This window comes from Pseudoalteromonas sp. DL2-H2.2 (assembly GCF_021532535.1).
In the GTDB taxonomy this organism is placed as follows: Bacteria; Pseudomonadota; Gammaproteobacteria; order Enterobacterales; family Alteromonadaceae; genus Pseudoalteromonas; species Pseudoalteromonas rubra_A.
Genome location: NZ_JAKGBD010000015.1, coordinates 1 through 57,671, shown reverse-complemented (window position 1 = coordinate 57,671; position 57,671 = coordinate 1). Strand labels below are relative to the sequence as shown.

The window sequence follows — 57,671 nt, the reverse complement described above, 5'->3', positions numbered from 1 at the left end:
CTTGTTCGATGATCAGGCCATGAGCCATCACCAACCGTTTAGGTGCCCAGTCCAGCATGGTCGCCAGATGTTTACGAGCAGTATCATGATGAAAGATAAAGCTCAGCCGCCAGTCCAGCGGGGTCTGGCCTTCAGGTGCCACCACACCTGCCCCTTTGGCTACAAAGCGCTGGAAGGTATTCAGGCTGTCCGGATCAAAGTTTTCAATCAGATCGGTCACCAGTAATGTGCTACTGTGCGGATGGAAAAAAATCGCCTCTTCCATCGCAGGAGAGCCCGTAAAAAGCAGCGTTTTCAGAGTATTATCCCATGGGTAGTGACGGTCGTTGTCGAGGATCCCATCAAACCTGAGCGTGTCACACTTGTCTTTAACCTCCTGGGTGCCAAAGGTTTGTGCTTCCGGATAGGCTTCCTGCCACGGTGCCATAAACAGGTGATGCAGATGGTTTGGGGCCACCAAATAGGCCACAGGCCCCAGCGCATCGACCTGCTCACGCAGCGCTGGCGTCAGGCGAATGGGGCTGTGTACCCATAAACCGCCACACGCCAAGCGTACTATCGTCATGCGGGTAGTGAAAGGCATGGTGAAAAAAGACACGGCTTCACCATCGAAAATCCAAATATTATCGTCCAGCTGTCTCATGCTCATCTCCCTGGGGACCCAGTTTCCCCTTAGTTCACTTATCAAAAATAAGAAAAAGTAATGAGATTAGAGGCTAACATACTTGTCGATAATTTATCCAACCAGGCCCTGAGTGAGAAAAATTGATACGTACACTTAAGTTTACTGGCAAACATCTTTGAGTATTTGCGTACCCAAATCGCGCATTACCTGAGGCTCCGGGTGTGTATGAGCAAAGGTGCGTAATCCATAGATACTCACGATAAGGCTCCGTGCTCTGTCAAGGGGGCTGCGTGTGCCTGTCAGCTCGCCCTGCTCAGCAATGCGCTCAAACACAGAGCAAAGAGCATTACGCCACATAGCGCACTGCTCACTGAGAATAGCCTGTGCCTCTTCATCCTGCTCGGCCAGCTCATTCAGCGCTTTTTGCGTCAGGCAAAGTTTTTGTGGGTCGCAGCTCACACATTCATCCACAACATGAGTCATATAGGCTGCCAGCCCGGCTCTGGCGGATGTATGTTGTGAAAACAACCCTTGTAATTCATCGCCGCGGTCGCGGTTGTACTGCTCCAGCGCCGCCAACAGTAAGCCCCGCTTGTTCTGGAACGCGCAGTAAATCGATCCGGGGTGTAAACCGGTTACAGCTTTCAGGTCCTGCATACTGGTTTTGGCATAGCCTTTTTCCATAAACGCCGTCATCGCGGCTCTGAGCACCTGCTCTTTGTTAAATTCTGCACTGCGCATCTCATTACTCTCCTCATTTCACATGGCGCATTTTACTCATTTTTGAACAAATGTTCAAAATATACTTGAACGCTCGTTCAAATGATCATATCTTGAATAAGCATTCAAAAACTAACCGGGTCCAACTATGACGAGCAAACTATTTGAAACTTATACCTTAAATGATCAGATCTCACTGAAAAACCGTATTCTGATGGCACCACTCACCCGCTGCATGGCGGACGACCAACTGGTACCAACCGATGCCATGGCCGAGTATTATGCGCGTCGTGCCGATGCGGGATTAATTATTTCTGAAGCAACCATTATTCGCCCTGACGGACAGGGATACCCAAACACTCCGGGGTTGTTTACCCCTGAGCAGATATCCGGATGGCGCAAGGTTACCGATGCGGTGCACGCCAACGGCGGAAAGATTTTTGCCCAGCTGTGGCATACCGGCCGGGTTGCACACCCGCACTTCTTTGACGGTGACAAAGTGCTGGCGCCCAGCGCAGAAAAAGTAGAGGGCACAGTGCCTCGCATGCGCGATTTGAGCTATATCACACCTACTCCAGCCACGCATGAAGACATCTCCCAGCTCGTTGCAGACTATGCACAGGCGGCCAGTAATGCCATAGATGCCGGTTTTGATGGTATCGAGATCCATGCCGCCAATGGTTACCTGATCGACCAGTTTTTACATTACGACAGCAACAAACGCAACGACAAGTATGGCGAGACGCCGCAAAACATGAGCCGCTTTGCACTTGAGGTTATCGATGCTGTTAGTGAGCGCATTGGCGCCGAGCGCACTGCTGTGCGGCTGACACCGGGTGCCTATTTTAATATGCAGGCAGACCCTCGTGACAAAGCGGTTTTTGATTATTTACTGGCACAGCTTGAACAGCGCACACTGGCCTTTGTACACATAGGTATCTTTGACGACGCGATGGAATTCGACTTCCTGGGCGGCCGTGTATCCGATTATGTCAGGGCAAATTACAGTAACACGCTGGTTGGCGTGGGCGGCTTTACCCCCCAAACTGGCGAGCAGGCGCTGCGTGACGCGCGTTTTGATCTGCTGGCAATTGGTCGGCCTTTTATTGCCAATCCGGATTATGTAGAAAAAGTCAGACAAGGCAAACCGCTGACCGATTATTCCGAAGAGATGCTGGCAAGCCTGGTGTAATACCCTATCCATTCGATGCGGGTGAAGAGGCCCGCACAGTTTGTCGGATGCGTACTACTGCCCGCCAGGCTCAGTCTGTGTTATCACCGGAAGTTGCTCGGCCTGCCAGTGAAGGTAATCACCGCTGAGGTGCAACAAGCTGAACCCTTGCTGCGCCAGCGCCTGTTCGAAAATGGCCGCCCGTCGGCCTGAGCGGCAATAGACCACCAGCGTCTGAGTCTTTAGTGTATCCAGTAAAGACTGATGCTGGGTGATTTGATCAAAGGGGATGTGAATGGCCCCTTTAATATGACCGGCCCGGAATTCTTTTTCGCTTCTGACATCCACGATGACATGGGGCTGCGCCGACATCTGATTTCGCAATAACGCCTGCTGACTGATAACTTCAGTGGCAGCCTGAGCAACTAAGCTCAACAAACCAATCAACACACAAATACTTTGCTTAATCATAAAACACCTTCTGCTTCATAGACTTTGGGACTAAAACAAGAATAGCAAAAGCACGGTCTGTTCACCCAACGAATAATTTACCCATCAAATAACCAACAAGCAGAATAACCCCTACTAACCCGTCAAGTTTACCCATCACAGAAACACCGTACCAGATGCACATTTTTCACTTTGAAAAACACCCATTTATTTTACAATTACTTATTTGCTTGATCTGGCTCATTGGTCTGACAGCTACGGCTATAGTCTAATACTCAGCGCCCTGATTAGCGACTATTACTAGTAGTTGGGTACGAAAGCACGTGCCAGAGTAAGTAACAAAGGAACATCAACTCAAAACTTGAGCTTTTACTCTATTTTGCTATATTTTTTATCAGGCTTTACAGAGAACAACTTTGCCCCCTCTAAAGGGACGCACTAAAAACGACGAATAAACAGTGCAAATTTGTCTTGGGAATTAAATATATTGGTTATGAATTCGTCACAATGACGGATGACAATAACATCAGTTCGTAAACCTTTCGGTTGCAGTCAATCGTAACCGGAAACGTGGCTTAGAAGTGCGATAGTTGAGCCGCCTTAAGTTCGGAAGAGCAATATGGAAAGCAAAAAAATCGCAGTCGTCACTGGTGCACTGGGTGGCATCGGTTCAGCTATCGTCAAAGAGCTGGTTAATGCAAACTGTTTTGTTGTGGCTGTTGCCAGCCCACGTCGTACCTCTGCGGACATCGACGCCTGGCTTAATGAACAGTCAATCAACCCGGCAGCCGTTCATGGCATCTTTTTAGATGTCACAGATCATGAAGCCTGCCAGCAGCAGCTCAATGATGTCATCGATGAGTTTGGTCGCATCGATATTCTGGTCAACAATGCAGGCATCACACGGGATACCTCATTTAAAAAGATGACCCTGACGCAATGGCAGGAAGTTATCGACACTAATTTTAATTCCATGTTCAACATGACTCACCCGGTTTTTGCGCACATGTGCGCGAACAAATCCGGCCGCATCATTAATATCTCCAGCGTTAATGGCCAGAAAGGCCAGTTTGGTCAGGCCAATTATTCAGCCGCTAAGGCCGGCATGATCGGCTTTAGCAAAGCGCTGGCTTACGAAGGCGCCCGCGCAGGCGTGACCGTAAACGTGGTTGCCCCGGGTTACACGGCCACGCCTATGGTCGAAAAAATGCGTGACGATGTGCTTGAAAGCATCAAGGCACAAGTGCCGATGCAGCGCTTAGCCACGCCAACCGAAGTGGCTCAGTCGGTCGCTTATCTGGCGTCTGAGCAGGCAGCCTATATCACAGGTGAAACGCTGGCGATTAACGGCGGACTATATATGAACTAAGCGGCGTATATCAGGATTGAGCACCCGCTCTGAAGTACCTGGGCAGTAACGCTACCTATACGGACTTTTTTGATAAACAGGAAGCACACCATGTACAACGATCTAATGAAAACTTTTACTGAGCAAAGCGAACAGTTTTTCTCTCCGGCAATCAAGTTCAACCAACTAGTTGCTAAAAACATTGAGCAACTTGCACAAATTCAGCTTGATGCAACAGAAAGCTTTACTAAGACGTCTGTTGAGCAACTAAAAACAGCTGCTGAAGTAAAAGATGTTAAGTCTTTCATCGACTTCAATGCCAGCCAGCTTACTGCGATGAACAAGCTAAGCCAGCAAATGATCGACGATGGTCAAAAGCTGACTCAACTTGGTAACGAGTTCAAAGAGCACCTTGACGCTATCTCTAAAGACAGTGTTAAAGCCACTGCTAAAGCTTAATCGCTGTCGCCTGCCCCTGCCCCGTGCGGGGGCATTTTTTTAGCCTGTTTTTTGTAGTGGCTGATCCGCTATACCAAACACGACACAAGACACGTGCAATCAATTTTCCTATTAGGACACGAGTAATGGATACCGATAACACAGATCTTAATAAAACGCTGACTGCCTGGTGGCAGTACAATCAAGATCTCTACACTCTATTCAGTAATAACCTGCTCAAAGAAAACCCCGTTCAACAAGCCCTGAATGAGCAAAGTGCCCGGGATTTTGGTGTCTGGTTGAACGAAATAGCGAAGCAGCCAGAAACCTTTGTTCAGCATCAGTTTGACTGGTGGCAGGAACAACTCAAAATCATGCAACAAACCTGGGGCCAGAGCTTCGACACTGAGCAACCAGATGTCATTGAAACAGAGCGCGGAGACCGTCGCTTTAAAGCCGACGAATGGCGTGACAACCCTTGGTTTAACTACATCAAGCAAAGCTATTTGCTGTTTGGTCAGTCTCTGCTGTCTTCTATCCGAGAAACACCGGGACTGGATGACAAGCTCAAAGAGCGCCTGGAGTTTTTTGCCCGTCAGGTGGTGAACTCAATCTCCCCCAGCAACTTTATTTCAACCAACCCTGAACTGCTCAAACTGACTCTGGATTCCAAAGGTGAAAACCTCATCAAAGGCCTGGAGATGTTTAAGAAAGACCTGGCCAAAAGTGGTGATATGCTGCGTATCAGCATGACCGACGAGCACGCTTTTGAATTAGGTAAAGACATTGCCACCACACCAGGACGCGTGGTATTTCAGAACCATCTGTTCGAATTGATCCAGTACGAAGCAACCACAAAAGACGTGTATAAAACACCGTTGCTGGTCGTGCCGCCTTATGTCAACAAGTACTACATTCTGGATTTGAAACAGCAGAACTCGCTGGTCAAATGGTCTGTCGATCAGGGTCATACCGTGTTTATGATCTCGTGGAAAAACCCGGATGCCAGCATGGCCGACATCGGCTTTGAAGATTACGTGGTCGATGGCGTCATTGCCGCCCTGGATGCGATTGAAAAGCAAACCGGCGAAGCCTATGTAAATGCGGTCGGCTATTGTATTGCAGGTACGCTGGTCACCACCGCCATGGCGTACTTTGTCTCAAAACGCATGAAGCACCGCATCAAGAGTGCCACACTTTTAACTACCCTGCTGGATTTCTCACAGCCCGGCGAAATTGGCGTTTTTGTCAATGAGCCCACCATTTCTGCGCTGGAGAAATACAATTTGCAAAACGGCATCATGCATGGCCACCTGCTGGGTGTGTCATTCAGCATGCTGCGCGAAAACAGCCTGTACTGGAATTACTACGTTAATAATTACCTCAAAGGTGAGGCGCCGATGGACCTGGATCTGTTGTACTGGAACGGCGACAGCACCAACCTCACTGCAAAATGCCATAACTTTATGCTGCGTGACCTGTATCTGGAAAACCGCCTGGTACAACCTCGCGAGATTGAAGTAAGAGGGACCAAAATCGACCTCAGCAAAGTGAAACAACCGGTGTACATGTTATCGACCCGGGATGACCACATTGCCCTGTGGCAGGCTACTTTCCAGGGCATTCAGCACACCAGCGCCAAAACCACTTTTGTACTGGGTGAGTCTGGCCACATTGCTGGCGTGATCAACCCACCCGCAGCCGAAAAATATGGTTTCTGGTATGGCCCTGACGCGACCGGCGACGCCAATGCCTGGCTAGACAAAGCCAAGCATGAGAGTGGCTCGTGGTGGCCACACTGGGGCAAGTGGCTAAGCCAGTATGTGGATGAAAAAATCCCCAAACGCGCCACCAGCAACAAAGCAAACCCGGGCATTTACGCCGCTCCGGGTGAATACGTGAAAGTTAAAATCTAACCGACATCAGGGCTGCCAATTGGCAGCCTTTATTTTTGTCTGAGCAACTCTCTGTGTCCGCCCGACATCATATGCAAGCCACTCAAACGCACCGCCTGTTTACTTAATCGTGGAAAATCCTGCCGTAATTTATAACTTTGATAAAGATTACTAAAAATACTGCTGCGAGACAGTTTGTCGAGCTGACTGAGAAACGCCTTGGCACTGTGTGCTTGTCCCTCAGACGCCTGTGCTCGGCAGCATGCCTGATAGCGCTTTAGCAAGCTGATAAGCGTGAGCCCTGGGTCTTTTTGCCGCAGTGCCAGCTCCGCTTCAATGAAAAGCGCAGTGCCACTCCAATAAACGCGGGCATGAGCGCGCAGCCGCCACATGTCTTCACTCACCCGGGCAAGTGGCCCCGGCGTTTCCCAGGTGCCCAGCCGACCCCGCTCCAGACCGGCCATGATCCGCTGTACATACTCATCTGCACTGATCACCCCGCCATGGAGCATAATGACGTTTTGCAAATAGGTAGCCAGCCCCTCTGCGAGCCAGAAATCCGGATAATCGAGCAAAGGATGATATAAATGGGCCAGTTCATGATACAAAGTCCAGTCGCTGATCAGCTGCTGCTGTGTGGCAAACTGGCTGATGTGCAGCTCTATGCCATCCACCTCAGCGCGGTTAACCGCGCCCCAGGGCACAGGCTCACTACTCAAATACACGCTCTTTAACTTCACCGGCAGGTGGGATTGCGCCAAGGGCCCCAGGGTCTGCTCTGTCACTTTTATGCCCTGGCTCAGCCAATCTTTTACAATGACTTGGCGCTTGTCATCCAGCGTTTGTATCCCCTGATAAACCAACTCGGTGGCAAAGGCGTTTGAGCACAGTAATAGTGCAGCTATCAATCCCCGCATAATGTCTCCCGTTGGCGTCTTACTTTCACCATACCATATACTGCGTGTTTGTCGTGGCCTGAACCTGGGTATTTTGCTTATCGCTTCGGGCCCCACTCCATACAGTGAAAAGTTCACTCGTTAAGAGCAAAATTTCTTGTTAGACACCACTGTCAATTGCTCGTTTAATGCGCCCCATAACCTATCCTCATTTAAATTCATTTTTTACTCGTTAAGGAACGTTAATGACAGATTTGATCTCTTCTGAGCAGGCACGTGAATGCTACAACGTGCGCCACTGGAGCCAGGGCTTCTTTGGTATCAATGATCAGGGAGAGGTAACCGCCATGCCGACAGTAGATAACCCGGGGCACGCAGTTACTTTGACACACATTGCCGCGCAGATTAAAGCGCAGGGCTATGGCTTACCAGCTTTAGTGCGGTTCCCACAGATCCTTGAGCAACGCGTCAATGACATCTGTCAGGCGTTTAATACCGCAATTGCAGACTACCAGTATCCCAAAGACTATCTGCTGGTTTACCCGATCAAAGTGAACCAGCAACGAGAAGTGGTTGAAGGGCTAATAGCCAGTCAGGACGGTAAAGAGAAAAAGCAACTGGGCCTTGAAGCAGGCAGCAAAGCCGAGCTATTGACTGTGCTGGCGTTAAGCGAAAAAACCAGTGCCGTGATCGTTTGTAATGGCTACAAAGACCGCGAATATATTCGTCTGGCGCTGATCTGTCCGGATCACTCCATTCAGCTGGGGATCCGCACTGAGTTCGAGCAAAGTAATCATGGCTTTGCCGTGGTTGATGCGATGCAAGCCAATGATATGGATGCCCAGGCCATTGCCGAGCAGATCAAGGCCAGAGTCGGCGACCTGCCGGTCTATCTGACCTTTGATATCGACTGCCTGGACCCGGCCTTTGCGCCTGGCACCGGCACGCCGGTATGTGGTGGCCTGAGCAGCGACAAAGTGCTGAAGATCCTGCGCGCACTGCAAGGGATTAATATCGTTGGCATGGATGTGGTGGAAGTCTCGCCCTCATACGATCAGAGCGAGCTGACGTCTATTGCCGCAGCCACCATCGCCTATGAATTGCTCCACTTGTGGGCCATTCGTCACAAATGATTTAAAGCGCCTGCGGGCGCTTTTTTGTTGCTATCACTTACCTTCATCAATATGAGCATGCCGATACCGACCTTGACTATCGAATTAATAAAATGAAAGCAGCAAACACATTGCCCTACAAAACACCGCAATGATAGGGTATAGTCAAATCCGTGGTTAAAATAGATACACATTTGGTGTTTAAATTGAGCGAAGTTTAAGCATTAAAATAAACTTATCTTTATGATATTGAAGGAGCAATCATTGGCCAAAAACCGCCCACTTATCATCGCTGGTTGTTTGAGTTTTCTGGCATCACTGTTTCACCTGCTGTGTATCTGGGGAGGTCCGGATTGGTATCTTGTGATGGGCGCAGGGCAGGCAATGGCGGACATGGCGGCAGCGGGTGATCTTTACCCTACGCTGATCACTTCCTTTATTGCGGTCATGCTTGCAATTTGGGGGGTGTATGCGTTGTCTGGTGCCGGTATCATCATACCACTTCCGTTTTTAAAAACCGCTCTGATACTCATCACCAGTATTTATTTGCTACGTGGAGTCGCAGGGTTATTTGCTCCCTTTGTGAGCACATCTGCAGCGATACAGCAAAACTCTACCACCTTCTGGCTGGTTAGCTCACTCATTTGTTGTGCTTATGGGGCCTGCTACTTGTTGGGCACAATCAAGCTATGGGGTGAAAATACTCACCCCTGAAACGCGGTACTTTGTTGCTTTTAACACAAAACTTCCGTGCAAAAAAACACCCAAACCATGCCTTTTTCGTATCCTCTTTTTTTCCTATCACTGCTAACTTATTTCGGTGCTTTTGGCGAGTTCTTTCAGGGAATAGCCCTTAGCAAGGAAGCGCAATGATGTGTCGTGCCCTGCAACAGACAGAATAAACAAACGCACATCACTGCGAAAAAATGGATGAAGTCTCTTTGGTCAATTGGAATGGTCAAGCTTATGAAAACACCTCTTTATGCAACCCTCTGTGCCGGGGCGATAGCGCTCGGTTTATCACTTCCTCTGCTGGCAGCAAGCAGCGACAACGCCAACTCCGGCGTGGGGATTAATCTCACTGGTATTAATTACTGGTCAAGTCAATGGACGACGCTGGATGTGATGAAGCATGCCTCTAACGGCAGCGGCCAGCTGTGGGCCACCAGCAATGCCCATACCTGGGAGTTTAACACCGGCGATCAGGCACTACTGGATTTGGACGAGCAAGGTTGGCCCCGCAATTTACCGGCGGATTCACCCAACTCGCCTTTTCACTATGTCACCACCATTATTTATCACGATAACCCGCACCATCCGGTTGGCGAGTTTGTGATCTTGTACGAAGGTGAAGGTGAGCTCTATTACTCGGGCCCGGAACTTATCAGCTCAGCGCCCGGACGCGACGTGGTACGTATGACTGCAAACAGTTTCTTCCATTTGCAGATCCACGCCACCGACCCAAACAAGACCGGCAATCATATTCGCAACATTCGCATTATTGCCCCAGGTGGTAGTTGCAGTGACGCCGCGACGGATTACGCCGCCAGTGCGGCGGACTGTGCCAGCCCTGAGCAGTTTATCTCGTTCGAGCACAGCTATCAGGAACGGATATTCCATCCGCTCTTTTTGGATGATATGCGCAAGTTCCGTACTTTGCGTTTTATGCAGCTGCTGAGCACCATAGACAACCCGGTTCAGCACTGGGCGCAGAGAAACCAATACGATTACGCCAGCTGGGCCCTCAATGGTGGCAGCCCCTATGAAGTGGCCATTGCCATGAGTAACAAGCTGGAGGCCGAGCCCTGGTACACACTCCCGGTTCGGGTAGATGACGACTATATCCGCCAGTTTGCCCGATTGCTGAAAACGCAAAGCGAGGGGGATTCTGCGATTTATGTGGAGTTTGGTAACGAGCTTTGGAATAACGCCTGGCCGTATATTTTCGATGGTCTGTATCTCGAAGAGCAAGGTAAAGCCCTGTGGCCTAATACCAATTACCACGATATTGAATATCGCATGAACTACTACGGGCTGCGTAGCACGCAGATGTGCGACATCATTAAAACAGAGTTTGCCGAGGAAGCACAGCGCATACAATGCGTGATGGGCGGCCAAACGGGCGTGCCCTGGATCAGCGAGCAGGCACTGAACTGCCCTATTCACGCAGCGGGCGTGGGCCAGCGCTGTGCCGACAACATGGATGTACTGGCTGTGGGCAGCTACTTTGCCGGATACTTTGCCGACCAAAAATATCTGCCCATTTTACAGGGCTGGGCCAGTGAAGGGGCCGAAGGTCTTAACAAACTGTTTGAGGAAATGGACTCGGGCGTACTGTATGGCCTGACCTATAACCCCGATGAGCCACCCTGGTGGCAGGCACCTGAGCATGGCGCACTGGCACAGGCCAGAGATAACATTCAGGGCAACCTGGCACTGGCCGAGCAAGATGGCCTGATGCTGGCAGCCTATGAAGGCGGACAGCATCTTACCTATGCCGGAGATATTCGCGATGGCCGCGATACCATCAGCGAGGCATTATTCCTGAGTGCTAACCGCGATCCGCGCATGGCTTCAGCGTTTACCAACCACCTCAATGACTGGCAGGCGTCTGGCGCAGGACTATACGTGGTGTTTGAAAGCATCGGCCGGTGGGACAGTTGGGGCGCATTTCCGCTCAAAGAGTATCAGACCCAGACCCGTGCGCAGGCACATAAATACGATGCCGTACTGAGCTTTATTGAGCAAACGCCCTGCTGGTGGACTGGCTGCGAGCAAAACGCACAAAGTAGTGGTAATACCGATAGCTTGCCAGCAAGTGAAGACTCGCCTCAGGCCGCGATGTTGAAGCTGAGCTCGTCAGCCTTGTTTGACAGCAATGGCGTTGGCCTGAGCTGGGAGTTCAATCATGTTGCCGCGATACCGGTGAAGTTTCAGGTTTATCGCGATGCGCAACTGATCTGGCATACCACCGCCAACAACTACGAAGATCACTGGCTCCCGCTTAATCAGGACTACCAGTACCAGGTTCGTGCTGTACACAGCGAAACGGGCACAGTGATAGCAGAGGCAAGCCTGAATACCAAAGCCGGTGACAGCGAACCACCCACTGCCCCCGCTCAGTTCAGTGTGCAGTCGGATGGCGCTTATGGCGCAACATTGCAATGGCAACCCAGCGCAGATAATCAGGGCATTCGCTTTTACAAGATTATCCGCAACGGTCAGCCCTATACCCTGAGTGATACAGCCCACTTTGACGACCCCTGGCCACCCAAAGGGGAAGTCAGCTATCAGGTTATCGCCATCGACCTGGCTGGCAATCAGTCCAATGCTTCGCCTGTCGGCACCTTGCTGATCCATTAGTCTATTTTGGTTGCCAGCCTCAGCTGGCAACCAATGCCAACTGGCAAAGCCTCATTTATCACGCTTTAGATGACGTAAACCAGCCGCACATGCCGGCACAAGCCACCTAAAACATGCCCTATTGATTGATTTGTCATCAGTCTGACATTTTTTTAAATTTTTTGCTAAAGAAGTCGCACAGCCGGACGATACACTAATCATGGCAGGCAGCGACTATCTCTTCCATCGCCATGACTTTAAAAGCTTTATCAACTTATACCCCAAGATAGTGCTAATCGATACGGCTCGTTCCTGGTTTTTTTGGCTTTGAACGAGCAATCCCTTTTTTGATACCAAAACAGCCATCAATACAAACACTAACTTGTGGTTCCGGGCAATAATCACGCTTTGTCGTATAAATGGGCGTCTTCTTGCAGCTGTGCCAAAAGGTTATTAACGAACTGATTATCAAGCCTGCCCAGTGAATCATGTAACTGCACCAGTCTCTGATCCCTTTCACTAACAGCTGGACTGATGATCTGCTTATCTGACTCATTTAGTGCTTGTTGTGAGGCGCCGGTTTCGGAGGCTTCGTTTTGCTGCGCTTTTATTAGATCGTATACAGCGTACAGTGTGCCGTTGCGTTGTTTGGCTTGCACTTTGCGCTGATGTGCAAGTTCAAAGGCCAGTGAGTTCAACTCTTTCAATGACTGGGGCGTTACATCCATGCTCATATAGGCATCGCCCAGCTCTTGCTTGTCCCGCTCGTCGAGAAACGACATAATATCACCAAACGCTGCGTTGACGTCGCCCTCAGGGAGGGGGTTAATTTTCAAGGACGCTGCAACATCTAAAGTCATTTCTTCCAGAGTTTTTTCATTGACCACTAATTCCGGATACTGCTGCGTCATAGCACTGTTGAGTGACTGGCGCACAATATCAAGCCTTTGCTCATAAGCCATATATTTGGGTGGAACAGCCTCTTGAAGGCTCTGTACAGTGTGAGACATTAAGCCCTGAATATCGTGGGCATCGGTACTGAGTGTTGCAGTGGAGGCCTGGTTAACAGCAGATCCTGAAGGGTGTGCATCTGGCACTTTTGCCTGCGCCGATTTGCCCGTTGCCGGGAGTGCCGTTGCGGGTGAGTCTGGTTTCGACGGGTTGATATTCAGCATCCTTGACCTCCGTTGTGTGATTAATAAGTGTAGTCGATGGTGATTGTATTCTTTACATCATAATCCCAATAAGCATGGTAGCTGCCGCCTTCCAGAGTATAGGTCAGTACTAACGCGCCTCTGGCTTCTAAACCATCGAAGTAATCAACTGACCCGCTGTTACTGCTAGAAATATCCATGCATTTAAAATCATAGTTCGAGTACTGGCGTCGGTAACATAGCTCAACTTTCTGATTATCATAGCCATTTGTATAGTCATGATAATTCCAGGAAACTTTGGTAATTTTGGTTCCACTTCTGGGGATTTTTAGGTCTCTGTACCCCATGCTCGCATACCCTGTGCTAAAGTAGATAGTGTAACCACCCCGTTCAATAACAGACTGACCGGTAGCAGCGAGAGTGGAGCCTGAAACAGCAGCCGCAGCCAGGCAAAGTGGTAAGATAGCTTTTTTCATAAATTGATCCTCCTTGGATACTTAATAGGTGCTTTAAAGCAAAGTCACCGTAACAGGCACACAGGCAGCCTATATCCTTAAGCGCTTAAAAATCCAAAGCAGAATTTTAAAGGATAACGCGTAGAGCGAGATGAATAAGACAGAGGCACACCCAAACACCGCCAACGTCAAATCACCGGAGTATTCTTTTATTGGCCCATTTGGATCAACCCCAAATGCTATCGCAATTTTACTACTCAAAATAATAAAGACATAGGAGACGACACCGACATTTATTGCATGGAATAAAGTCCGAAGCCTTCTGCCCCCTTCGGTTCTGGCATCTGAAATTTTTAATGAGTTCATTATTGGCACTCTGAATGATCTTTACTTAGCTTATCCGCTGCGGTGACAACGATTGCAGCCCAACACCATAAGCTTCCTCACCTTCCCTAAAAGGCGACCTTGCAAGCTAGCTGTCTATATCCTTAAGCGCTTAAAAATCCAAAGCAGAATTTTAAAGGATAACGCGTAAAGCGAGATGAATAAGACAAAGGCACATCCTAAAACAGCAAGTATAAGCTCTCCTGGATATTCTCTGCCTGGTATATTTGGATCAACACCAAATGCTATCGAAATTTTATGAGTCAAAATTGTAAATACATAACTTATGACACCGACATTTATTGTATGGAATAAAGTCCGAAGCCTTTTGCCCCCTTCGGTTCTGGCATCTGAGATTTTTAATGAGTTCATTTTAACTTGTTTTGAAAAGTATCCGATTTGTCTTTGCTAAGCGCTTTTTAAGTGCGCAGAACCCGGCTTAGTGGATATAAGGCTGATAAAAACAAAAAGGCACATGCAAAATGCATATGCCTTTTTTGATTGCGCAGTTAAGCGCGAATAGAGGTTAAGCTTTACGCCAGGTGGTTTTACCGGCGCTGTCTTCCAGTACCACGCCCATGGCCGTTAAGGCGTCACGGGCAGCATCGGCTGCGGCCCAGTCTTTATTCTCACGGGCAGTTTTACGCTGCTCTATCAGGGCTTCGATTTTTGCCACTTCGTCTTCGTCCTGGTCACCATGCAAAAAGGCTTCCGGATCCTGCTGAGCAATACCCAGTACTTCTGCAAGCTTCACCAAAATGAAAGCATGTTCGCCCGCCGCTTTGGCATCTGAGTCTTTCAACAGGTTAACTTCTTTGGCCAGTTCAAAAATCACAGGCAACGCTTCCGGGGTATTGAAGTCATCGTTCATCGCCGCTTCAAAACGTGCCACAAATGGGTTGCCCGTCAATTCTGTCTCAACCAGTTCAACACCACGCAGAGCGGTGTAAATACGCTCTAATGACGAACGCGCCTGCTCCAGGTTCTCCTGTGAGTAGTTCAGCTGACTGCGGTAATGGCCGTTGATCAGGAAATAACGCACGGTTTCACGGTCGTAAGCTTTAAGTACTTCGCGTACCGTAAAGAAGTTGCCCAAAGATTTCGACATCTTCTCTTTATTGACCTGTACCATGCCGGTGTGGATCCAGGTATTGACGTAACGACCGTTGTTGGCACAGCAAGACTGGGCAATTTCGTTTTCATGGTGCGGGAATTGTAAGTCTGAGCCACCGCCGTGAATATCGAAAAATTCACCCAGGTGCTTAGAGCTCATCGCACTACATTCAATGTGCCAGCCTGGGCGACCGTCACCCCAGGGTGATGTCCAGCTCGGCTCGCCGGCTTTGGCTTTTTTCCACAGTACAAAGTCGAGCGGATCGTCTTTGCCTTCAGCCACTTCAACGCGTGCACCCGCCTGCAGCATATCCAGGTCCTGCTGAGACAACTGGCCGTATGCTTCAAAGGTCGAAACGTCGAACAAAACGTCGCCATTTTTTGCCACATAGGCATGGCCTTTTGCAATCAGGCGTTCGATCATGGCAATGATTTCATCCATATGACCCGTTACGGTCGGCTCGATGTCCGCAGGCAGGATATTTAATGCCTCAAAGTCTTCGTGCATGGCCTTGGTCATACGTACTGTCAGGGCATCGATCTCTTCGTTGTTCTCTGCAGCGCGCTTAATGATTTTGTCATCCACATCCGTGATATTACGTACATAAGTGACCTGGTAGCCCAGGTGGCGAAGATAACGATTCATCACGTCAAAAGAGACATAAGTACGGGCGTGGCCTACATGGCAGAAGTCATAGATAGTGATACCACACACGTACATGTCTACTTTGCCTTCCACAAGCGGTTTAAACTCAGTCTTTTGACGTGTTAGTGTGTTGTAGATCTGCAACATGTAGCATTATTCCTAAAATTTATCCAAATTCTCTGCAATCATATCACTTGCATTACTTTGTCTCTATAAAAAATCATGGCTAAAAGGCTGGTAAAAATAACAGTTAGTTGACAATTTCGCCGCTCACCCTCTCAGGGACTTTGTAGTTATCAATTTGTGCTATAAAATAGGTTCCTAAATTGAAATAGGTAAATCAAGGACCTGTTATGGTTGTTTTACAAACAAACTTTGGCGATATCAAAATCAATCTGTTCGCTGACAAAGCGCCGGCAACGGTTGAAAACTTCTTAAAGTACGTTGAATCTGGTTTTTACGACGGCACTATTTTCCACCGTGTGATTGACGGCTTTATGGTTCAGGGCGGCGGCTTTGAGCCTGGCATGAACCAAAAAGAAGTGGGTGCACCGGTTAAAAACGAAGCCAGCAATGGCGTTGCCAATAAAACAGGCACGCTGGCAATGGCACGTACGCCAGATCCACATTCAGCCACAGCGCAATTCTTTATCAATGTTAACGATAACGACTTTTTGAACTTCAGCAGCGAAACGGCGCAAGGCTGGGGTTACTGTGTATTCGGCGAAGTAGCCGAAGGCATGGACATCGTGAACAAGATCAAAGGCGTTGCAACCGGCTCTGCGGGCTTCCACCAGGATGTACCACTGGAAGACGTTGTGATCGAAAAAGCGTTTGTTGCCGAATAAGCGACTGCTTTTATTGATTAAAGAAACGCGAAGTGACTAAATGGCACTTTCGCGTTTCTCTGTTCCTCTATCGCTCCAACCTGAAGTTGTCTCCATGCGCAAAAGCTACTTTATTTCTGATCTGCATTTAACCGAGCACCGCCCCGATATCACCGCTGCTTTTTATCGTTTTTTAGAACAGCATATGCGAGAAGATGTGGATGCTCTATATATCCTGGGAGACTTTTTTGAAGTCTGGATTGGTGATGACGAAGGTAACCCGCTGGCACTGGAAATTGCAGCCAAACTGCGCGCCATTTCCGAGCGCGGTATTAAACTGTTTTTTATTCATGGCAATCGGGACTTCCTGGTTGGTCAGCACTACGCCGACCTGTGTGGCATGACCTTACTGCCTGAGCAAGCGGTGATCGACCTGTACGGCACCCAGACCGTGATTTTACATGGCGATGAAATGTGTACACAGGATGAGGTCTATCAAAAGTTTCGTAAGAAGAGCCGTGGCTGGTGGTGGCCAAGACTGATGTTGTCGATGCCGCTGTGGTATCGCCGCAGAGTTGCACGCAATGCCAGAGCAAAGAGCAAACAAAGCCAGATGGGCAAAGCGCCTGAAATTTTAGATGTGACCGAAGAAGCGGTACTGGCAATGTTTGCACACCACCAGGTCAGCAACATGATCCACGGCCATACGCACCGCCCGAATGTCCATCAACACCAGGACAAAACCCGCACTGTGCTGGGCGACTGGTATAGCCAAAGTTCTTATCTGGTCGTCACTGAGCAAGGTCAAAGCCTCACTCAGCATCCCTTTTCAGACTAAACTTGTCTAATTATACAACCAGCGCAGGCGCACCACTGTGGAATTTAAAGTCGCTGTCTGGCGTTAAGATCAGGTCATTTTCGATGGCTTTAAATTCAGCTACGCGTGCTGCGATATCAAATCGCTGTGGATCGGTGGCATCGGCCACCTGCTGAGCCAGTTCCAGGTAATCCTGATAATGACGTGCCTCTGAGCGCAACAACGAGACATAAAAGCGTCCGATGTCCGGCTCAAGGTGTGGTGCCAGTTTCGCAAAGCGTTCACAAGAGCGTGCCTCGATAAACGCACCTATGATCAGCTTATCAATCAGCGCAGCCGGCTCAAAAGTGCGCACATGCTTAATCATCCCAGAGGCATAGCGAGAGGCATTCAGGCTCTGAACCCGCAGTCCCTTCACGTTAATAATATCCAGTACTTGCTCAAAATGATGCAGTTCTTCTTTGATTAACCGTACCATTTTGTCCAGTATGTCCTGGTTATAGGCATACTCGGGCTTGGCCGTTAGGCTGCCAATGAGCTCGTTCTTGCTGGCACTAAACTTGCCATCGCCAACTTTACGATAGACAAACTCTTCATAGGGCTTGATCCAGCCAAGCAGGGTCTGCGCCGAGGCATTGTCCAGGGCATATTTACGGATCAAAAATGCCGCGCTCTGAGCCGCTTTAAGCTCACAATGCATATGGTCAACCAACAGGGCTTGCAGATGCTCAGGCTTTTTCGCTTCATCGATCCAGCTGTCGGGGGTTTCACAACCCAGAAACTGATAAATGGGTGCCAACAGGTCGGTATACTTCTCTAACATGTGTCGATAATCATTCGCAAAAAATTGCCCCTATTCTACCACAAGCGTGCCAGGTGGCACTATCAACGCCTGCGACTTACCACAAGTTTGTGCCAGATCAAAGACGACGGGATTTCAGAATTGTTTCTTGACAAAAATTAACCAATCTTTCATAACTTAAATGATGTTGTATAAATTTCATACTTACAGGCGCCGCCATTGGCCCCGTTTTTATGGTGATTACGCAGCTTAGCCTCATCGCGCTTTGATGTTACTGAGCTGTTATGAGATACCAGTTACGCTTAATACTTGTCCAATTTGAGGGAGCAAATATGACGCTAACAGCGTTAAAAATTTTTCATTTAGAATGACTAAATCACAAAGTTTTTGCCTTGTTATCGACCCTATTTTCTTGCCTCAAAATGGGACAATTTATTAAGCAAATTGGTATAAGACAAGGACTGCACCCGTGATCGCCGGGTAACCAGAACGCGTCAGACAACAATCTTTTTTGAGGGGCTCGTTATGATTTTAAATCATCTGTGGGGCTTATATGCCCACCCAATCGAAGAGTGGCAAACCATAGACAATCGCCACGAAAGCGCTACTTACAGTTTATCTCACATTGCCTTAATCGCCCTGATCCCCAGTTTAATGGGCTACTACTCGTCTGTGTATCTGGGCTGGAAAATCGGCACTGGAGATGCAGTTTTTCTCACTCACAACAGTGCCATGCTGATCGGCATTGCCATGTACTTTGCACTGATCATTGGCGTGTTTGCTTTATCTTATCTGGCGCACTGGATGGCAGTGACATTTGGCGCTAAGCCCACTTACACGCAAACCCTGGAGCTGTCGGCTTATACCGCAACGCCGGTGTTTATGTCGGCCTTTGCCGCCTTCTATCCGGAACTGTGGTTTGTGGTCTCGGTGGGGCTGGCAGCGCTTGCCTATTCGGTCTACCTGCTTTATACCGGCGTGCCCATTCTGATGCATATTCCGGAAGAACGCGGCTTTATTTACGCCAGCTCCGTGGTCACCTGTGGCCTGGTGTTACTGGTGATAATTCTGGCTGCAACGGCAATCTTGTGGACGAACGGCATAATCAGTCCTACATTTACCTAGGGAGCGCGCTTATGCCCCTCTACGGTGCGTAGGTCAGCTCGCTTCCTTTGCTTTTATCCTATAGAAATCTAACAAAAAGGGCCGCAATTGCGGCCCTTTTTTTAAACAGGTTGGGCTAATTTACTCGCCTTCACCCGTTTCCTGGTTATGTAGTTCCAGACTGGCCGACATGGCTTTTTCACGCGTTGATTTTGCCGAGTCATTACGCAGTGCATCAATGCGATTCAGGTAATCCTGGTTCACGTCACCTGTGATGTACTGACCGTCGAATACAGACGTTTCAAAGCGAGTGATCTCTGGGTTTTCCAGTGCAACCGCGTCTTTCAGATCAGAGATAGACTGGTAGATCAGGCCGTCTGAGCCGATGCTGGCGTTGATGTCTTCCACATCGCGCCCGTGTGCGATGAGTTCCGCAGCCGATGGCATATCGATACCATACACGTTCGGGAAACGCACTTCAGGAGCCGCTGAAGCAAAGTACACGTTCTTAGCGCCTGCATCACGTGCCATTTCAACGATCTGTGCAGACGTAGTGCCACGTACGATGGAATCATCAACCAACAGGACGTTTTTACCGGCAAACTCGCGGTCGATGGCGTTTAGCTTACGACGCACCGATTTCTTGCGCTGTTCCTGACCTGGCATAATGAAGGTACGACCAATATAGCGGTTTTTCACAAAGCCCTGACGATAAGGCAAGTTCAGGACAGAAGCGATTTCCAGCGCGATATCGCACGAAGTCTCTGGAATTGGAATGACCACATCAATGTCTTTATCAGCCCATTCACGCTTGATCTTCTCACCCAGCTTAGTCCCCATGTTTACACGAGTCGCGTAAACCGACATATTGTCGATGTTCGAATCCGGGCGTGCAAAATACACAAACTCAAAAATACACGGCGCGTGCATGGTTTTATCAGCGCAGATCTGCGAGTAGAACTGACCGTCTTCGGTCACATAGATGGCTTCGCCTGGAGCCACATCGCGAACGAATTCGAACCCGTCGATAGACAACGCCACACTTTCGGATGCGAACATGTACTCAACGCCACGTTCTGTTTCGCGCTTACCAAATACCAGCGGACGAATACCGTGCGGGTCACGGAACGCCAGAATACCATGGCCAATGATCATGGCGATGGTTGCATAACCACCAGATACTTGCTGGTTAACCTCGCTGATGGCCTTGAACATATCCGTCGCGTCCAGCTTCATCTTATCGTTACGTCCCAGCTCATAGGCCAGGATGTTCAGCAGCACTTCAGAGTCAGACGTTGTATTAACGTGACGACGCGCCTTGGTGAACAAACGCTCTTTCAGCGCTTCCGCATTGGTTAAATTACCGTTGTGCGCCATGGCAATACCAAACGGTGAATTCACGTAGAAAGGCTGTGCCTCCGCCGAGCTGGAAGAACCCGCGGTAGGATAACGCACATGGCCTATCCCAATGTTACCCTGCAGGCGCTTCATATGACGGGTATGAAACACATCTTTCACCAGGCCATTGGCCTTGCGTAAGCTGAACGTATTGTTGTCAATGGTAATGATGCCGGCTGCATCTTGGCCACGGTGTTGCAAAACAGTTAAGCCGTCATAAATCGCCTGATTAACAGGAGATGTTCCGACTATCCCAACGATACCACACATTAAAAATTTCCTCGCCGATTAACGGTTTGCTGAATTCAAAAAGCTTGAGTTATGCTCTAGATAGGAAAAAAACCACTCTATTACAAAGCCAAATTCAGGGATTACTTGGGATGCCTGCCACCACGATGTATCGGGGGCTTTGGTGAAGGCATCCAGGAAAAACAACGTGGCGCTAACGACCAGCACGCCTCGCATCGCACCGAACACAATGCCAACCAGGCGATCGGTGCCAGACAAGCCCGTACGCTGTACGAGTTCACCTAAGATATAATTGACAAACCCACCTAACACAAGTGTCGCAACGAAAAGCATGGCGATTGCGGCGGCATTTCTTAAAAGGGGTTCTGAAATGAAGGTCAGGAAGGTTGCAAGATATTGGTAGAATAAACTGGATATGAAAAAGGCGCCGATCCAAACGACGAGTGACATGGTTTCTTTTACAAAACCTCTCATCAGGCCAAACACTGTCGAGATACCGACAATTGCAAAGATGGCGTAATCAACCCAGATCATATAAACCAATAAGTCGTTAATTTGGGGCGCATTCTATAAGACACGCCCAGCAATTACCAGATCATTTTACCACGGTAAACTGAGTCAGACGGCCGTTTAACTTAGTTAATTTCTTTAATTCTGGTAGCTTAGCTTCGAGTTTGGCTTTATTTAAATCTGGTCCGACAAACACTTTGGTCAAAGTGCCATTGGGTGTTTTAACCGGACGGGTAAAGGTCTTGAAACCATTTTGGGTCAGCTTTTTGGTCAGGGCGTCCACATTGGATTGGTGCGAGAAGCTGCCAAGCTGGATCACATAAGCCATCTGGCTAAAGTTAGAAGACTCAGGACGCGTTAACGGCTCGCGCTTTGCTTCAGTGGAGGCTTGTGCAACCGTGTTTGACTCGACAGGTGCATTAACGGGCTCAATAACCGCAGTCTCGTTATTGTCAGCCGATTGCTGCGCAACCTCAGGTTTTTTTGGCTGCTCAGACGCCGCTTCGCCTTGTTGTGTTTCAGGTGACGCTATGTCGGCACTGAGCTGAGCATCATCCGCTTCAATGTCTTCTATCACCTCTTCCATGGGCTCAGTGGCCAGCGATGCGCGTTCATCTATCCGTGCTTTTAGCTCTATGGTCGAGAACTCAGGACGCTCCGGAATAGGCTTGAACCCTTCTTTATAGTGGACTTTTTCGCCATCCAGAATATTGGGTATAAACACCACCGCCGCTATCACAACGATGCTGGTGCCGACCAGTCGGTTAATAAATCCTGAGTTCACAACTATTGCTCTCTAATTTTGCCAGTACTGCATGGCCGCGGCCACGGTCACAAACGAGCCAAATACAATCAACACCGTGTCTTTAGGTTGCTTTGGACACAGACTTTGCAGGGCCGAGTCGACACTCGAAAATACCTGACTGTGCTCACTGTGCGGTGCTGGCAACAATGTCAGCAGCTGCTCTGCACGCTCTCCTCGGGGACCATCTAATGAAGCACAGCTCCATTTTTCTACCACATCTGACAGGGCATCAATCACGCTCGCTTTATCCTTATCAGCAAGCATAGCGACTAAGGCATGAATTTTAAAGCCCTGATTTTTCAAACGCATTAATTGCGTTCTCAGGTATCGCGCCGATTCCGGATTATGTGCCACATCGGTATAAACCAGTGGCTGCTGACTAAGCTGCATAAACCGCCCCTCCACTTGGAGTTCAGCCAGCGTTTGCTTTACCAGCTCTGCATCGGGCAGCAAATTCAGCCGGGCAAGTACAGTGAGCGCCGTTGCCACATTTTGTGCAGGAATAGCCGGTTGTGACAAGGTCAGGTCGTGTTCACCATATTGCCAGCGTAAGCCATCTGCCAAAGGCGTGAAGTGAAAGTCGCGCTTTGACAGGATAAGCTCAGCGTTAATCTCTTCACCATAATCGGTCACTGTGTGGGGAATATCTAAATCTCCCACAATCGCCGGCGTATTGGTGCGGAAAATTCCCGCCTTGTCGTAGCCCACCAGCTCACGGGTGTCGCCCAGATACTCTTTGTGGTCAAGGTCTATGGTGGTGATCACGCTCGCATAAGGCGTCACGATATTAGTCGCATCATAGCGGCCACCCAGGCCGACCTCAAGCAGCACATAATCCACCGCATGCTGCTTAAACAGCCACAATGCCCCCAGAGTTCCATACTCAAAGAAGGTCAGTTCAACGTCGCCCCGGCCCTGATCCAATGCATAGAAAGCATCAACATGAGACTGACTGGGCAAGGTTTGACCATTGACTCGGACGCGCTCGTTATAATGGATTAGATGCGGAGAGGCATAAGTGCCCACGCTGTAGCCCTGTGCCAGCAACATGGCTTCCAGACAGCGTGCGGTTGTGCCTTTACCGTTAGTGCCACCAATGAGAATAATTTTGCTGTTGCTGTTGAGCAGGTCGATATTGTTAGCGGCCTGCGCTACGCGCTCCAGACCCATGGCAATGTTGGCAGGATGTAACTGTTCTAAATAACAAAGCCAATCATTCAGAGACGATGATTGGCTTGGTGTAGTCTTTGACATAGTGCGCTCAAATTAAAAAATTTACGCTACTCTATGCTCTTGTTCGGTAGAAGGCAAGTTCATGAACTTAGCAAGGATCCGCGCCAATGAGTCACGCATTTCACGACGGTCGATGATCATATCGATGGCACCATGCTCAAGCAGGAATTCACTGCGCTGGAAGCCTTCTGGCAGGGTTTCACGTACCGTTTGCTCGATAACACGAGGACCGGCAAAACCAATCAAAGCTTTAGGCTCGGCGACATTGATATCACCCAGCATAGCCAGTGATGCAGATACACCACCCATAGTCGGGTCTGTCATGACCGAGATAAACGGTAAACCACGCTCACTCATCTTAGCCAGCGCTGCACTGGTTTTTGCCATCTGCATCAATGACATCAAGGCTTCCTGCATGCGGGCACCGCCAGATGCTGAAAAACAAACCAGTGGCATATTGTGCTCAAGACACTCATTCACCGCGTCGACGAAACGTGCACCAACCACAGACGCCATTGAACCACCCATAAAGGAGAATTCAAATGCCACAGCTGCAACTGGAATGCCTTTGAGGTTGCCTTTCATCGCAACCAGCGCGTCTTTTTCGCCACTGACTTTTTGTGCTGCGGTGATTCGATCTGAGTATTTTTTCGAATCTTTAAACTTAAGTACGTCCTTTGGTTCGTGCTGAGTACCCAGCTCAACGCGGCCGCCATCGTCCAGGAAGCTCTCCAGACGCTTACGCGCGCTGATCCGCATGTGATGATCACACTTAGGACATACATGCAGTGACTTTTCCAGCTCTGCTTTGTACAGGATGGAATCACAATCTGTACATTTTGCCCAAACGCCTTCTGGTATCTCTTTTTTACCCGTCGATTTAGCCGTTTTAGGTAAGATTTTTTCTAACCAACTCATTTGCCACTCTCTTAGTGCTCATTCTGTGTTGCTCTCTGCAAATAGCAGATAGATTTTCTCAATTAAAACATGATTAAGACATCAGTGATATAAAAAACTGGTCTTAGTTGTATCAAATAATTAAGACGCTCACACTCGGTGTTGCTTTAGTCAATGTTGGATTGAATTAACGGATAGTTACTTCAGGTAAAAACAATGGCCCCGCCGGCGTTGACGGGATCTGCCAGCGCTCTGGGTAGTCCACATCCACCAGGTATAACCCGTTAGGTTTGGCGGTTGCGCTCGCCTGAGTGCGGTCTTTAATACTCAGCAATTCAGCCATCCACTCTGGCGGGTATTTACCTACCCCGATGTCCATCAAACAGCCCGTAATATTGCGCACCATATGGTGTAAAAACGCATTGGCCTTAACATCAATGACAATATAATCACCAAAGCGGTCGACCTGTAAATGATGGATGTTGCGGCACGGCGAATTAGACTGGCAGTGTACTGCCCGAAAAGATGAAAAGTCATGTTCACCTATCATGACCGGACACGCAGCCTGCATCAGCTCAGCATCCAGTGGATGATAGTAATGGGTTACCCCACTGCGCAAAATGCCCGGGCGATTGACACTGTTGTAGATAACGTAGCGATAGCGCCTGGCCGTTGCACTGAAACGCGCGCTAAATTCGTCATGGACTGGGGTTGCATAGCGCACGGCAATGTCGTCAGGCAGCTGAGAGTTGACGCCGAGTGTAAAGGCTTTCATGTCCCGCTCGGAATGAGTATCGAAGTGGATCACCTGACCTGTGGCATGCACACCAGCATCTGTGCGTCCGGCACAGACCACATCGACCTTGTGATTACAAATGCTGGATAAGGCTGTCTCCAGCTCTTCCTGAACACTATTTACATTACACTGACGCTGCCAGCCACTGTAATTACCGCCGTTGTATTCAATCCCCAAAGCTACACGCATAAACTACTCAAACTCTCATTTCGAACTTAGCCGCGCATTTTATGCGATCGCCGCCGATAATACCAATCTCATCGTATCCTTAGTGAGCGGCGGCTTATTTAATCTGCTGCTTCAGTGCCTGAGCTTCTGCCTGAACCGACTCAGGGCCGTTACTCAGGATCTCCTCAACGGCGTTTTGTGCCGAGTCAAAGTCGCCAATTTCAATATAGGCACGAACCAGGTCGAGCTTAGCAGCATATCCGTCTTCTTCCAGGTCAACATCCGTGGCGTTTTCACCGGCCAGCAACTCTTCAAAATCACCTAATCCTACATCCATATCTGGTGACTGATAGGGCTCTTCCAGTGCCGGTTCGTCATCGCTTTGAGACAATAAGTCATCAATTTCTAGATAATCTTCATTCGTTGCTGCCGAATCTGCATTGTCGTCACCGAGTTCATCCGTTGCAGGCTCGTCAATGTCCTCAATTTCCAGGTCCTGACCCAGCTCCTCACTTAACAGCGCATCAAAATCCAGCTCTGGCTCGTCTGACAGCTCAACATCTGACGTATCCGGCTCTACCGACTCATCCAGTAACGCGCTGAAATCGGTGTCGTTCAACTCTGCCAGAAACTCATCTTCAATGGCAGCTTCGTCGATGTTGATTTCGGGGTCCGGAGTATCTTCCTCGTCGTCATCCAGATCGGTTAGCTCATCCAAAAAGGCATCCGGCTCTTGCGGCAACTCAGGCTCAGCAGGCGTTTCTTCCTCAGACGAATCACTTTGTGCAAACTCTGCCAAGTCCTCATCTGAGAGCATTAGATCGGATAAATCATCATCCAGGTCTTCCAGCTCAAGCTCACCCTCCGGCTCCGATTCCATCGCACTCAGCGCGTCTTCTTCGTTAAACTCAGGGAAGTCTTCTTCCGCCAGTGCATCATCTGTCAGTGTATCGTCTGTCAGGTCGTCTTCTAACGGCGTTTCTTCATCTGCTGAGGCTACTTGCTCTGATGCCTCTTCTGCCTCCGACTCTGCAGCTTGTGGCTCGTCATCCAGAGCCGCCAGCGCGTCGTCTTCTCCAAATTCCGGGAAGTCTTCTTCCACGATTGCATCATCTGTCAGAGGGTCGTCTGTCAGGTCATCTTCTGAAGGCGTTTCTTCATCTGCTGAGGCTACTTGCTCTGATGCCTCTTCTGCCTCCGGCTCTGCTGCTTGTGGCTCGTCATCCATGGCCGCCAGCGCGTCGCCTTCTTCAAACGCCGGGAAGTCTTCTTCCGCCAGTGCATCATCTGTCAGTGTATCGTCTGTCAGGTCGTCTTCTAACAGTGTTTCTTCATCTGCTGTGGCTGCTTGCTCTGGTGCCTCTTCAGTCTCCGGCTCCGCCGCTTGTGGTTCGTCATCCATGGCCGCCAGCGCGTCGTCTTCTTCAAATGCCGGGAAGTCTTCTTCCGCCAGTGCGTCGTCTGTCAGAGGGTCGTCTGTCAGGTCGTCTTCTAACAGTGTTTCTTCATCTGCTGAAGCTGCTTGCTCAGGAGCCTCATCAGCCTCCGGCCCCGCCGCTTGTGGCGCGTCATCCAGAGCCGCCAGTGCGTCCTCTTCTTCAAACGCCGGGAAGTCTTCTTCCGCCAGTGCGTCGTCTGTCAGTACGTCGTCTGTCAGGTCATCATCTAGCAGCGTTTCTTCATCTGCTGAAGCTACTTGCTCTGATGCCTCTTCAGCCTCCGGCTCCAACGCTTGTGGCTCGTCATCCATGGCCGCCAGCGCGTCGTCTTCTTCAAATGCCGGGAAGTCTTCTTCCGCGATTGCGTCGTCTGTCAGAGGGTCGTCTGTCAGGTCGTCTTCTAACAGCGTTTCTTCATCTGCTGAAGCTGTTTGCTCTGATGCCTCTTCAGTTTCCGGCTCCGCCGCTTGTGGCTCGTCATCCAGCGCAGTCAGAGCGTCGTCTGTCAGGTCATCTTCTAACAGTGTTTCTTCATCTGCTGAAGCTGCTTGCTCTGATGCCTCTTCAGTTTCCGGCTCTGCCGCGTATGGCGCGTCATCCAGAGCCGCCAGTGCGTCCTCTTCTTCAAACGCCGGGAAGTCTTCTTCCGCCAGTGCATCATCTGTCAGTACGTCGTCTGTCAGGTCGTCTTCCAACAGTGTTTCTTCATCTGCTGAAGCTGCTTGCTCTGATGCCTCTTCAGTTTCCGGCTCTGCCGCGTGTGGCGCGTCATCCAGAGCCGCCAGTGCGTCCTCTTCTTCAAACGCCGGGAAGTCTTCTTCCGCGATTGCGTCGCCTGTCAGTACGTCGTCTGTCAGGTCATCATCTAGCAGCGTTTCTTCATCTGCTGAAGCTACTTGCTCTGATACCTCTTCAGCCTCCGGCTCCAACGCTTGTGGCTCGTCATCCATGGCCGCCAGAGCGTCGTCTGTCAGGTCATCTTCTAACGGCGTTTCTTCTGATGCGGGTGTTTCGTCTTGTGCTGCACCTTCTGCCTGTTCAAATGCCGTGGGCTCACTATCCTGCTCACTGCTTTCTTCCAGCTCAATCTCAAAATCGGGACCATCCAGGTCGTCAAAGTCACCACCAAAATCTAATAACTCGTCACCATCCTCATCCAGCTCGTCATCAAGCAAGCTGGACGGTTCTTCCTGTTCTAAACTTTCCGCAAGTGCCCTCTCCGTTTCACTCATTGCAGACTCGGGCTCGGCGTCTAGATTGATTACATCGGCCTCAGATTCATCCATTTGTAATTCAGGATAACTACTCAGCTCTTCGCTGGGTATCACCGGGTCAAGCTCGGTCAACGCTTCGTCTTCAGACAAATCTATGTCTTCGTCCGCGAGCGGATCATCACCCAGGTCAATCTCAACTTCATTGTCCAGTTCGCTGTCCACCTCAGAATCGAAGTCATCGGCTTCGGCTTCCAGCGCCTCAAGCAGCTCATCAACATTTTGCAACTGAGGTGGCGTATGAGTTTCGGCTTCTTCTGCTGGGTGTACCAGCTCTTCGGCAAATTCGTCGAGTAACTCGTCTTCAGTTTCTGCTAACGCGGGTTCATCCTGCTCAATGTCAGAATCGGCCTCGTCCAGGTCCAGATCAGTAGACGGTTCAGCTTTGTCATGCAGGGACTGAAGATCGGCTTCCTCTTCCAGCATACCATCAAGGTGACCGTGATCCGTTGTTGAAACAGCCTCGTAGTCAGCCCCCTGTTCGTCCTCTAACTGGCTGTCGATATCATCCGGCGCTTCTGCCAGCAGCTCGTCTTCTGGCTCAGCCTCAGGCTCATCTTCTAACAGGCTGTCGATATCGTCCGGCGCTTCTGCCAGCAATTCGTCTTCTGGCTCAGCCTCCGGCTCGTCTTCTAACAGACTGTCGATATCGTCCGACTCTTCTACCTGCAATTCGTCTTCTGGCTCCGCCTCCGGCTCATCTTCTAACAGACTGTCGATATCGTCCGGTTCTTCTGCCAGCAATTCGTCTTCTGGCTCCGCCTCCGGCTCGTCTTCTAACAGGCTGTCGATATCGTCCGGTTCTTCCGCCAGCAATTCGTCTTCTGGTGCTGCATCCGGTTCATCTTCTAACAGGCTGTCGATATCATCCGGCTCTTCTGCCAGTAGCTCTTCTTCTGACTCAGTCTCAGGCTCATCTTCTAACAAGCTGTCGATATCGTCCGGTTCTTCCGTCAGCAATTCGCCTTCTGGTGCTGCATCCGGTTCATCTTTTAACAGGCTGCCGAGATCGTCCGGCTCTTCCGCCAGCAACTCTGCTTCTGGCTCAGCCTCCGGCGCTTCTTCTAACAGACTGTCGATATCGTCCGGCGCTTCTGCCAGTAGCTCTTCTTCTGACTCAGCCTCAGGCTCATCTTCTAACAAGCTGTCGATATCGTCCGGTTCTTCCGTCAGCAATTCGCCTTCTGGTGCTGCATCCGGTTCATCTTCTAACAGGCTGTCGATATCATCCGGCTCTTCTGCCAGTAGCTCTTCTTCTGACTCAGTCTCAGGCTCATCTTCTAACAAGCTGTCGATATCGTCCGGCTCTACCGCCAGTAGCTCTTCTTCTGGTTCAGCCTCCGGCGCTTCTTCTAACAGGCTGTCGATATCGTCCGGCTCTTCTGCCAGTAGCTCTTCTTCTGACTCAGTCTCAGGCTCATCTTCTAACAAGCTGTCGATATCGTCGGGTTGTTCGTCAGGCAATGCATCACTATCCTGTGCTTCGGCCAATAACGCGTCAATATCATCGCCTAGATCAAGGTCAGGTTCGGCTGCCAGTGTATCGTCAGAGGCTTCATCGTCCTGCGCCTCAGCCAATAACGCGTCAATATCATCATCTGGATCTACATCAGGTTCTGCTGTCAGTGTATCGTCAGAGGCTTCATCGTCCTGCGCCTCAGCCAATAACGCGTCAATATCATCATCTGGATCTACATCAGGTTCTGCTGTCAGTGTATCGTCAGAGGCCTCATCGTCCTGCGCCTCAGCCAACAACGCGTCAATATCATCGTCTGGATCAAGGTCAGGTTCTGCTGCCAGTGTATCGTCAGAAGCTTCATCGTCCTGCGCCTCAGCCAACAACGCGTCAATATCATCATCAGCGTCGAGTTCTGCTGTCAGTGTATCGCCAGAAGCATCACCGTCCTGCGTCTCTGCCAATAAGGCGTCAATATCATCATCAGTGTCGAGTTCAGCATCTGCAGCCTGCGATGCGTCTGCGCCGCTATCCTGCGCTTCGTCCAGCAGGCTGTCGATATCATCAACATCGAAATCGTCTTCAGCAATATCCGGTTCATCATCCAGCGCGCCATCGAGCAAATCGTCGATATCATCGGCACTGAGCAAGCCATCATCTGTCGCTGCTCCGTCAGCCGCTGGGGACTTTGGGGGCGACTCTCCCACTTCATCTATCAGGCTATCTATGTCGTCCAGATCAAAGTCGTCATCCGCTGCACCAGCCTCTTCCAGGCTTTCCTCTGCCAGCTCTTCACTCAATGCAGCAAGCGCGTCATCACTGACATCCAGGGTATCATCATCGGTGCCTTCACTAACCTCGTTGAACAAGTCGTCAATATCATCGGCACTGAGTATGTCGTTATCGTCTTTTGCCGACTCTGCATCGACATCCAGAGTGATCTCATCACCCAGACTGTCATCCCCTTCGTCGAAATTCTGCTGTAAAAAGTCATCCAGGTCATCTGCACCAGCCTCTTCGCTGTTGTCCTCAGACTCGTCATCAAACACAATGTCGTCGTTCAGTAAGCTGTCCAGTTCATCCTGTTCGAGTGTGTCACTGCCCTCTTCAAACGCATCATCTTCCAGGCTGTCAAAGACGATTTCGTCATCTGGCAGAATATCGTCATCCAGCTGAACGCCTTCATTGAGTGCATCGTCCGCATTATCGTGTGGAATATCGAGGTCGAGGGGATCCGCTGCAGCGGCTGCTGTTGCTGCAGCTGCGGCGCCGGCTGCTGCAGGAGCCGGAGACTGCGGCAGGAACTCATCGTCTTCCTCGGCTGGTTTTGCCTTGCGTTTACGCATACGCATCACCACCGCACCTATGATCAGCAAAGAGGGAATGGTGGCAAGTAAGGTCACAACGAGAGGGTTGGCAAATAGCTTAGCAACACTGAACTCGGCGTCCGCCTTTGCCTGCATTTGCTGCTGCGCGATCAACTCGTTTTGCATGTCGATCACGGCTTTAAGTTGCTGCTGAATTTCACTGTCTCTGCCGAGCTGATCCTGAACATTTTTGAGCTCTTCAGAAATATTATTCAGCTTTTTCTCAAGCTCGTTATTTTCCTGGAGGATCTCTTCTACACTGCGTACAGACGTTTTAAATTGGGTTTGTAAATCAAGCAGGCGAGAGTCTTGCTCCATCTTAAGTGATTTGAGCTCATTGGTGAGCGCTTCGCGCGCTTCTTCAACATCGACCTTACGCGCTTGTGTCACACGTTTGTCGGCAGCGTCTATGGTCGCCTGATCAAGCTTGCCGCTTTTTTTCAGCTCCCAAAGCTCATCATCCTGATCCGATTTTTGCCGCGCAAGTTCCGGGTTAACACGACGAATTTCGGCCAGAGTCGGGATTTTCAGATACGCGCCGTCGCGCATGTGGTTGAGGTTGTTGTCCAGAAAAGCCTGCGGGTTTTTCTCGTACAGCGCCTGCATCACCTGATAAATAGAAACCGAGTCGCTGGGGCGGATTTTGTGCGCGATACGCCATAGGGTATCTGTTGGCTTAATCGGGCCAACTGAACGCCCCTGAAGACCGAGGTCCACCCCTTTAGGACCTTTAAGAACGGTCCCATCCTGAGTGTGAACGGGCGCTGCAATAAGGGCCATTGCTAAGATACAAATAAAGGCTAAACCGCGCATGCTGTTCCTTTGTATACTCTTCTTGCGTTGCCCTGGCGGCGACGCGACTACTGAATTGTGCTTAATAGGGCTTGTGCAAGCTCTGTTCCAATTGCCAACTATAAACCAGATAACGGCGAATATCCATCGCCAAAGTATTGAAAATTAACATTCTTATCATGCTTTTTAATGAGTTAGCCGGGCTTTATTTAAGCCCCTGATTATTCTCAAGGATAGACGAATTACACCGACATGGCGCAAGAGAAATGAAAAGTGGCAAAATGCTGCCGTCAGGAAGCGACAACAAAGGAAGGTCAGGATCTGTCATAAGCGACAAACCCTGTAACAGATCACAAATAGTGTGCGATTAACTCTTCAGCAATTTGTACGCTGTTGGTCGCGGCACCTTTGCGGGTATTATCAGACACAACCCACATGTTCAGACCGTGAGGATGTGAGATATCCGCTCTCAGGCGGCCCACATATACAGTATCGTTGCCGCTGGCATCGCTGACCGGTGTGGGGTAATCCTGCTCATCTTCGATCAGTTCCACGCCTGGTGCCTCATTCAGCAATTGCTTGATATGCTCAAGATCGTAAGGCATGCGGGTTTCCAGGTGGATGGCTTCCGCATGGCCATAAAAGACCGGCACGCGCACAGCGGTTGGGTTAACCATAACACTGCTGTCACCAAGGATCTTCTGTGTTTCCCAGACCATTTTCATTTCTTCTTTGGTGTAACCATTGTCCTGAAATGTATCAATCTGTGGGATCACATTAAACGCGATTTGCTTGGTGAAGACCTCGTTTTCCATCGGCCTTGCATTCATCAGGTTAGCCGTTTGCTTGGCCAGTTCGTCCACCGCTTCTTTGCCTGCACCAGAGACCGCCTGATAGGTAGACACATTGATACGATCAATTCCATAAGCGTCATAAATCGGCTTTAACGCCACCATCATCTGAATCGTCGAACAGTTTGGATTGGCGATGATGTTACGATTGCGAAAATCCGCCAGGCTTGCGCTGTTGACTTCTGGGACCACCAAAGGCACGTCATAGTCGTATCTGAAGTGCGAGGTGTTATCGATCACCACACAGCCCGCTTCTGCCGCTATCGGCGCATACTGCTCAGAGACGCTACCGCCAGCTGAAAACAGGCCAATATGAGCCTGACTAAAGTCAAACTCTGCGACATCGAGCACGGTAAGCGTTTCGCCGTTAAACTCAATTTCTTCACCTGCGCTGCGGCTGCTCGCCAGCGGGTACAGGTTGCCAACCGGGAACTTGCGCTCTGCCAGTGTTTCAATAATTTGCTTACCAACCAGCCCGGTTGCCCCGAGCACCGCCACATCATATTTCTGCGACATATTATTCCTCATTCGAATTAACTACTTTAAAACCAAGCTGCTGTAACTGTTGCCCACACTGTGGCGCATTTTGTACCGTGAGGGTATTAAACTCGCGGCGCGGGGGATAGTTTTTACGCAACATATCAAACCCCTGACTGGCGATATTACTGCGCATCAGGCCATCATCACGACGAATATCATAGACCAGATGCACCAGTCTGCCGAGTTCCTGTTCACTGAGCGTATGCTCCGCATAGCAAGAAGTCAGTGCTGGTATAGGTAAAAACGACTCCAACGATTTACTCGCTTCTACGCCTAACTGGCTGCACAAAGCCTGGTACAACATCTGAGTACCGCGCGCTTTGCCTTCCAGCGTATGGCCGGCAATGTGCACAGAGGCAAATAAGGTGTGTGCCAGCAGCGGCATCAGAATATCGGGTTCGTTTTCCCACACATCCAGCACCAGATCGATTGACTGACCGCCCTCAAGCGCATTTAACAACGCCTGATTATCAATCACATCGCCCCGACTTGCGTTAATCACCAGCATATCAGGCTTAAGTGCCGAGATCCGCTGAGCATTAAGCAGATGGCGCGTCTGATGCGCCCCGGTCCGAACTAAAGGCACATGAAACGTAACAATATCGGCTTGCGCCAGCAGCTCATCAAGTGGCATATGCTGAGCCAGCGTACCGGACTCATGACGCAGTGGGTCGCACAGCAATAACTCAATCCCGCTGGCAGCCAGTTTGTCGTGTAAACACTGGCCGATTTTGCCAACCCCAACAATACCCAGCTTTTTGCCTTGCAGATTAATCGCTCTGTGCTGCGCATACGCATACAGAGCACTGATCACATACTCAGCAACGGCAACCGCGTTACAGCCGGGGGCACTGGCAAATCCAATACCACGCTGCGTTAGCAAGGGCCGGTCGATGTGATCAACACCTATGGTTGCGGTGCCAACAAACTTGAGCTTCGATGCCTCGGCCAGCAGTGTGCTGTCAACCTGAGTCACAGAGCGGGTGAGCAACACATCGGCGTCAATCAGTTGCTGTGGGCTCAGGCTGCGGCCATCAAAACGCTGTACAACCCCAAGATCAGAGAAAAACTCTTCAACCAGGGGCATATTCTGATCTGCAAGGATCTTCATTCATTCTTCCCAAACGATACACGGACCCTTTATTGTACCGCAGCCACCGCCTGGACAACAGACTAACGTTTGTGAACCCCAATACTGATGGCCGCAAACATCACGCAAAGCAAAAATATCACCAGCACTTTAATACTGGGTTGCTCGGTCAAATTGATCCACGGACTGACCAAAAACGCCTGTACATTACACCAGGCTAGAAACATGGCAATGATACTGGCGCCCTGATAGCCGTAAATGGCGCACAACACGCAACTGACAAGGTTAAGAAAAACAGCAGGCTGATAAAGATGAGCTGAAAGCAGCATAGCAAAAAACGTCGCAGACGCGACACACAATGTTCCATATTGCATGACAATTCCCTCCTAGAATGATCTCCTAAACTATAGGCAAGAACTTAAAAACTACAAACCAATTACATAAAAACAACACCAACATGGTTAACTCGCGTGGTAAATAATTAGCAACTAAAATGAAGATAAGATGCTTTTTAAGCTTGAAATCACTGGTCCAACAAGCTAGCCTAGCCAATGTGGTCAGACCTCTTACAAGGAATAACAACATGACACTTTTATTTACACTCGCTTTAATCGCACTGGTTAGCGCTGCCTGCTACCACCGTGCGAGCTGGAACACCTGTCTGGGTGTTGCTGCGGCGACGTTGCTAATTGGCACCTTCGCCGGGGCCTTTGGCGCGTTTGCCTGGTTAATCTTCTTAGCCATTGCCATCCCTCTATCAATGACTAACGTGCGTCAGCAGTACATCGTTGCCCCCCTGTTCAAGGCGTTCAAAAAAGTCACGCCGAGCATGTCAGAAACCGAAAAGTCCGCTATCGACGCCGGTACCACCTGGTGGGAAGCCGATCTGTTTTGTGGTAATCCAAACTGGAATAAACTTCACCAGTATCAGGCGCCACGCCTGACTGCGGAAGAGCAAGCCTTTATGGACGGCCCGGTTGAAGAAGTATGTGCAATGCTGAACGACTGGGAAGCAACCCACGAGCTGACCGACCTGCCGCAGGAAGTATGGCAATACCTGAAAGACAAAAAGTTCTTTGCCATGATCATCAAAAAGCAATACGGTGGTCTGGAGTTTTCGGCCTATGCGCAGTCTTGCGTTCTGCAAAAGCTGACCAGTAAGTCGACTCTGCTGTCTTCTATCGTTGGTGTACCTAACTCATTAGGTCCGGGCGAATTACTGCAGCACTATGGTACACAAGAGCAAAAAGATCATTACCTGCCTCGTCTGGCAAAAGGCGATGAGATCCCTTGCTTTGCCCTGACTTCTCCGGAAGCCGGCTCTGATGCATCATCTATCCCGGATTTTGGTATCGTCTGTAAAGGTGAATGGGAAGGCAAAGAAACCTTAGGTATTCGCCTGACCTGGAATAAGCGTTATATCACGCTTGCACCTGTAGCCACCGTATTGGGCCTGGCATTCAAAATGCGCGACCCGGATGGCCTGCTTGGTGACAAAAAAGAAATTGGTATTACCTGTGCGCTGATCCCAACCAGCACCCCGGGTGTTGAAATTGGCCGTCGCCACTTCCCACTGAACGTCCCATTCCAGAATGGTCCAACTCAGGGTGAAGATGTCTTCGTACCGCTTGATTTCATTATTGGTGGTCCGAAAATGGCAGGTCAAGGCTGGCGCATGCTGGTTGAGTGTTTGTCAGTGGGTCGCGTGATCACACTGCCGTCTAACTCAACCGGTGGTATTAAGTCTCTGGCGCTGGCCAGTGGAGCATACAGCCGTATCCGCCGTCAGTTCAAACTGCCCATTGGTAAAATGGAAGGGATTGAAGAAGCACTGGCTAAACTGGGTGGTTACGCCTATAGCAGTGACGCAGCGGTAAGCATGTCAACGGGTGCCGTCGACTTAGGTGAAAAGCCGTCTGTTATTTCTGCTATTTTGAAATATCACCTGACAGAGCAAATGCGTGATTCAACCAAGCATGCTATGGATATTCATGGCGGTAAAGGGATCTGTCTGGGTCCAAATAACTACCTGGGCCGCGGTTATCAGGGTGCGCCAATTGCTATCACAGTAGAAGGTGCAAACATTCTGACCCGTAACATGATAATCTACGGTCAGGGCGCAATCCGCTGCCATCCTTTTGTACTGGCTGAGCTCAACGCCTGTACCATTAAGGATAAGGAAGAAGCGCTGAACAGCTTTGATCAGGCATTAATGGGCCATATTGGCTTTACCATTTCTAACCTGGTTCGCACTAAGTGGCTGGCCCTGACTGGCGGTCGCTTCAGCAAAGTACCATTTAACGATGAAACGGCAGATTACTATCGTGCTGCTGCACGCTTTAGTGCCTCGCTGGCACTGATGTCTGACATCTGTATGGCCGTTTTTGGTGGTTCACTGAAACGTAAAGAGCGTATTTCTGCGCGACTGGGCGACTTGCTAAGTTACCTGTACCTGGTTTCTGCCACACTGAAGCGTTACAACGATGAAGGTCGTCGTAAAGAAGACTTACCTTACGTTCAGTGGGCTTGTCAGGAACATTTGTACCTGTGTCAGCGCGCTCTGGCGGATCTCATTAACAACATGCCGTCAATGGCGTTGCGTGGTCTGCTTAAGCTGATCCTGTTCCCATTCGGTCGTCCGGTCCGTAAGCCGACGGATCAGATGGAGCACAAACTGGCGCAGCTTCTGCAAACGCCAAGCTCAGCCCGTGACCGTCTGGCTTCACACATTTACCTGCGCGATGAGCCACTGAACCTGATTGGTAAACAAGAGCAAACACTGAAGGACATTCTGGAAGTGGAGCCGCTGTTCGACAAAGTGTGTCGTGCCAAAGGTGAAAAACTACCGTTCATGCGCCTGGACAAAGTGGCCGAAATGGGTCGTGAATGTGGTGCGCTGAACAACGACGAAGCCGACAAACTGGCAGCCGTCGAAGCGAAGCGACTGGCCGTTATCAATGTGGATGACTTTGATCCGGCTGATCTACTGGCTGGTAAAGCCAGAGTAGTTGCAAAAGACGCGGGCGCTAACGCCGCGTAACTTGTCTCGAATCTAAGGCCAGCTAAGCTGGCCTTTTTTATGCCTGCTATTTATACCAATTTCACTTAATACCTGTTCAATTTGACGGAGCAAATATGACGCTAACTGTGTTAAAAACTTCTCATTTAGAACCTTATACCTTAGACATAGGTTCACAAATTTTTGCCTAGTTATCGAACATATTTTCTCGCCTCAAAATAGAACACTTAATTAAGCAAATTGGTATTACCACTCAGATAAACAACACTTTAATCATCATCACAGTGACACTGAAACTGCCCCAGGCCACAGCCAAACGTTGTGGATGGCGCTGAACCACCCACATCAGTAGCGGGCTGCCCAATATCACAGCCAGGCTGAATGGCTCGCCATCGAGCAGTAGTACACCTCCCAGCCAGCTCACCAAGCTTACTCCGTAAATCAGTAATGACTGGCTAAGTACAAGCTGAGAATACACACCCAGACCGCGCCAATAGGCTCTGCGCCCGGCCACCTGTTTGTTGGTATCCAGATACAGGCTGCTCCACCACAACTGATTCACGAGCAGTATGACTAACGTATAGTAGTGCAAAAGATCTGGCCGCTCTTTGGCAATGATCAAACCGGCCCACAGTGTCAGTAATGACGCCCCCGAGCGCCACAGCAACATCCAGGGAGAAGCTTGGATAACATAGTACCAGAAGCTTGCAAGGTTTAGCCGGGGCTGCGGCAGTGTTACCCGGAACCTGGGCCTGATCCAATCCAGCGCCAGCCAGAGTAAAATAACGGCCAGATAAATCTCGATAGTGGGGACCAACCAGATGGCTACAAAAGCAACCAATATTGCGCTCAGCAAGGTCTGCGGGCGATAGAGTAAAGCCAGGGCAAATAGCCACTGAACCAGCATAAAGCCTGGCAGCTGCGGCGCCTGCCAGAGCTTATCAATGCCAATACTCATTGTCAGGATGAGCGCCGCAATAAACAAACTATGACATGCCAGTAAGAGGAGCCAGTCAGCGGCATATTGATGTAACCGGCTACGCAACAAGGTAGGATGAAACACGCGATGCGCGGTGTCCATGATTGCAGGTTTAACGGCCTGTAGCAGTAAGCTCTGCAGCAGCACAAAGCCAAATGCTACCTTTATGGCCAGGTCATGCGAGTCGAAAGACACCAGTTTACCCAGGCCATAAAACACGCCAATGATAAGCTGAGGAATAAAAATAAAAAACAGCGTCACAAACATCAATGAGAATTGCTGCAGCTGTTTCATCAGCACAGCCAGCGCCGTGCGCCATGCCCGGTATCGATACTGATAAAAATGTAACATCACTACCTCACCCAAATAATGGCTGAGTGGCAAAGCCTATATCAATAAAAGCCAGGGGTTCATGACAGCTTATGATCACCTGGGCAGGATGGTGCTTCAGCCAGCCCAACAATACATCGAGACTAGCATGATCCAATGCAGCACTGGGCTCGTCCAATACCAGATAAGGCGTATTACGCATTATAGCGTTGATCAGCTGACACTTTTTCTGATTACCGGATGACAAGGCGCCATAGCGGGTATCCAGAAATGGCTCAAACCCCAGTTGAGCTATCATCAGTTCAGGCCAGGGACACGCCCAGCTTTTGACGGTTAATTGTAGCAACTGCCGGGCTGTCAAAAATTCCGGATAGGGGATTGAATCGCTGGCCAGTGCGACCACTTGCTGCGCTGCAGGCTGTGGTTGCCCGTCAAATAACACAGCGCCATGAAAGGCATCATCCAGACCAGCAATGATCCTAAATAAGGTGCTTTTCCCCTGCCCGTTTGGCGCTTCAATGCACAGCTTTTGCTCAGCCAGTGTCGCGCTATAGTCAGAGAAAACCGGGTCGTGCAGGTACACTTTGCTCAGGTGTTTTATTTCTATCATACAGGTCCTTGATTGTTGCCTGTTCCGATATTAACAAAACACCTGAGCCGGGCATATGCGGCTGTCGTTACAAAGTATGTCGGTTAAAAGCGCGTCCTGCGTATTGAGAAATAAAAGTTTCAATAGCGCCGCGCTTTTGCATGGTCACAAACACCTGCTTACCATCTTTGCCGCCAAAGGCAATATTGGTCGGATACTTGCCCTTCAGCGCAACCTTGCGCAAAAGCTGTCCTTGCGGTGAAAGGATAGCCACTTCGCCTGCGCCATAACGGGCTACATACAGGTTGCCATTTTCATCACAGCGCATGCCGTCCAGACCATGCTCGGTAAATTCGTAAAACAATTCTGGCGTGCCAGTCATGCCCTGCTCATCGAGTGGAAATGCCCAGATACGGCGCTGCACGCTCTCATTAACATACAAGGTCCGGTTATCCGGACTGACTTCTATGCCATTGGTGGTGCCCATATTGGCCCGCAGCAACTGAGTCTGACCATCGGGAGAGATCCGCCAGACTTGCCCCTGGCTGTTTTGCCAATCCGGATCGCTGGCAAAGAGCACACCGCTGTCACTGATCGCCAAATCGTTGGGCTGGTGCATGTGCGGGTTATGGGCCAGCACGGCAACCGATTTATCGGGCGATACTTTCAGCACGTTGTGACCGGTATAATCGGCGATATACATATTACCCTGCGGGTCGAAGCGGATCCCATTTCCTGTGCTTCCCTTGGGCAGGGTCAGATACAGGTTTGCTTTATCGCGCTCCCTCACCTGACCGATAGTGCCCTGCTGAGCAAAATTGACCGCATACAACACGCCATCACGGTCCACAGCCGGACCTTCTACCCCGTCAGTAAACATCCCATCCGAAACCCAATCCTGCGCCTGATACAAGTTGGTTGTGTTCTGATGAGCGATGCACGAGGCTAGCAAGCTCAGCGCTGCGCCCACAATCACGGTATGTCTTATTGGCATTGCCTTGTCCTTGAATATAAAAAACTCAGTATGCGACGCTGAACACGCGCTGTGAATTGAGAAATATTCACACAACGAAGGGCTGCACTGCGTTTGTCAGAACTTATACCTGACTTTCACTAACACCGAGTCTTGCATCGGTGCCTGCCACAACTGTTTTGCGCTCTCCAGCCAGGCCTGTGCACCAATCTGGCCCCGGGGTAAGCTGTCTCCCACAGCAGCACCGCGGCGATAGACTAAGAACAGATCGGACAAAGCCCCCACCCGGTAACGCAGCTTAAACTGGCTGGACAGGCGGCGGTCCTCAAAGCTGGTGTCCACATTGTGTAACAGCTGGCGCAGGTTCTCCTGTAATGCAAAAACCTGATCGCTACGCGCCTCAAGGACTGCCCATTCCAAAGTCGAAGAAAATTCCAGCTTGTCGGTGATAAGGCCGCTCACCTGAATTTTATTAACGAAGAAATCCCGCTCATACTGAGTGACCTGATCGGTATCACTTGCCACTAACCAGCCATCCCCGGTGCGGTAAAAGTTATTAAATTTCAGCGTCCAGTTTGGGTGCGGCAGCCAGGTCAAGTCGACCGCATATTGCTGCGTACTGCCTGCAAACCCTTCCTGGTCATACTCAAAGCTGGCAGCCCAGGAGAATTTTCCGATATAAGGACTGATATACATTACCCGGGTTTCCCAATTTCCGGGCACCTCAAAAGCCTGACTGTTACGCCCGATATTGTCCTGCCAGCCTCCGCTGACTCTATCCAGGTGCAGGTCAACCTGGCCGCCGCTGGCCAGCAACCACTGGCTCAGATAAGCCTGCCGGGCCGGTAGTTTCAATCCGTCATTATCAGCCTCGTAGCGCAATGTTAGTGAGTGCTTAATACGCGATAACCAGTCGCTTTGTTTATTGATAGCATGGCTAAATTTTGCCTCACTGTACTGCCAATTATTGCGCTGAGCATAACCCAGATCGCTATTATCAAAACGGTCATTGAGCTTGAGATAACGCCCTTCTACGGTGGTGTTTGGTGAGAACTGATACCCCAGCTGCATTGACACCCCATTGCCCGTCTGTTCACTTAGCTGCTCTACCTGACTGGCCAATAGCGCTCCCTGAAACGACCAGGTGGCACTTTGATATTGGCTGTCCCAGGCAACAGTTTTCGCATTGCGCGCCAGCCAGGGACGGTCGGTATAAGTTGCCAGCACACCCGACTGCCAATGTTTTTGTCGATACTTTGCCCGGGCAGCATAAAAGCGCTTACCGGCGTCACTGTCGAGGTCATTTTCTTTTACAGCAAACGCACCGACCTGCATGGTCTCGCCCTGATGGACAAAGCGGGTAGCCAGATCAATGGGCGTAATAAACTCACTGCCATCGTCGCTGCCTGCGCCTATCCGCCGGGTGTGAATAAGCTTAGTATCTTGCAATGCCTGCACGCTGAACACGCCTATGTCCTGAGTAAAGAAAGGCCGCTTGTCACTGCGCAGCGTTTCAACGGCGCTGTAGTTAATATCGACCTCGTCACTGTCTACCTGGCCAAAGTCCGGGTTCACCGCCACCGACCATTTTTGGTGGTGACTGGGTTTATAAAACAGATCAAAGCCCGCATCGCTCTTACTGTTATCTGTCACCTGCTCAGCAAAATGCTGCTGATGGCTCACATAAGGTACAAAGCTCAGCTGGCTGTGCTGTGGGATGGCCGATTTCAGCTTAGGCATACCGAGATAGAAATCGCTATTGCTGGTTGTTTGTTTTTGATTTGCATAGATATAATTTTTACTCAAGTCATAAAGCTGAATAGAAATCCCGATTTCGCCTTGCGCGCTGTCAGCACGGTGCGCCGAATTGTAAAAAGACACCGTATGCCAGGGAATAAACACCTCGGCAGACCAAAAATCCGCCGCCTCGAACGTCGCTGACTGCCAGTCACCGTCCCAGTCGCTGTCTTTAGTCAGCTGCGGAGTCAATACCGCATCCTGCGTACCGCCGCCCAGCGTTAGTGCAAACTCATAGGCACCACTGCCATCACCGGCAAAGTCGACCACAATGCGATTGAACTCGGCCTGCATAAAGGCGTCCTGAATATTAAACTGCTTCTGCCTGCTCGCCTCATCCTGATAGTTTACAATACCAATGTAAACACCTGATTTATCGCTAAATACCCTGGCATGTACCTTATCGGTATGGGCTGTCAGGGTGGCAGGAGCCACCTGGTAAAAACGCCTAAACTGCCTGGCGCTCTGCCAGGGGGTTTCATCCAGGCGACCGTCGAGGTTTATCTGTGTGTCCCGGGCCTGATTTGCCTTTAGCATCTGACTGCTCAATACTGCACCGATGCACAAGACCCAATAATATTGCTTCATATGACTGCTCCCGATATGAGTAACTGCACGCATTGCAGCAGAAAAGCGTCGTAAAAAAGCTGAAAGTTTCCTGAATAAGGATGATCAAACGCTGATGATTATTGACTTTGTTCTGAACTAGGTTAGTTTCAGCTCATATACTTGGGGGATCGCTTGATTGCCCTTCATTAGATTGCGAAAGCCGCAATGGACTAACAGAAACTGGTATAGACTCGAATACCGCGCCAGTCATACAGATAAAAACAACCAAGGTAGCCTGACTAAGATGGATTCACACAGGGAGACAAACACACGCACTCAGCACTATTACTTTTTATCCTGGCAGTTTGATGCCAGTCAGGATGAGTTGCGTGCGCCAGACAGCCAGGTGACCATTAAGCTTGAGCCTCAGGTTGCCAGACTACTGGAACTTTTTGTCGCCTCGCCCGACACTGTGCTGTCGCGGGATGCACTGAGCGAGGCGTTATGGCCAGATACCATTGTCGAATCTAATAGCCTGTATCAATTACTGACCAAACTACGTCGTATTCTGAATGACAGTGCCAGAGCGCCTCGTTTTATTAAAACGGTGCCCAAACGGGGTTATGTGTTTATTGCCCCCGTTGCGCTGCGTCAGCCACAGGCTCGCGCGCATAGCGAGGTCCAGAGTGCCTCAGCGACTGAGCCCGCCACCAATGGTAAAAAACACGCCCGATTGCTGGTATTACCCATAGTTGCCGCCTGCTTCAGTGCCATTGCCTATTTTTCGTCGGCACCAGAGTCCATTGCTGTGCCACATTATGAAGTTGAAGATATTACCTATGAATTGGGGCTGGAGTTTGATGTCGCAGCCCATACCAGCAGACCTCTGCTGGTGTATGTTGACGATTTTAATACTCTGGTTATCAGCGATAAGCAGGGGAACCAAAATACGCGCCTGAGTTTTGATAACCGGGTTGCCAAACCAACCTGGCACCCTGCTCGGGACTGGCTTGCATTCTGGCAATACCAGGGAGATGGCTGTCGATTACTGATAGTCAATGCACAGGGCCAGCAGCTCCACCAATCACAGGACCTGCCCTGTTACCATATTCAGGCACCCAGCTGGCGCTCAGACACGCAGCTGATTGCCACGGTACACGATAAAACGGGGACGCATGCATATCAATATACTATTGATAGTAAAGGATATATTCCTATCCCGTTAAAGCTGAACAAGGGAGATAAGCTGATCACCACAGTGCGCGGCTGGGATCAGCAAACTTACTACCTGATCAAAGACGCCAACCTGCACTCGCGGCTGATCACCTTAGATGCTAAGGTGCAGATGCGCTGGCCTTACCCCGTGTGGCTGATTGCTTACGACCCAAAACACCACAGCATGATCACCAACGACAGCAGCAAACACCACAATCTGATTGCCACCACCCGAGATGGCCAACAATACCCGGTTATTGCAACGCCACAGGGGCTCTTCAGCAGCCTGAGTGTTGACAATCAGGGGAATATTTTCAGTGCCGCAGAAAGCTGGCAGGTGAATATTCGCGACAAGGACAACCTGCCGATTTTTTCCAGCTCAAGCCATGACTATCTGCCCGTCACGAACAGCCTGGGCGAGACCGCATTTATGTCGCGTCGCACCGGTGCCTGCGAGATTTATTTGCACAGCAACGACCGGGTGATCCAGCTGACTCATCACACCGGCGATGAATACGTCAACTTTGTCACCTGGAGCCCGGACAATGCCTATATTCTGGCTAACCGGGAGTCCCGTTTGTTGTTGCTTGACCGCTCAGGTGTGGTGCAAACCTTTACCCCACAGTTATCGCACTCGCTCAGCCATTTTGGCTGGCTGGACAGCCAAACCCTATGGGCTTCCGACGGCCACGAGGTGCTGATCTACAGTAAGTCAGGGCAACTAAAGCGCCGCTATAATGTGAGCTCTGATCTGCTGCTGTATGACCACCAGGCACAAAACTGGCTTGTGTTTAAACAATCGGCCATTTATCGGGTCACAGATCTGGCTGAGTCGCTGTCAGATAAGTCGCGACTTGCGTCACTTACGCCCAAGGCCTATCACCAACTTACCAATCCCAGACTCAAAGATGGTTTCCTGTACTGGCAAAGCGCCTGGTCAAAATCGGATCATATCTGGCGCATGTCGCTTGATGGCAATACCCGGCCAGAGCTCCTGAAAACGCAGCATCTGTTGTGGCATTACGATATAGCCGCCGATGGCACTTTACTGATTGCAAAGATGGAATCTGTCGAAGGAGACATCAAACGGCTGAGCCAAAAATCCAGAGAAAATTAGCAGCCACAGCTCAATCCTGCTGAGGAATGAACTCCCCATTGAGCAGCCGTTGCCACTGACGCCCGAACTCGCCTGAGGCTTTGAGCTTTTTCAGGCCTGTATTAAAACGCGTCCGCAAAGCGGCGCTGCCTTTTAATGATTTAGGAAATAACACATGTGCCTGGTAATTTAAAAACGGCTTTGGGTGAGCCCGTATTTTATCTGCCTGTAAAGATGAGAAATGTTCCGTGAGCAGGCTTTGCATGGCAGAATCACTTAACAGAATTAAATCAACACGGTCATTCAGTAGCATGTTCAGGTTAAGCCGGTCGTTGCTGACCATGATCACATCCAAGTCGCCCTCTTCCATTGCTTTGCGAAATTCAGGCACATATTCATAGCCTAAAATCGCCCCTATGCGATAAGGCTTAAGATCATCAATGGTTTGCCACTGTGGCAAGGGTGTTTCAGCGCGAAAGTAAAGTAACAGCTGGCCCCGGTACAGCTCGTCGCTGCAATAAAAGTGCTGCTGATATTCGCGCTCGCAAACCCAGTAAGACGCCATATCATATTGCCCTTGCTGGGCAGCCTGAAAACTACGCTTCCAGGGCAGGTAGACAAACTCGGCATCCAGCCCTTCATTTGCAAGCGCTTGGCGAATGAGATGATTAACAAAGCCATCGTCAACAAGCTGACTGCCGGTAAACGGCGGGTATTCACCGGTAGCAATGCGAACAGGTTCACTTGCCCGTGCAAAACTACAACCAACCAGTATCAATAAAACCAGGGTCCAGTGCATGTTGCTTCACGACAATAAACTAAGCCTTGCTGTTACTATAGATGTAGCTGGCTGATCGCGCTATCGGGCCTGTCATTTAGGCTCGGGTTTACAAGTTAAAGGTCAACGGGAATAAGATTGCTTCAGGTGTTATACCATTTTGAATAATTAACTGGTCAGATTTATCCAGTCCCGAAAGCATAATGATTTCACCCTGTGAGCACATGAGATAAACGCATTCCATGCTTCGCTGACCTGATCCAAAATGTCATCGTAATTGGCAAAGGTTCTGTTTGATAACTTATGTTGCCTCAGCCAGCTCCACACTTGTTCTATGGGATTTAACTCTGGGGAATAAGGCGGCAGCCTAATGATCACTACATTCTCTAAGCCCTCTACCAAACCATCTCTGAAGTGCCAGGCTGCGCAATCCATGATGACCACTGCCATTCTTCCTGGCTGAGTTCTTTGTGATATTTGTTTCAGGTGAGAATACATGACTTCTTTGTTCACTAAAGGTGAGATGAGTGCTTCTGTTTCGCCAGTCGTTGGACACACAGCACCAAACAGATAGGCATATTCGAATTGTTGTTGCTTTACGACTCTTGGGCGTGAGCCTTTTTCAGCCCAAAGTTTTTTAAAAGCTTCCTGGCGAGCTTGCTCCCCTTCAGGATGGATCGAACGACTGCTGATCCATGGGAAGTTTCGCTTTTTCAGCAATCTGTGAACGACCGATAACTCGTATTCTATGTGAAAAGACTCAGAGATATACTGTTGAATATCTTCTAGTGTTAGCCGACCACCTTGCGTGCGCTCTATAGAGCCGAGTACATACGCTTTAAGTTGCTTCAGTTGTGCATCACCCAGTTTGCAAGAGCGGCCCGAGCGAGTTAGTTCTTCCTGGCCTTCTAATCCATAGTCAAGATAGTCTTTCACCCATTTGTTCACGCTTGTACGACTGACCTTCAAGTATTCAGCAATCTGATAGCGAGATTTACCTTCAAAGAAATGAGCCAGCGCGAGCATGCGCACTTTCTTTCTGGGATCCTTAGTCTGTTTGGAGAGCTTAATAAATTCAGAGGGCTGCAAAATCATTATCACATCGATGGATATTAGATTTTGATATTAGATCATAAATTTAATCAATTTGGTATAATTAGGCGTATTATGCCTTTGCAAAAAAAGCGCTTCAATTAAAAAAGGAACAAAACTGGCCAAAGTAACACTCATTAACAGATTAAGCAGGCGGGATTACACCTATTTACAAATTAATATTTCTTAGAATATTGCTAAAAGGATAAGAACATTGCGAAAAGAGCAAGGATAACTGGGCCAGTATTAAGCTTAGTTTTTAATACCAATTTGCTTAATTAAGTGTTCTATTTTGAGGCGAGAAAATATCGTCGATAACCAGGCAAAAAATTTCGCTATTTAGTTGTTCTAAATGAGAAATTTTTAACACCGTTAGCGGCATATTTGCTCCTTCAAATTGAACAGGTATTAAGTGAAATTGGTATAATATAACCAAGATAAAGACTAGGCTGTTAAGATAACTTATGCAGTTCAGGTGCTATTAAATAGTAATGAGAAATTAAATTACCAGGAATTTTCAGGAAGTAATAATGGAGGAGAAATAAAAAGTGGCGGAGTGGACGGGACTCGAACCCGCGACCCCCGGCGTGACAGGCCGGTATTCTAACCAACTGAACTACCACTCCGCAGTGGTATGACTTTTTATGCTTATATCAAATGGCGGAGTGGACGGGACTCGAACCCGCGACCCCCGGCGTGACAGGCCGGTATTCTAACCAACTGAACTACCACTCCGCAGAGATATAATGCAATTTTTTACTCGTTAAAATGTTGGCGGAGTGGACGGGACTCGAACCCGCGACCCCCGGCGTGACAGGCCGGTATTCTAACCAACTGAACTACCACTCCACGAGTAAATAACGATGTTAGTGACGTCGTTTTGTCATAAATTCAGACTACATTGAATCTGATAACCCAAACTAAACCCTGGCTAGATGGCGGAGTGGACGGGACTCGAACCCGCGACCCCCGGCGTGACAGGCCGGTATTCTAACCAACTGAACTACCACTCCACGGTGGTTTAGCTCGGTGTACTTCTTAAAGATGTTGGCGGAGTGGACGGGACTCGAACCCGCGACCCCCGGCGTGACAGGCCGGTATTCTAACCAACTGAACTACCACTCCAAAGAAGTACGGCACAGGATAAGCGATTGGCGGAGTGGACGGGACTCGAACCCGCGACCCCCGGCGTGACAGGCCGGTATTCTAACCAACTGAACTACCACTCCAGCGTGCGCTTATAGAGAAAAAGTAAGTGGCGGAGTGGACGGGACTCGAACCCGCGACCCCCGGCGTGACAGGCCGGTATTCTAACCAACTGAACTACCACTCCGCAGCATCTTGTTCTCTCGCTATTCAGGTGTGCTCCCTGACAGCGGCGTGAATAATACGAATGCCCCCCTTAAGAGTCAACACCTTTTTTGAAAAAATCGGGGATTTTTAGTCATCCGACATCGAAAGGTTCAAAATATCAGCTGATTTATCATTTTTTGAACTCTGTTTGCCGGACTTTTCTGTATCGTCTTCTAACTCTTCTAAATCTAACTGCTTTTTCTTACCAATAAAGGGCAAACTTATTTTAAGTTTGATGGGCTTTTTCTGTACAAAGATGCGCACTGCCAGCCAACCCAACAGCAGGATCAGCAGGTTACCAACCAGCACAATGGCAACAATGGCCCCGGTACTGAGTCCCGGTTCAGGTTCAGGCACTGTGACCGTACGTTGTGTTGGCCGCTCTGACTCGGGCAATTCAGGTACCTTTTCAATGGGACGTTCTATTTCAAAGTTATAATCCGGCAGGCGGGCCATAAATTCACGACCATTAATGTTTTCGCCAAAAGCTGATAGCTCCACACTATATCTTCCCCAGTCATAGTTCTTAATCGCCAGCTGCCGGTATAAACGTTCTTCCCCGTTGAGGGTAAACATCTGCTCTTCGCCATTGGGATATAAAATCTTGCCCTGGAAGATCACGGTTTCGGGCTTCACCACCTCTGAGGCCAGTCGGATAGTCAGCTGGTGCTCAAATTCTTCCGGCCCCGCCAGCATCAAGTCAAAAGAAAATGGCGGCTCTGCAATAATAATGGGATCTTTCACAACCCGACGCTTAAGAATGGGAGTTTCTATAAAGAACTCAGGTTGCCACTCGCCGGCAGGGAAGTTGAGCCGGAATTCGCCAGTGAAGATGCCATCAAGCGGGCGCTCATCAAACTCACGGCCATCGTCTTTAAACTCGGCCACACTTTGGGTGCCTGCGCCAAAGTTGGCGTACTGATCATTGTTGGTACTGACAAATTCCACATAGAGGGTGACCACATCGCGGAAATAACCGATATCGACAGGCTGGCCATCATTGGTCACTTGCCCCTGAATTTTCAGCATTTCACCACGGAATATCAAAGGCGGTAAGGGGTCGACCTGTAATTCAATGTCCCCTAATACCATCACGCGGCTGTCCTGGCGGATCTGACCCAACACCTGCCAGGGACCAGGCATAGGATCCGTCACTATCACCAGGTCATAACTGATTTCGTCATACCATTCGAGTTTTTCATCCGCGATGGCGTGTGTGGCGTAGTACTTACTGCCATCGGGTTTCACCAGCACCACGGCCGGCGTACCGGGAGCACGAAAGAAGAGGAGCGTGATTTTCTTCACATTGTGATCAATGCGAAAACGGTTATCCAGTAGCGGAATTTCATTGATTTTGCCGTCACGCTCAAGCAGCGTAATTTGCGGTGTGTCGGCCATCGTCATCGCGCTGAACAACGCGCTATATAGTAACATCAATCCTGCTAAGCCGATCCGCATGCTCGTTTACCCCATATAAATTAATCGTTCTCTTTAGACACTGACCTTGCGCCTGGCAGCCATTATTGCTGCCACAAACTTTGGCCACTGGCTTTGTTGACCAGCTCCATACGCGCTTCATGGGCGTCTAGCTCATCGGCAGTCGCCATCACCACCTTTAGCGGCGCCCGCTCAGCACTTAATCGACGAATTCCACCGCCACTGCCCTGCTGAGCCTGCTCATTATGTTGCGCCAGATTGAGCTTCTTCTGGCCGCCCGTCATGGCCAGATAAACATCCGACAGGATCTCGGAATCCAGTAATGCGCCGTGCAGCGTACGCTTAGAGTTATCTATATCATAACGACGACATAAGGCATCAAGGCTGTTCTTCTGACCCGGATGCAAGTCGCGCGCCATAACCAGCGTATCTAAGACTTCACATACATCATGGGTTTTTGCAAACCCCTGGTTCAGCATAGCAAACTCGTGGTCCATAAAGCCGACGTCGAACGGGGCATTGTGGATCACCAGCTCAGCGCCCTGAATATAGTCATAGAACTCCTGAGCAATCTGATGGAAAAACGGTTTATCTCGCAAAAACTCGTTGGTAATACCGTGAACGTCTATGGCTTCTTCTTCAATGCCACGCTGCGGGTTGATATATACGTGAAAATTATTGCCGGTCAGACGACGATTCACTAACTCCACACAACCGATCTCAATGATCCTGTGACCTTCTTTGGGGTCAATGCCCGTGGTTTCTGTATCAAGTACTATTTGTCTTTTATGCATATCGTCGTTTGCCTAACTTTGCTATGGTTAGCGTCTATTGGAGTATTTTACATAAAAACAGGCGAATTCGTGCAAAAATCCGTAGAGATCTATACCGACGGTTCCTGCTTAGGCAATCCAGGACCCGGCGGCTATGGTGTGTACCTCAGTTATCAGGGTCATGAAAAAAACCTCAGCGCCGGATATCGGCTCACCACTAATAATCGTATGGAGATGCTGGCAGCCATTGTTGCACTCGAAACCCTCAAGCGCCCCTGCCAGGTTATTTTGTATACCGACAGTCAGTATGTGAAACAGGGCATTGAGTCCTGGCTGGCAAACTGGAAAAAGCGTAACTGGAAAACAGCAGCGAAAAAACCGGTTAAAAATGTCGACTTATGGCAGCGCCTGGATACCGCGGTGCAGCGCCATACCATTGAGTGGCGCTGGGTAAAGGGACATGCTGGCAATAAGTACAACGAACTGGTTGATGATCTGGCCCGCGACGCGGCCGGTGGCAGCGACCTTTTAGAAGATACCGGCTACCAGAGCGAATAGCCGCCTAACCTTGTTCCTGATTGCGGCTGTGTTTCAGTCGCGCCCCTTTTACTGCTGGCGTCCATTTGGGCCGGGCATGCCATTTAGGTTTAATCGGCGTTAAAGGAGCAACCCGCTTGCGGGCCACCAGCAAATAGACACTGCCCATCGGCTTCATATAATGTCGGCAAAAGCGGCGCCAGGGCGCAAAACGCGATAAACGAGAGCCTCTTGCCAGTGAGGCATGGACAAAACGCTCATCAGCAAGAATTTCAAATCCCAGCAGATCCAGCCAGTCTTTAACCCGCGACGGCGTAAAAAAGCGCCCGGACCAGGGCAGCTTTTCTTTGCTAAAGGGCAACAGATGCGCCAGGCCACACAAGCTAAAGGGGTTAAACCCGCTGATCACGATATACCCGCCCGGGATCAAGGTGCGGTGCGCCTCCCGTAAAATATGGTGGGGATCGGAATGATACTCCAGACACTGGCTGAGTATGCAGGCATCTACACTGTGTTCATAAAAAGGTAACTCGTCAATCTCGGCCAGCACCCCCACATGCTCTCCCTCCGGAGCGACACAGATCTGGTGGCTGATGGGGCTTAAGGATGTGTCGAGCTGGCCGCTCAGACAACCCAGCTTGAGCATATGGTAGCCAAACATACGAGGTAACCAGTTGGCCATTCGCCTTTCAATGCCCGCACGCACATAATCACCATGTGGAAAATCCTGCCACTGGTAGGGCTTGGGCCCCTGCTGAAAACTTAGAGCTGGTTTCATGATACGCACTCGCTATACTAGTTACACCTTCACTTTATAGAGCAATGAGTTATGGCGCAAGTCGCAGTGCAGATCCACCCCATCAAGGCCTTCAGTGACAATTATATCTGGGCAATATGTCCGTCAGATAGCAATCTGATGTGGGTTGTTGACCCGGGGCAAAGCGAGCCCGTCATTGAGTTTGCCACGGCAGCGAAAAAACAGTTGGCGGGCGTTTTAGTTACACATCATCACTGGGATCACACCGATGGTATCGCCCCTTTGCGAACGCATTATGGTGAACTGCCGGTATATGGTCCGCACAATACGCCCTTTAATGGCATTACACACTCTTTGCATGACGGTGATAGGGTAACCATTGCCGGGCTGGACTTTACTATCATTCACACCCCCGGACACACACTGGATCATATCTGCTACCTGACTCCTGAGCTGGCATTTACCGGTGATACTCTGTTCAGCGCAGGCTGTGGTCGTTTATTTGAGGGCAGCCCGCAGCAAATGTGGCAGTCATTACAACGGCTATCCCAGTTACCTGCGCAATGCCAAATTTACTGCACGCATGAATACACCCAGGCCAATCTGGCGTTTGCCGCCGCAGTCGAGCCAGAGAATGAAGACATAACTCAGTGGCAACAATGGGGCGAGCAGCAACGCGCTCAGGCGCAGCCGACATTACCCACCACAATCGCACGCGAGTTAAGTATCAACCCTTTTATGCGGGCAAACCTACCACATATGCTAAATACTGTACCGGCTGATATGCAAACCGAGGGGAGTGAAGACTGGCAAAGGTTTGCCGCGCTCAGAAAATGGAAGGATAATTTTTAGGCACTGCTTTAATTTTTACAACTAAACAGTTAACATTGACGGGTTTTAGCTGTGGATTTTTCTGCGGCGCCGTACCCTGACCATGGATCAATGACCGAGTTTTATGAAAAAGCCTCTCTTGCTTCTGCTAGTATCAGCACTGCTGAGCGGTTGTCAAACTACGTTCGACAGCCCGACAATTGAACAAGCCGAACAACTGGATCATGCCAGTCCGGCCGAGATCAGCGACACTCTGATGAGTGCCATTCAGGAGCCCGTGGAAGCCGATGAGCCGCCACCGGTGTTCGACGACGTCTGGGAGCGGATCCGCTATCAGCTGTCTATTGATGTGCCACAAAACCGTCCAGTGGTCTCAGAGCGTAACTACTATCAGCGCCATCAGGCTTATCTGGATCGTATTTCAAAACGCGCCGAGCCTTATCTTTACTATATTGTTGAAGAAGTAGAGAAACGCGAAATGCCGATTGAAATTGCCCTGCTGCCAATCGTAGAAAGTGCCTTCGATCCGTTCGGGTACTCTCACCGTAGTGCATCTGGAATTTGGCAATTTATGCCGCAAACTGGCGAACGCTTCGATCTCAAGCAAAACTGGTGGTATGACGGTCGTCGCGACATCGTTCAGTCAACCCGTGCCGCGCTGGATTATCTCACTTACCTGCATAAAACTCTGGAAGGCGACTGGCTCAATGCCATTGCAGCCTACAACTCTGGAGAAGGCCGACTGCTAAAGGCCATTCGCAAGAATCGCAAGAAGCACTTGCCGACCGATTTCTGGTCTTTGGACCTGCCACGCGAAACCACTGCCTACGTGCCTAAGCTGCTGGCATTGTCTGACTTGTTAAAGCGTCAGGATGAGTTTAACGTTAAGTGGAACAAGATCATCAATGCCCAGGTGGTTGATAGCGTGGAAGTGGGGTCGCAGATCGACTTGGCGCTGGCGGCCGAAATGGCCGACATATCCCTTACTGAGCTTTATCGCCTGAACCCGGGCTTTAACCGCTGGGCCACCGATCCGAACGGACCACATACCCTGTTGCTGCCGGCAGATAAGATAGACGCATTTAAAACACGCCTTGCCAGTACGCCAATAAAAGATCGTCTGCGCTGGCAATACTACACGGTCGCCCGTGGCGATAGTCTGTCAGTGATCGCCAAGAAGTTTTCCACCAGCACCAGTGCCATTCGCTCGCTCAACAAACTGGATTCGCACATTATCCGGGTGGGTCAGAAGCTACTGGTTCCTCTCAGTGACGGCGAACTGCAAAGTGAGCATTTACCGGATGCGGTGCGCAGCGCAGCGAATAAGGCAACGCGCAACAAGAAAACCCACACAGTCACCAGCGGTGATACCTTGTGGGATATCAGCCGTGAGTATGATGTCACTGTCGCGCAACTGGCCAAATGGAATAAACTCAAAGCCAATTCGGTACTCAAGCTTGGCCAGAAGCTCACCATCTACCAAAGCCAAACGACAACACAACCGGTTGCGAATACCACAGAACGCACCATTACCTATAAGGTTCGTAAAGGGGATTCTCTGGCACGGATCGCGGCCAAGTTTAACCTGACCGTCAGTGAAATTGTTAAGTGGAATAAGCTTGCTGGTCAGAAATATCTTCAGCCAGGTCAGAAGTTAAAACTGACTGTTGATGTGAAAAGCTCATAAACCATTTAGATATCAAAAAGCCGCTGACATCAGCGGCTTTTCTAATATTCTTCGTGAACTCATCAAAAATATTGCAGCCACTTTTGTAGCCAGGGGGCAACTGCTTCATAGGGCTCAAAGTGCTCGCATGCGTCTACATCCAGCCGAGGCTCAGTCACTGTTGCGTTGAGCTCCTGAATTAAAGTATCTATCTGACGCCCGGCACCACAAAAGGTGTCACCGTAACTACTGTCGCCCAGGGCAACAACTCCTACGGTTTTCCCCGTCAGCATGGGAAACTGACTTTGCATTTGCAATATTAAAGGTAGCAGATTATCTGGAATATCGCCTTGTCCAGTGGTCGAAGATATAAACAACAGGTTTTCTGCCCCTTGCACCTGCTCCAGCGTCGGTTGCTCAGCAATGACTGCACTGTGCCCTTGCTGCTCAATGTCTTTTTTAACTTCTTCTGCCAGGTTCTCTGCATTGCCAAATACAGAGCCGACAAAAAGTGTAATTGATGCCATTATTGGTAGTCCTTTTCGGTGTCTGGCCAGCCCAGCTTTTTGCACAGGTTCAACATATCTTCTCCCAAACTGGCGCGAATGGTGATGGGTTGTTGACTATAAGGATGCAAAAACTTCAGCTCAGTTGCAAACAACATAAGGCGGCGAATGCCAAAATGATCCTGAAAAAAATGGTTCTGCTTGTTATCCCCGTGATTTACATCACCAATGATGGGGTGGTTAAGGTGGTTAAGATGGCGCCGGATCTGGTGTTTACGACCTGTTTTAGGAAAACACTCCACCAAAGAGTAACGAATGCTGGGGTATTTACCTAGCGGGATATTCAGCGTTGCCTGGTGCAAACAATTGAACTGAGTCTGTGCTTCCTGGGGGGCTTTATCCTGATCCGCGAATTTGTCGGCAATTTTATCCAGCTGTTCTTTCAATGGTTTATCAACATAGACGTCTGCGGGTGCGAAGCCACGGACCAAGGCCAGATAACGCTTTTGTACGGTCCCGTCGATAAATACCTGATTCATATCGCGCGCCGCCTCTGAGCTCAGCGCAAACAGCAGAACACCCGAAGTGGGTCGGTCAAGTCGGTGGACAGGGAAGACATGCTGCCCCAGCTGATCTCTGAGCATCTGCATCGCAAACTGCGTCTCATGCTTGTCTAAGAACGAGCGATGAACCAGCAAACCCGATGGCTTATTGATGGCCACATAGTGCTCATCCTGATAAATGATTTCTAACATGGGGTCGACTCCGATACCGCTGAGTCCAGGCGCTGTAACACACTGAGCAATGCTTGATAGTTAGGGTGTTGTGCGAAGCTGACTTCTGCCATTGGGGCGATGGCCATATTAGCCGGTAAGGCTGCACCGCTTTGTATGAGTGCACGCATCTTAACGACAAAAACAAACTGCAACCACTGTTCAAATCGTAACGTATCGCAACAAAATGGCTGAACAGACAATAACGCTTGCGCCGAGACTGGCTCTGCCTGCCAAAGCTCAGCCTCGCGCAACGTGCGCTCCAGCTCGTCAAGCAAATGCCATACAGGGTGATCCATAGTGCTTCCTCACACAAATACAAAAACCCCATTATACCCCATCAAACCCGGGCATTTGTATCTTTATGGTCACCCTTATCAGTGACCAAGAATAACGTTATAATCGCGCCTCAACGCAATAAAGTGAGATGAAAATGACAGCGCAGATTACGACTTTAGGTGAACTACTGACTTCAGCCGGCACGCAATGGCGCGCCTATGATATTGGCCGTCGCATAACCAAAATCGATAAAAAGCAGTTTGCGCAAATCGAAACCACTCAGGTGCCCTACCCTTATCCGCTCGCTGGTCATGCCCTGTTGGCAATTCAGTTCTGGGATAACCAGGCGACCCAGGACCCATATGTATGGTTTCTGAAGCTACCGCTGGATGAACAGAGCAAACTGGTTGCTGCCAGCCGAGACCACTTTGCCTCTATGGTGATTGACGCGTTAGGCACTCAGCTCACCGGTGAAGCGGCGCAAGGCAAACTGGATAACAACCCCTATGTCTATGCGCCTAACGCCAATAAACTGGCCGCGTTTAATGCTTTACTGAAAACTGAACTCAAACGTCCGGCGTCACAATATTACGAATATGCCGAACTGTATTTTGCACAAAAGCTGGGGCTAGATCAGTGGCAAAACCTGGCAGTACAGGGCCTGGCCGACTTTGCTATGCGTCTGGAGCATGGCAGCAATCGTGATAATTTGAAAGCCTGCTGGTCGCACCTTCCCGCACAAGTGCAATCTCCTCTGGCTGCCATGCTGGAGCACGTGGCCATTGGCGTTGAGCTGACCGAGCACTTGCTTAGCGGACTGAAAACGGCAGTAGAAAGCGAAGATCTGGCAGCCAGTATTAACCACCTCAGAGCCTTATCTGGCAGCCATAGCCTGGGGCTGATTGCGGAAGCAGTAGACACTATTCTGGATTCTCCACTGGCGGCGCAAGCTGATTTGCAACTGACCATTACCGGACGTTGCTGGGAGACTCTGACCGACTCACCAAGGCTTATCAAACTGATGGATAGTGCTGCACACAACACGGAAGTGGACGGCTTATTTGAAAGCATTTTCGCCGATCTGGTTGCAATTCCGACACTGCGCCCACATGTCTTAGCTCTACTTAGAACAGAAAATCGCAGTGAAACACTGTCCAAGGCAATAGGCAGGCTATTTAAACGATGATCACTCTTTGGCTTTTTATTCTTATCGGCGCAGTCATTGCGTTCTTTTGGTTTGGCCGTCAGATAGCAGAGGCGGCACAACAGCATGCGGTTGGACAAGCTGAAAAGCTCAATGTCCAGCTACTCAGTGTCGCCTGTGTTAAACGCAGGCTCGCCGTGCTGAGTAATGGCAGGCTGGGAATAAAAAGTCAATTTGCATTTGAGTTCAGCTCAGATCAGCAAAGTGCCTATACCGGTACTATGCACCTAGAAAACCTGCGCCTTAAAAAGATGGATATTCCACCGCACCGAATGGGCTGATTGGTGTTACCGTGCTGTTCACTGAAGATGACTAACGTGATAGGTTGATATGCGAAGTTAAGGCATGACAGTAAAGCATGCTGTGTGGTGAACTGAATAAAAAAACCAAGGCGTAACCCTTGCGCTACGCCCCAATCTGACGAATTTCCTGGGAGGTATCCGATACCTCTGCCTACAACAAACTAGCAAGCCGCCAAGCTTCATCATCCCCTGAACGGGTATACATCCTGACACACCCGATCTTCTTCCCTGACTTCATCCGATAGGTTACATCCTGTAGATATCCTTAGAGCATCCAAGCACATCCTTTGTCGGCCGATGTGAACTGCTTCGCACCTTTCGACGTCTCTTCCCTATTCCTTTTATAAACAACGTCCTTTTGTGTCCTGAGCCATCCTGACTCTGTCCACTTCGCTTTTCCTAAGCGCTCCTGACCTTCCTTTGGTTAACATCGTCCTGATGTTATCTGAGCCATCCTGACTCTATCCCCTTCGCTTTTCCTAAGCGCTCCTGACCTTCCTTTGGTTAACATCGTCCTGATGTTGCCTGAGCCATCCTGACTCTATCCCCTTCGCTTTTCCTAAGCGCTCCTGACCTTCCTTTGGTTAACATCGTCCTGATGTTATCTGAGCCATCCTGACTCTATCCCCTTCGCTTTTCCTAAGCGCTCCTGACCTTCCTTTGGTTAACATCGTC

The 57,671-nt window shown here is 49.7% G+C and carries 48 protein-coding genes and 7 tRNA genes (1 of these 55 running past the window's edge); 17 read left to right on the top strand and 38 right to left on the bottom strand.

The features are described 5' to 3' along the window. Together L1285_RS19995 and L1285_RS19990 are read right to left on the bottom strand one after the other, a co-directional pair. A protein-coding gene (locus L1285_RS19995; RefSeq protein WP_235413964.1) for a DUF4336 domain-containing protein crosses the window boundary here: on the bottom strand, positions 1 to 643 show its 5' portion. 47 nt of this gene lie to the left of the window's left edge; only the first 643 of its 690 coding nucleotides appear in the window; its start codon is at positions 641 to 643; its stop codon lies beyond the left edge, outside the window. A 141-nt stretch (positions 644 to 784) separates the two neighbouring features. After that, positions 785 to 1,366 (bottom strand): TetR/AcrR family transcriptional regulator, encoded by a 582-nt coding sequence (locus tag L1285_RS19990; RefSeq protein ID WP_235413963.1) that lies wholly within the window; start codon positions 1,364 to 1,366, stop codon positions 785 to 787. 127 nt (positions 1,367 to 1,493) lie between these two features. On the opposite strand from L1285_RS19990, the gene L1285_RS19985 reads away from it, so the two are divergent. Beyond that, on the top strand, positions 1,494 to 2,537 hold the full coding sequence (locus tag L1285_RS19985) for an alkene reductase (protein WP_235413962.1): 1,044 nt from the start codon (positions 1,494 to 1,496) through the stop codon (positions 2,535 to 2,537). A 54-nt stretch (positions 2,538 to 2,591) separates the two neighbouring features. On the opposite strand, the gene L1285_RS19980 is transcribed toward L1285_RS19985, so the two are convergent. After that, on the bottom strand, positions 2,592 to 2,987 hold the full coding sequence (locus L1285_RS19980; RefSeq protein ID WP_235413961.1) for a rhodanese-like domain-containing protein: 396 nt from the start codon (positions 2,985 to 2,987) through the stop codon (positions 2,592 to 2,594). Positions 2,988 to 3,585: 598 nt separating this feature from the next. Here L1285_RS19980 and L1285_RS19975 point away from each other — a divergent pair. From L1285_RS19975 to phaC, 3 genes are all read left to right on the top strand, one after another. Beyond that, complete coding sequence (locus L1285_RS19975) at positions 3,586 to 4,335, top strand: SDR family oxidoreductase (protein ID WP_046006439.1); 750 nt, start codon at positions 3,586 to 3,588, stop codon at positions 4,333 to 4,335. A 90-nt stretch (positions 4,336 to 4,425) separates the two neighbouring features. After that, positions 4,426 to 4,773 carry a phasin family protein gene (locus L1285_RS19970; protein WP_054016542.1) on the top strand — a complete coding sequence of 116 codons (348 nt, stop codon included), beginning with the start codon at positions 4,426 to 4,428 and terminating at the stop codon, positions 4,771 to 4,773. 125 nt (positions 4,774 to 4,898) lie between these two features. After that, complete coding sequence (gene phaC, locus L1285_RS19965) at positions 4,899 to 6,668, top strand: class I poly(R)-hydroxyalkanoic acid synthase (RefSeq protein ID WP_046006441.1); 1,770 nt, start codon at positions 4,899 to 4,901, stop codon at positions 6,666 to 6,668. 29 nt (positions 6,669 to 6,697) lie between these two features. Here phaC and L1285_RS19960 read toward each other — a convergent pair whose 3' ends face one another. Beyond that, positions 6,698 to 7,564, bottom strand: coding sequence for a M61 family metallopeptidase (locus tag L1285_RS19960; RefSeq protein ID WP_235413960.1), 867 nt, complete (start codon positions 7,562 to 7,564; stop codon positions 6,698 to 6,700). 224 nt (positions 7,565 to 7,788) lie between these two features. On the opposite strand from L1285_RS19960, the gene L1285_RS19955 reads away from it, so the two are divergent. The 3 genes from L1285_RS19955 to L1285_RS19945 all read left to right on the top strand — a co-directional run bounded on the left by L1285_RS19955 (position 7,789) and on the right by L1285_RS19945 (position 12,018). Beyond that, the gene (locus L1285_RS19955) at positions 7,789 to 8,676 is read left to right on the top strand and encodes an arginase family protein (RefSeq protein WP_235413959.1); all 888 of its coding nucleotides are present in this window, start codon (positions 7,789 to 7,791) and stop codon (positions 8,674 to 8,676) included. A gap of 243 nt (positions 8,677 to 8,919) precedes the next feature. After that, a complete protein-coding gene (locus tag L1285_RS19950; protein WP_235413958.1) occupies positions 8,920 to 9,369 on the top strand; it encodes a hypothetical protein in 450 nt (149 codons plus the stop codon). Positions 9,370 to 9,621: 252 nt separating this feature from the next. Continuing rightward, entirely contained in the window at positions 9,622 to 12,018 is a 2,397-nt protein-coding gene (locus L1285_RS19945; protein ID WP_235413956.1) for a hypothetical protein, read from the top strand. Positions 12,019 to 12,398: 380 nt separating this feature from the next. On the opposite strand, the gene L1285_RS19940 is transcribed toward L1285_RS19945, so the two are convergent. The 4 genes from L1285_RS19940 to cysS all read right to left on the bottom strand — a co-directional run bounded on the left by L1285_RS19940 (position 12,399) and on the right by cysS (position 15,896). Next, positions 12,399 to 13,172, bottom strand: coding sequence for a hypothetical protein (locus L1285_RS19940; protein WP_235413955.1), 774 nt, complete (start codon positions 13,170 to 13,172; stop codon positions 12,399 to 12,401). Between the two features lie 20 nt (positions 13,173 to 13,192). Further along, positions 13,193 to 13,627 (bottom strand): flagellar protein FlhE, encoded by a 435-nt coding sequence (locus tag L1285_RS19935; protein ID WP_235413954.1) that lies wholly within the window; start codon positions 13,625 to 13,627, stop codon positions 13,193 to 13,195. A gap of 69 nt (positions 13,628 to 13,696) precedes the next feature. Then, positions 13,697 to 13,972, bottom strand: a complete 276-nt coding sequence (locus L1285_RS19930; RefSeq protein WP_235413953.1) for a hypothetical protein — start codon at positions 13,970 to 13,972, stop codon at positions 13,697 to 13,699. 544 nt (positions 13,973 to 14,516) lie between these two features. Next, positions 14,517 to 15,896: a cysteine--tRNA ligase gene (gene cysS / locus L1285_RS19925; RefSeq protein WP_235413952.1), complete on the bottom strand. Its 1,380-nt coding sequence runs from the start codon at positions 15,894 to 15,896 to the stop codon at positions 14,517 to 14,519. Between the two features lie 206 nt (positions 15,897 to 16,102). Here cysS and L1285_RS19920 point away from each other — a divergent pair, with 206 nt between their 5' ends. Together L1285_RS19920 and L1285_RS19915 are read left to right on the top strand one after the other, a co-directional pair. Continuing rightward, a complete protein-coding gene (locus L1285_RS19920; RefSeq protein WP_235413951.1) occupies positions 16,103 to 16,597 on the top strand; it encodes a peptidylprolyl isomerase in 495 nt (164 codons plus the stop codon). Positions 16,598 to 16,691: 94 nt separating this feature from the next. Beyond that, positions 16,692 to 17,414 (top strand): UDP-2,3-diacylglucosamine diphosphatase, encoded by a 723-nt coding sequence (locus L1285_RS19915; RefSeq protein ID WP_235414024.1) that lies wholly within the window; start codon positions 16,692 to 16,694, stop codon positions 17,412 to 17,414. A 10-nt stretch (positions 17,415 to 17,424) separates the two neighbouring features. Here L1285_RS19915 and miaE read toward each other — a convergent pair whose 3' ends face one another. Continuing rightward, complete coding sequence (gene miaE / locus L1285_RS19910) at positions 17,425 to 18,216, bottom strand: tRNA isopentenyl-2-thiomethyl-A-37 hydroxylase MiaE (protein WP_235413950.1); 792 nt, start codon at positions 18,214 to 18,216, stop codon at positions 17,425 to 17,427. Positions 18,217 to 18,720: 504 nt separating this feature from the next. Between miaE and L1285_RS19905 the strand changes: the two genes are divergently transcribed. Further along, positions 18,721 to 19,320: a Yip1 family protein gene (locus tag L1285_RS19905; protein ID WP_046006454.1), complete on the top strand. Its 600-nt coding sequence runs from the start codon at positions 18,721 to 18,723 to the stop codon at positions 19,318 to 19,320. A 120-nt stretch (positions 19,321 to 19,440) separates the two neighbouring features. On the opposite strand, the gene purF is transcribed toward L1285_RS19905, so the two are convergent. The 10 genes from purF to L1285_RS19855 all read right to left on the bottom strand — a co-directional run bounded on the left by purF (position 19,441) and on the right by L1285_RS19855 (position 34,535). Beyond that, entirely contained in the window at positions 19,441 to 20,967 is a 1,527-nt protein-coding gene (purF, locus tag L1285_RS19900; RefSeq protein ID WP_046006455.1) for an amidophosphoribosyltransferase, read from the bottom strand. Between the two features lie 18 nt (positions 20,968 to 20,985). Next, on the bottom strand, positions 20,986 to 21,480 hold the full coding sequence (locus L1285_RS19895) for a CvpA family protein (protein ID WP_046006456.1): 495 nt from the start codon (positions 21,478 to 21,480) through the stop codon (positions 20,986 to 20,988). A 61-nt stretch (positions 21,481 to 21,541) separates the two neighbouring features. Next, the gene (locus L1285_RS19890) at positions 21,542 to 22,240 is read right to left on the bottom strand and encodes an SPOR domain-containing protein (protein WP_235413949.1); all 699 of its coding nucleotides are present in this window, start codon (positions 22,238 to 22,240) and stop codon (positions 21,542 to 21,544) included. Positions 22,241 to 22,252: 12 nt separating this feature from the next. Beyond that, complete coding sequence (gene folC / locus L1285_RS19885) at positions 22,253 to 23,515, bottom strand: bifunctional tetrahydrofolate synthase/dihydrofolate synthase (RefSeq protein WP_235413947.1); 1,263 nt, start codon at positions 23,513 to 23,515, stop codon at positions 22,253 to 22,255. Positions 23,516 to 23,536: 21 nt separating this feature from the next. Next, positions 23,537 to 24,412, bottom strand: a complete 876-nt coding sequence (gene accD, locus L1285_RS19880; RefSeq protein WP_125716140.1) for an acetyl-CoA carboxylase, carboxyltransferase subunit beta — start codon at positions 24,410 to 24,412, stop codon at positions 23,537 to 23,539. 166 nt (positions 24,413 to 24,578) lie between these two features. After that, positions 24,579 to 25,376, bottom strand: a complete 798-nt coding sequence (gene truA / locus L1285_RS19875; protein ID WP_046006460.1) for a tRNA pseudouridine(38-40) synthase TruA — start codon at positions 25,374 to 25,376, stop codon at positions 24,579 to 24,581. Between the two features lie 94 nt (positions 25,377 to 25,470). Then, entirely contained in the window at positions 25,471 to 31,701 is a 6,231-nt protein-coding gene (locus L1285_RS19870; RefSeq protein ID WP_235413946.1) for a FimV/HubP family polar landmark protein, read from the bottom strand. Positions 31,702 to 32,030: 329 nt separating this feature from the next. After that, entirely contained in the window at positions 32,031 to 33,047 is a 1,017-nt protein-coding gene (locus L1285_RS19865) for an aspartate-semialdehyde dehydrogenase (protein WP_235413945.1), read from the bottom strand. A gap of 1 nt (position 33,048) precedes the next feature. Beyond that, the gene (locus L1285_RS19860) at positions 33,049 to 34,182 is read right to left on the bottom strand and encodes a 4-phosphoerythronate dehydrogenase (protein WP_235413943.1); all 1,134 of its coding nucleotides are present in this window, start codon (positions 34,180 to 34,182) and stop codon (positions 33,049 to 33,051) included. A 62-nt stretch (positions 34,183 to 34,244) separates the two neighbouring features. Continuing rightward, the gene (locus L1285_RS19855) at positions 34,245 to 34,535 is read right to left on the bottom strand and encodes a DUF6419 family natural product biosynthesis protein (protein WP_235413942.1); all 291 of its coding nucleotides are present in this window, start codon (positions 34,533 to 34,535) and stop codon (positions 34,245 to 34,247) included. A gap of 209 nt (positions 34,536 to 34,744) precedes the next feature. On the opposite strand from L1285_RS19855, the gene fadE reads away from it, so the two are divergent. Continuing rightward, a complete protein-coding gene (fadE, locus tag L1285_RS19850) occupies positions 34,745 to 37,201 on the top strand; it encodes an acyl-CoA dehydrogenase FadE (RefSeq protein WP_235413941.1) in 2,457 nt (818 codons plus the stop codon). Positions 37,202 to 37,433: 232 nt separating this feature from the next. Here fadE and L1285_RS19845 read toward each other — a convergent pair whose 3' ends face one another. The 4 genes from L1285_RS19845 to L1285_RS19830 all read right to left on the bottom strand — a co-directional run bounded on the left by L1285_RS19845 (position 37,434) and on the right by L1285_RS19830 (position 42,436). Further along, the gene (locus tag L1285_RS19845; RefSeq protein ID WP_235414022.1) at positions 37,434 to 38,510 is read right to left on the bottom strand and encodes a DUF6136 family protein; all 1,077 of its coding nucleotides are present in this window, start codon (positions 38,508 to 38,510) and stop codon (positions 37,434 to 37,436) included. A gap of 7 nt (positions 38,511 to 38,517) precedes the next feature. Continuing rightward, positions 38,518 to 39,099, bottom strand: a complete 582-nt coding sequence (locus L1285_RS19840) for an ABC transporter ATP-binding protein (protein WP_235413940.1) — start codon at positions 39,097 to 39,099, stop codon at positions 38,518 to 38,520. Positions 39,100 to 39,166: 67 nt separating this feature from the next. Then, complete coding sequence (locus tag L1285_RS19835) at positions 39,167 to 40,072, bottom strand: SMP-30/gluconolactonase/LRE family protein (RefSeq protein ID WP_235413939.1); 906 nt, start codon at positions 40,070 to 40,072, stop codon at positions 39,167 to 39,169. A 96-nt stretch (positions 40,073 to 40,168) separates the two neighbouring features. Continuing rightward, complete coding sequence (locus L1285_RS19830) at positions 40,169 to 42,436, bottom strand: DUF5916 domain-containing protein (protein ID WP_235413938.1); 2,268 nt, start codon at positions 42,434 to 42,436, stop codon at positions 40,169 to 40,171. A gap of 265 nt (positions 42,437 to 42,701) precedes the next feature. Between L1285_RS19830 and L1285_RS19825 the strand changes: the two genes are divergently transcribed. After that, on the top strand, positions 42,702 to 44,729 hold the full coding sequence (locus L1285_RS19825; protein ID WP_235413937.1) for a winged helix-turn-helix domain-containing protein: 2,028 nt from the start codon (positions 42,702 to 42,704) through the stop codon (positions 44,727 to 44,729). Positions 44,730 to 44,739: 10 nt separating this feature from the next. On the opposite strand, the gene L1285_RS19820 is transcribed toward L1285_RS19825, so the two are convergent. The 11 genes from L1285_RS19820 to dnaQ all read right to left on the bottom strand — a co-directional run bounded on the left by L1285_RS19820 (position 44,740) and on the right by dnaQ (position 50,162). Beyond that, on the bottom strand, positions 44,740 to 45,507 hold the full coding sequence (locus tag L1285_RS19820; protein ID WP_235413936.1) for a substrate-binding periplasmic protein: 768 nt from the start codon (positions 45,505 to 45,507) through the stop codon (positions 44,740 to 44,742). 147 nt (positions 45,508 to 45,654) lie between these two features. Then, the gene (locus L1285_RS19815; protein ID WP_442960525.1) at positions 45,655 to 46,575 is read right to left on the bottom strand and encodes an IS630 family transposase; all 921 of its coding nucleotides are present in this window, start codon (positions 46,573 to 46,575) and stop codon (positions 45,655 to 45,657) included. Between the two features lie 552 nt (positions 46,576 to 47,127). Continuing rightward, positions 47,128 to 47,204, bottom strand: a tRNA-Asp gene (locus tag L1285_RS19810). Between the two features lie 32 nt (positions 47,205 to 47,236). After that, positions 47,237 to 47,313: transfer RNA gene (locus L1285_RS19805), tRNA-Asp, on the bottom strand. Positions 47,314 to 47,350: 37 nt separating this feature from the next. After that, positions 47,351 to 47,427 (bottom strand) — tRNA-Asp (locus L1285_RS19800). Between the two features lie 87 nt (positions 47,428 to 47,514). Further along, positions 47,515 to 47,591: transfer RNA gene (locus L1285_RS19795), tRNA-Asp, on the bottom strand. 35 nt (positions 47,592 to 47,626) lie between these two features. Further along, positions 47,627 to 47,703: transfer RNA gene (locus tag L1285_RS19790), tRNA-Asp, on the bottom strand. Positions 47,704 to 47,730: 27 nt separating this feature from the next. Beyond that, positions 47,731 to 47,807 (bottom strand) — tRNA-Asp (locus L1285_RS19785). 27 nt (positions 47,808 to 47,834) lie between these two features. Further along, positions 47,835 to 47,911 (bottom strand) — tRNA-Asp (locus L1285_RS19780). A 107-nt stretch (positions 47,912 to 48,018) separates the two neighbouring features. After that, the gene (locus tag L1285_RS19775; RefSeq protein WP_235413934.1) at positions 48,019 to 49,365 is read right to left on the bottom strand and encodes a TIGR03503 family protein; all 1,347 of its coding nucleotides are present in this window, start codon (positions 49,363 to 49,365) and stop codon (positions 48,019 to 48,021) included. Positions 49,366 to 49,451: 86 nt separating this feature from the next. Continuing rightward, the gene (dnaQ, locus tag L1285_RS19770) at positions 49,452 to 50,162 is read right to left on the bottom strand and encodes a DNA polymerase III subunit epsilon (protein ID WP_046006842.1); all 711 of its coding nucleotides are present in this window, start codon (positions 50,160 to 50,162) and stop codon (positions 49,452 to 49,454) included. 69 nt (positions 50,163 to 50,231) lie between these two features. On the opposite strand from dnaQ, the gene rnhA reads away from it, so the two are divergent. Next, positions 50,232 to 50,699: a ribonuclease HI gene (gene rnhA / locus L1285_RS19765; protein ID WP_235413932.1), complete on the top strand. Its 468-nt coding sequence runs from the start codon at positions 50,232 to 50,234 to the stop codon at positions 50,697 to 50,699. Positions 50,700 to 50,703: 4 nt separating this feature from the next. Here the strand turns inward: rnhA and L1285_RS19760 are convergent, their stop codons facing one another. After that, on the bottom strand, positions 50,704 to 51,456 hold the full coding sequence (locus L1285_RS19760; protein WP_046006844.1) for a class I SAM-dependent methyltransferase: 753 nt from the start codon (positions 51,454 to 51,456) through the stop codon (positions 50,704 to 50,706). A gap of 51 nt (positions 51,457 to 51,507) precedes the next feature. Between L1285_RS19760 and gloB the strand changes: the two genes are divergently transcribed. Both gloB and L1285_RS19750 read left to right on the top strand, forming a co-directional pair. Further along, entirely contained in the window at positions 51,508 to 52,287 is a 780-nt protein-coding gene (gene gloB / locus L1285_RS19755; protein ID WP_235413931.1) for a hydroxyacylglutathione hydrolase, read from the top strand. 103 nt (positions 52,288 to 52,390) lie between these two features. Continuing rightward, positions 52,391 to 53,953, top strand: coding sequence for a lytic transglycosylase (locus L1285_RS19750; protein WP_235413929.1), 1,563 nt, complete (start codon positions 52,391 to 52,393; stop codon positions 53,951 to 53,953). A 62-nt stretch (positions 53,954 to 54,015) separates the two neighbouring features. On the opposite strand, the gene L1285_RS19745 is transcribed toward L1285_RS19750, so the two are convergent. Genes L1285_RS19745 through L1285_RS19735 form a run of 3 tightly spaced genes read right to left on the bottom strand, consistent with a single transcriptional unit; the run spans position 54,016 to position 55,510 of the window. Continuing rightward, positions 54,016 to 54,459, bottom strand: a complete 444-nt coding sequence (locus L1285_RS19745) for a flavodoxin (protein ID WP_235413927.1) — start codon at positions 54,457 to 54,459, stop codon at positions 54,016 to 54,018. Then, the gene (truC, locus tag L1285_RS19740; protein WP_235413925.1) at positions 54,459 to 55,193 is read right to left on the bottom strand and encodes a tRNA pseudouridine(65) synthase TruC; all 735 of its coding nucleotides are present in this window, start codon (positions 55,191 to 55,193) and stop codon (positions 54,459 to 54,461) included. Before truC ends, L1285_RS19745 begins: the two co-directional genes overlap by 1 nt. After that, positions 55,187 to 55,510, bottom strand: a complete 324-nt coding sequence (locus L1285_RS19735; protein ID WP_235413924.1) for a YqcC family protein — start codon at positions 55,508 to 55,510, stop codon at positions 55,187 to 55,189. Before L1285_RS19735 ends, truC begins: the two co-directional genes overlap by 7 nt. Before the next feature lie 134 nt (positions 55,511 to 55,644). Between L1285_RS19735 and L1285_RS19730 the strand changes: the two genes are divergently transcribed. Continuing rightward, positions 55,645 to 56,676 (top strand): DUF3549 family protein, encoded by a 1,032-nt coding sequence (locus tag L1285_RS19730; RefSeq protein WP_235413923.1) that lies wholly within the window; start codon positions 55,645 to 55,647, stop codon positions 56,674 to 56,676. After that, positions 56,673 to 56,975 carry a DUF3301 domain-containing protein gene (locus L1285_RS19725; RefSeq protein WP_046006851.1) on the top strand — a complete coding sequence of 101 codons (303 nt, stop codon included), beginning with the start codon at positions 56,673 to 56,675 and terminating at the stop codon, positions 56,973 to 56,975. The genes L1285_RS19730 and L1285_RS19725 overlap by 4 nt, the downstream gene beginning before the upstream one ends. Positions 56,976 to 57,671: the final 696 nt, after the last annotated feature.

What these genes read in the sequence shown, in the direction of transcription:
- L1285_RS19990 (WP_235413963.1), bottom strand. Translation starts at nt 1,366, where the DNA reads ATGCGCAGTGCAGAATTTAACAAAGAGCAGGTGCTCAGAGCCGCGATG.
- L1285_RS19985 (WP_235413962.1), top strand. Translation starts at nt 1,494, where the DNA reads ATGACGAGCAAACTATTTGAAACTTATACCTTAAATGATCAGATCTCA.
- L1285_RS19980 (WP_235413961.1), bottom strand. Translation starts at nt 2,987, where the DNA reads ATGATTAAGCAAAGTATTTGTGTGTTGATTGGTTTGTTGAGCTTAGTT.
- L1285_RS19975 (WP_046006439.1), top strand. Translation starts at nt 3,586, where the DNA reads ATGGAAAGCAAAAAAATCGCAGTCGTCACTGGTGCACTGGGTGGCATC.
- L1285_RS19970 (WP_054016542.1), top strand. Translation starts at nt 4,426, where the DNA reads ATGTACAACGATCTAATGAAAACTTTTACTGAGCAAAGCGAACAGTTT.
- phaC (WP_046006441.1), top strand. Translation starts at nt 4,899, where the DNA reads ATGGATACCGATAACACAGATCTTAATAAAACGCTGACTGCCTGGTGG.
- L1285_RS19960 (WP_235413960.1), bottom strand. Translation starts at nt 7,564, where the DNA reads ATGCGGGGATTGATAGCTGCACTATTACTGTGCTCAAACGCCTTTGCC.
- L1285_RS19955 (WP_235413959.1), top strand. Translation starts at nt 7,789, where the DNA reads ATGACAGATTTGATCTCTTCTGAGCAGGCACGTGAATGCTACAACGTG.
- L1285_RS19945 (WP_235413956.1), top strand. Translation starts at nt 9,622, where the DNA reads ATGAAAACACCTCTTTATGCAACCCTCTGTGCCGGGGCGATAGCGCTC.
- L1285_RS19940 (WP_235413955.1), bottom strand. Translation starts at nt 13,172, where the DNA reads ATGCTGAATATCAACCCGTCGAAACCAGACTCACCCGCAACGGCACTC.
- L1285_RS19935 (WP_235413954.1), bottom strand. Translation starts at nt 13,627, where the DNA reads ATGAAAAAAGCTATCTTACCACTTTGCCTGGCTGCGGCTGCTGTTTCA.
- L1285_RS19930 (WP_235413953.1), bottom strand. Translation starts at nt 13,972, where the DNA reads ATGAACTCATTAAAAATTTCAGATGCCAGAACCGAAGGGGGCAGAAGG.
- cysS (WP_235413952.1), bottom strand. Translation starts at nt 15,896, where the DNA reads ATGTTGCAGATCTACAACACACTAACACGTCAAAAGACTGAGTTTAAA.
- L1285_RS19920 (WP_235413951.1), top strand. Translation starts at nt 16,103, where the DNA reads ATGGTTGTTTTACAAACAAACTTTGGCGATATCAAAATCAATCTGTTC.
- L1285_RS19915 (WP_235414024.1), top strand. Translation starts at nt 16,692, where the DNA reads ATGCGCAAAAGCTACTTTATTTCTGATCTGCATTTAACCGAGCACCGC.
- miaE (WP_235413950.1), bottom strand. Translation starts at nt 18,216, where the DNA reads ATGTTAGAGAAGTATACCGACCTGTTGGCACCCATTTATCAGTTTCTG.
- L1285_RS19905 (WP_046006454.1), top strand. Translation starts at nt 18,721, where the DNA reads ATGATTTTAAATCATCTGTGGGGCTTATATGCCCACCCAATCGAAGAG.
- purF (WP_046006455.1), bottom strand. Translation starts at nt 20,967, where the DNA reads ATGTGTGGTATCGTTGGGATAGTCGGAACATCTCCTGTTAATCAGGCG.
- L1285_RS19895 (WP_046006456.1), bottom strand. Translation starts at nt 21,480, where the DNA reads ATGATCTGGGTTGATTACGCCATCTTTGCAATTGTCGGTATCTCGACA.
- folC (WP_235413947.1), bottom strand. Translation starts at nt 23,515, where the DNA reads ATGTCAAAGACTACACCAAGCCAATCATCGTCTCTGAATGATTGGCTT.
- accD (WP_125716140.1), bottom strand. Translation starts at nt 24,412, where the DNA reads ATGAGTTGGTTAGAAAAAATCTTACCTAAAACGGCTAAATCGACGGGT.
- truA (WP_046006460.1), bottom strand. Translation starts at nt 25,376, where the DNA reads ATGCGTGTAGCTTTGGGGATTGAATACAACGGCGGTAATTACAGTGGC.
- L1285_RS19870 (WP_235413946.1), bottom strand. Translation starts at nt 31,701, where the DNA reads ATGCGCGGTTTAGCCTTTATTTGTATCTTAGCAATGGCCCTTATTGCA.
- L1285_RS19865 (WP_235413945.1), bottom strand. Translation starts at nt 33,047, where the DNA reads ATGTCGCAGAAATATGATGTGGCGGTGCTCGGGGCAACCGGGCTGGTT.
- L1285_RS19860 (WP_235413943.1), bottom strand. Translation starts at nt 34,182, where the DNA reads ATGAAGATCCTTGCAGATCAGAATATGCCCCTGGTTGAAGAGTTTTTC.
- L1285_RS19855 (WP_235413942.1), bottom strand. Translation starts at nt 34,535, where the DNA reads ATGCAATATGGAACATTGTGTGTCGCGTCTGCGACGTTTTTTGCTATG.
- fadE (WP_235413941.1), top strand. Translation starts at nt 34,745, where the DNA reads ATGACACTTTTATTTACACTCGCTTTAATCGCACTGGTTAGCGCTGCC.
- L1285_RS19845 (WP_235414022.1), bottom strand. Translation starts at nt 38,510, where the DNA reads ATGTTACATTTTTATCAGTATCGATACCGGGCATGGCGCACGGCGCTG.
- L1285_RS19840 (WP_235413940.1), bottom strand. Translation starts at nt 39,099, where the DNA reads ATGATAGAAATAAAACACCTGAGCAAAGTGTACCTGCACGACCCGGTT.
- L1285_RS19835 (WP_235413939.1), bottom strand. Translation starts at nt 40,072, where the DNA reads ATGCCAATAAGACATACCGTGATTGTGGGCGCAGCGCTGAGCTTGCTA.
- L1285_RS19830 (WP_235413938.1), bottom strand. Translation starts at nt 42,436, where the DNA reads ATGAAGCAATATTATTGGGTCTTGTGCATCGGTGCAGTATTGAGCAGT.
- L1285_RS19825 (WP_235413937.1), top strand. Translation starts at nt 42,702, where the DNA reads ATGGATTCACACAGGGAGACAAACACACGCACTCAGCACTATTACTTT.
- L1285_RS19820 (WP_235413936.1), bottom strand. Translation starts at nt 45,507, where the DNA reads ATGCACTGGACCCTGGTTTTATTGATACTGGTTGGTTGTAGTTTTGCA.
- L1285_RS19775 (WP_235413934.1), bottom strand. Translation starts at nt 49,365, where the DNA reads ATGTTACTATATAGCGCGTTGTTCAGCGCGATGACGATGGCCGACACA.
- dnaQ (WP_046006842.1), bottom strand. Translation starts at nt 50,162, where the DNA reads ATGCATAAAAGACAAATAGTACTTGATACAGAAACCACGGGCATTGAC.
- L1285_RS19760 (WP_046006844.1), bottom strand. Translation starts at nt 51,456, where the DNA reads ATGAAACCAGCTCTAAGTTTTCAGCAGGGGCCCAAGCCCTACCAGTGG.
- gloB (WP_235413931.1), top strand. Translation starts at nt 51,508, where the DNA reads ATGGCGCAAGTCGCAGTGCAGATCCACCCCATCAAGGCCTTCAGTGAC.
- L1285_RS19750 (WP_235413929.1), top strand. Translation starts at nt 52,391, where the DNA reads ATGAAAAAGCCTCTCTTGCTTCTGCTAGTATCAGCACTGCTGAGCGGT.
- L1285_RS19745 (WP_235413927.1), bottom strand. Translation starts at nt 54,459, where the DNA reads ATGGCATCAATTACACTTTTTGTCGGCTCTGTATTTGGCAATGCAGAG.
- truC (WP_235413925.1), bottom strand. Translation starts at nt 55,193, where the DNA reads ATGTTAGAAATCATTTATCAGGATGAGCACTATGTGGCCATCAATAAG.
- L1285_RS19735 (WP_235413924.1), bottom strand. Translation starts at nt 55,510, where the DNA reads ATGGATCACCCTGTATGGCATTTGCTTGACGAGCTGGAGCGCACGTTG.
- L1285_RS19730 (WP_235413923.1), top strand. Translation starts at nt 55,645, where the DNA reads ATGACAGCGCAGATTACGACTTTAGGTGAACTACTGACTTCAGCCGGC.
- L1285_RS19725 (WP_046006851.1), top strand. Translation starts at nt 56,673, where the DNA reads ATGATCACTCTTTGGCTTTTTATTCTTATCGGCGCAGTCATTGCGTTC.